Here is a 42884-nt window from a genome sequence, read left to right on the forward strand (position 1 = left end):
TCCCTGCGGGGCTGACCTGGCTCGTCAATTGCGCCTCGGCGATTTTGATGCCGGATGAAAACCCCCTGCTTTGACTCCGCTGGTGTGAGGGGAGTTAACTTACTGCGTATTCCTTTGCTAATCGGCTGATGCCGAGGCCGTTTATCTTTTTCACTTTGATTTGTACCGGGATGCGTTCTTTCATGGCTTCGACGTGGCTGATGACGCCGATGGTTTTGCCGCTGGCGTTCAGGGCGTCCAGCGCGTCGAGGGCGATGTCCAAAGTTTCGGCGTCGAGGGTGCCGAAGCCTTCATCGAGGAACAGCGAGTCGATGCGGGTTTTGTGGCTCACCAGATCCGAGAGCGCCAGTGCAAGAGCCAGGCTGACCAGGAAGCTTTCGCCGCCGGAGAGGGTGCGGGTGTCGCGTACCGCATCCGCCTGCCAGGTATCCACCACTTCCAGCTCCAGCTCTTCGCTCAGTTTACGCTTCAGCAGGTAGCGCCCGTGCAGCCGGTTAAGTTGCTGGTTCGCCAGCCAGACCAGGTTGTCGAGGGTTAAACCCTGGGCGAACTTGCGGAATTTATCGCCTTTTTGCGAGCCGATTAAATGGTTGAGATGCGCCCAGGTCACCAGATGGGCGCTGGCGTTATCTATCTGCTGTTGCAGCCCTTCGAGCCGCTCGCGGTTGTCCGTATCCTGTTTGAGTTGCTGGTTGAGTTCGCCCTGGCGGGTGGCGTTTTCGCGCAGCGTCTGGCTAAGTTGCGCCAGTGTCGCCTGTAAGGCATCCAGATCTACTGCCCTATCAATCTCAGCAGGCATGGCTTGCAGATGCGCGTTCAGCGCCTGTTCCGCCTGAGCCAGCCGGGTTTGCTGTTCGTGAAGCTGGCGCTCGGTTTGGATTTTTAACGCGCTGAGGCGCTCCAGTTCCTGCGGCTCCAGCACCGCGGCAAGAAATGCGGTTTCATCGGCAAAGCGGCTTTGCGCCAGGGCTTGCTCAAATTTTTGTGACAGCTGCGCTTCTCGTGCCTGCTCCTGTTGGCACTGTTCGCTGAGCGTTGCCCACTGTACTTCCAGCGTCAGGCACTGATTGTGACACGGCTGCCAGCTCTCCAGCGGTTCGCCGTTCAAGGGGGCGAGCTGCGCGTCTTCTTCCGGGAGCACTGCCAGGATTTCATCACAGCGGGTAAGCAAGTTTTGTAGGGCAAGCTGGCGGGTTTGCTGCTGTTGCCACTGTTGTGCTTCTTGCTCGCGCGCCCGCAGCCAGTCGGCTTCCTGGATCTCATCCGGCAGCGTCAGATCCAGCGCGGCAAATTGTTCGCTGAGCGTCTGGTAGCGCGCTGCCGTTTCTGCTTCGTATTGCGTGATAGCCTGCTGCCTGGCGCGGGCGTCATCCGCCAGGAGTTGGTGCTGTTGCAGCAGGTAAAGCTGCTGTTCGTACTGGGTTTGGGCGTCCAGCCAGGGCTCCAGCGGTTGGCTGGCGTCCAGCGTCGCGCCCAGCGCCTGGCACAGCGTATTCCAGTCTGCGTTCAGCGCCTGCGCTTTCTGGGTAATGCCTGCTGCTTCGGCGTCCAGCTCCATTAACTGCTTTTGCAGCGAGTTTTGCTGGCCGCGCAGCGTCGCGCCCTGTTCGCCCAGCGCCGATTTTTCCTTCTCGAGCTGTTGGTAGCGCGCCTCGCTGTCATTCGGCTGGATAGCGTTATACGCTTCGATGGCCGGATGATGGGTAGAGCCGCACAGCGGGCAGGGCGCTTCAGGCTGGAGCCGCGCCCGCTCCGCCATCAGACCCGCGATGGTTTTTTCCAGTTCCCACACCTGGAAAGCCTTCGCCGCCTCTTCCTGTTTCTCTTTATACGCCGCGCGCTTCTCACCCAACTGACGTTCCAGATCGGCTAACTGACGGGTAATGCCCTGGCGCTGCTGGTCGAGCTGCCCGGCGCGCTGGCGTTGGGCGGCAATATCCCGGTGCAGCACAGCCAGTTTCTGGCGTTGCCCGCGTTGGGCGGCGGCGCGTTGTAGCTGGCTGCTCAGTTCTTCAGGCGTCAGCGTCAGCGTGACGGGGGCTAGCAGCGCCTGTTTTTTCTTTACCTGATCCAACGCGGCACGCAGTTCGCCGAGCCGGCTTCCGTCGCGGCGGCGCTCAGCGAAGGCGAATTTCCAGCCAGCCAGTTCGTTTTGCCACTGGCCCCAGCGGTGGTGGGTTTGCATCAGCGCGGTTATCTGCTCCAGTTCTGACCGTGAATCAGCAGCGCGTTGGGCGATGGCGGCGCGGATCTGCTGGCGGCGCTGCTTCTCATTAAGTAAGCGAGCATTTACTTCATCGCGCTGGGTTTGCGTCCGTTTCAGCGCCTGGCGCTGGTCGCGGCGCTGCTGCCACAGCGGGCGCAGTTTCTCGGCGGGCAGGGCTTGTTCCAGCCTGGCGATATCGGCCTGTGCCGCGAGCTGAGCCTGTTGCGCCTGCGCCAGATCGGTTTGCGCCTGCTGGCAATGGCGCTCGTGCTGCGCTTTGTGGCTTAACCACTGGTGGTGATGCTGGTTGCGCTGGTGCTGCGCCTGCAACGCGTGCTCTTCTGAAGTAAGCGCCTGCAAACTTTCCGCAAGCAGCTGGCGCTGCTCATCATTGAGCAACATTACGCCCTGCGCCTGGGATTGCAGTTTTTCCAGATCGATACGCGCCTGCTTATGCTGCTCAAAAACCCGCGCGGAAATCACGCCGTAAATCTCGGTGCCGGTCAGTTCTTCGAGAAGCTCTGCGCGCTCCTGGGCTTTGGCGTTCAGGAATGCGGCAAACTGCCCCTGCGAGAGCATCATCGAGCGGGTAAAACGGTCATAATCCAGCCCGGTTAATGTGGCAACGGCATCGAGCTTGTCATTCACTTTATCCGCCAGAATTTTCCCGTCGGCGCTACGGGCCAGTTCCACGCGGGGTGGCTGTAGTTTGCCGTCCGGCAGATAGCGGGCGCGATACTGGCTCCAGAACGCGCGATAGGCCACGCCTTTAACTTCAAATTCCACTTCCGCCAGACACTCGGCGGTGTCGCGGGTCATCAAATCATTCTGCGACTGGGAGATGGTGTTGAGGCGCGGCGTCTTGTGATACAGCGCCAGGCAAACGGCATCAAGCAGGGTGGTTTTCCCCGCGCCGGTTGGCCCGGTGATAGCAAACAGTCCATTGCTGGAAAACGGCTCCTGGGTAAAGTCGATTTTCCATTCACCCTTCAGGGAGTTGAGGTTCTTAAGACGCAGGCTCAAAATCTTCATGCGTTTTCCTCCTGCTGCATCGTCTCCAGGGTTTGGGCGAACAGCGTCCTCAACCTGGCGGCTTCATCCTCTTCCAGCGCTTCGCTTTGCAGGCGGCGCTCAAACACTTCCTCTACACTGAGTTCGCTCAGGGTTTCGGTTTCCAGCCGGGCGATAGCCTGTTCCCGCTGCTCGCGGTTACGGCGCAGTAAGATCACTTCCACCGGCAGATTTTCGGTCATGGCAACGATCTGGCGCTGCATATCGTGCAGGAAATCATCGCTGACAATTTCGATATTCAGCCAGGTTTTCGGCTCGGCGGGCGCGTCGCGCCACTGCTCAAGCTGCTGCTCGATTTGCGCCAGCGTGCCTTTGATCATCGCCAGCGGCTGGGTAACCGGTACTGCCAGCGGGGTGATTTTCGCCAGCGATGCGCCGGAAAACTCCACCAGATTCACTACTTTTTCACTGCCGGTTTCATCAAAACTTAACGGGATCGGCGAGCCGCAATAGCGGATATGTTCGCTCTTTGCCACCGCCTGGGCGCGATGAATATGGCCCAGGGCGATGTAATCCGCCGCCGGGAAATGGCTGGCGGGGAACGCGTCGAGGGTGCCGATGTAAATATCGCGTACCGCGTCGGTTTTAGTGACGCCCAGCGCGGTTAAATGGCCGGTTGCGATAACCGGCAGCGCGCGTTCGCCGCGCAACTGGCAGGCGGCTTCAAAGCACTCCTGGTAATGATGGGTAATGGCGTCCAGCAGTTGCAGTTGTTTATCGCTGCCCGATTCGCCGGCGCGGCTTTTGGTGATGTCGCGCGGGCGTAAAAACGGGACAGGGCACAGTACCGCGCCCGGCTCGCCATTCCGTTTATTGATAATCAATGCCTGGCCTTCAGGATCACGCTGCGCGCTGGCGACCACCCGGGTATTCAGGCAGGCCAGCAGTTCGCGGGATTCGTTGAGCGTCGCAACCGAATCATGATTGCCCGCCAGGACGATTAACTCACAGCCGGTCGGCTGGAGATCCACCACGAAGCGGTTATACAGTTCACGGGCGTAGCTCGGCGGCGAACCGGTATCAAAGATATCCCCGGCGACGATAATGGCATCCACCTGCTGCTCCGCCGCCGTCTGGCGCAGCCACGTCAGGAAGGCCTGGTGCTCCGCCGCGCGGCTTTTGGTATAAAAATTTTGACCGAGATGCCAGTCTGAGGTGTGGAGGATGCGCATCGTCATTCCCTGTGGCGTAAAAGCGAAAGGGGGATTATAACCCTCCTTATACTTCACTGTCCTGAGGTCAGATTTATACAGCAAACTGATGGGTCATAAGACCGTCATCTTTTTCATAAATCTGTCATAAAACTGACGCATAATGGCGCCGCATTCAGAAAATTCGACTTAATTTGACAGGGCTAATCATGGCGAGACGTATCCTGGTCGTTGAAGATGAAGCGCCAATCCGTGAGATGGTGTGCTTCGTACTCGAACAAAATGGCTTCCAGCCGGTTGAAGCGGAAGATTATGACACCGCGGTGAATCAGCTTAACGAACCCTGGCCCGACCTTATCCTGCTGGACTGGATGTTGCCGGGCGGTTCCGGGCTTCAGTTTATTAAACATCTCAAACGCGAAGCGCTGACCCGCGATATCCCGGTCATGATGCTGACCGCGCGCGGTGAAGAAGAAGACCGGGTGCGCGGGCTGGAAACCGGCGCGGACGATTACATCACCAAGCCGTTCTCCCCGAAAGAGCTGGTGGCGCGGATCAAAGCCGTGATGCGCCGCATCTCCCCGATGGCGGTGGAGGAGGTGATCGAAATGCAGGGGCTGAGCCTCGACCCCAGCTCCCACCGCGTGATGACTGGCGAAAACCCTCTCGATATGGGCCCCACCGAATTCAAACTGTTACACTTCTTTATGACCCACCCGGAGCGGGTTTACAGCCGCGAGCAATTGCTTAATCACGTCTGGGGCACCAACGTGTATGTGGAAGACCGAACCGTGGACGTGCATATCCGCCGCCTGCGTAAAGCGCTGGAGCTGAGCGGGCACGATCGTATGGTGCAAACGGTTCGCGGAACCGGCTACCGCTTCTCAAGTCGTTTTTAATCACGATAACCGGAGAGTGACGCGTGCTGGAACGGCTGTCATGGAAAAGGCTGGCCCTTGAGCTGGTGCTGTGTTGTATCCCGGCCCTGATTCTGGGGGCCATTTTTGGTTACTGGGCGTGGTTTCTGCTGCTGGCGGTCACCAGCCTGCTGGTCTGGCATTTCTGGAATTTGATGCGCCTTTCCTGGTGGATTTGGGTCGATCGCAGCATGACGCCGCCGCCGGGGCGGGGGAGCTGGGACCCGCTGCTGTACGGCCTGCATCAAATGCAGTTGCGGAACAAAAAGCGCCGCCGCGAGCTGGGCAGCCTGATCAAACGCTTTCGCAGCGGCGCGGAATCCTTGCCGGATGCGGTGATCCTCACCACCGAAGAGGGCAATATCTTCTGGTGTAACGGCCTGGCTCAGCAACTGCTGGGGCTGCGCTGGCCGGACGATAACGGTCAAAACATCCTTAACCTGCTGCGCTACCCCGAATTCACCAACTGGCTAAAGGGGCGGCAGTTTACTCGCCCGCTGAATCTGGTGCTGAATAACGGCCGCCACCTGGAATTCCGCGTTATGCCTTACAGCGAAGAACAGCTATTAATGGTGGCGCGCGACGTGACGCAAATGCACCAGTTGGAAGGCGCACGGCGTAATTTCTTCGCTAACGTCAGTCACGAATTGCGTACACCGCTGACGGTGCTCCAGGGCTATCTGGAAATGATGGACGATAAACCGCTCGAAGGCCCGCTGCGCGAGAAAGCCATCCATACCATGCGCGAGCAAACCCACCGGATGGAAGGCCTGGTCAAGCAACTGCTGACCCTGTCGAAAATCGAGGCCGCGCCCGCGCTGGTGCTGAATGAGCAAATTGACGTGCCGATGATGTTGCGGGTGGTGGAGCGCGAGGCGCAAACCTTAAGCCATAAAAGACATACGCTTACATTTGACGTCGACAGTCATTTAAAAGTGCTGGGCAATGATGAACAACTGCGCAGTGCGATATCCAACCTGGTGTATAACGCGGTTAACCATACCCCGGAAGGCACGGCGATTACCGTAACCTGGCAGCGCACACCGCAGGGAGCAAAGTTTTCGGTACAGGATAACGGACCGGGAATTTCAGCGGAGCATATTCCGCGTCTCACCGAGCGTTTTTACCGGGTGGATAAAGCCCGTTCCCGCCAGACTGGCGGCAGCGGACTGGGGCTGGCGATTGTTAAGCACGCCCTCAGCCACCACGATGCGCGGCTTGAAATCGAGAGCCAGCCTGCTAAAGGCACCACCTTTAGTTTTGTGCTGCCGGAACGGCTTATCGCAAATCCTGCCCCGGTGCGGCAAATCAGCTAAACCCGCTGTAAAACTTAGTTTCCATGGGCCAGTAAACTGGCCCTTTTGCCGTTTGGTTTCCTGAATAACTGTCTTATTTTTGACGGTTGTTTGTTTTTTGTTCGCATTAAAAGCCATAACATTTTTAAGATTCTGGTATGAATATCTAACTCATTTCACGATTGTGGAATAATCTACTGGTTTTTAGATCCCTTATTGCCTTCAAACGTTATAAGCGTTTAAATTGCGCACCTGATGTTGCCAGACTCACTGTAATTTCGTGGTAATCCAAAAAACTATTCTCCGCCACGGCATCAGGTAAGTGTTTTTCGCTGATTTATAACGAAACGACGCTATTTCGCTCAGCGCTGGCAACCTAAACGTCATTCTTTTCAACACCACATCCACAGGCAGTTAGACTTTATGACCCATCAACTGAAATCGCGTGACATCATCGCACTGGGCTTTATGACCTTTGCGCTGTTTGTAGGCGCCGGCAACATCATCTTTCCCCCTATGGTTGGCCTGCAGGCAGGTGAACACGTCTGGACGGCGGCGATTGGTTTTCTGATCACGGCGGTCGGCCTGCCTGTACTGACCGTGGTCGCGCTGGCGAAAGTCGGCGGCGGCGTGGACAGCCTGAGCACGCCGATTGGCCGTGGCGCGGGCATCCTGCTGGCGACCGTGTGCTACCTGGCCGTGGGGCCGCTGTTCGCCACCCCGCGTACCGCCACCGTTTCGTTTGAAATGGGAATTGCGCCGCTGACGGGCGCAGGCCCGATGCCGCTGTTTATCTACAGCCTGATCTATTTCGCACTGGTGATCCTGGTTTCCCTGTATCCGGGCAAACTGCTCGACACCGTGGGCAACTTCCTCGCGCCGCTGAAAATTATCGCGCTGACCATCCTGGCGGTTGCCGCTCTGCTGTGGCCGGCAGGTGATATCAGCGTAGCCACTGACGCTTACCAGCATGCGGCGTTTTCTAACGGTTTCGTTAACGGCTATCTGACCATGGATACCCTGGGCGCAATGGTATTCGGTATTGTTATCGTCAATGCGGCGCGTTCACGCGGCGTCACCGAAGCACGTCTGTTGACACGTTATACCGTCTGGGCTGGCCTGATGGCGGGCGTGGGCTTGACCCTGCTGTACCTGGCTCTGTTCCGCCTGGGTTCAGACAGTGCGAGCCTGGTCGATCAGTCTGCTAACGGCGCGGCAATCCTTCACGCTTACGTGCAGCACACCTTTGGCGGCGCAGGCAGCTTCCTGCTGGCCGCGTTGATTTTCATCGCCTGTATGGTGACGGCGGTTGGCCTGACCTGTGCCTGCGCTGAGTTCTTCGCGCAGTATCTGCCGCTCTCGTACCGCGCGCTGGTGTTTATTCTCGGCGGCTTCTCGATGCTGGTCTCGAATTTGGGCCTGAGCCACCTGATCCAGATTTCTATTCCGGTGCTGACGGCCATTTATCCGCCGTGCATCGTGCTGGTAGTGTTGAGCTTTACCCGCGGTTGGTGGCACAATTCCACCCGCGTTATCGCACCGGCAATGTTAATCAGCCTGCTGTTGGGCCTGATTGACGGCGTGAAGGCTTCAGCGCTGGGCGACATGTTGCCTGCCTGGACGCAGAAAATGCCGCTGGCCGATCAAGGGCTGGCCTGGCTGATGCCGACGGTAGCGATGGTGGTGATTGCCGCTATTTGGGATCGCGCTGCGGGGCGTCAAGTGACCTCCACCGCGCACTAAATAAAGCCGGACAGATTTTAACCACGGAGCCCCCTCCGTGGTTTTTTTATTGTGTAACCAGGTACTTAACAACATGGATAACGGGACTACGCTCAAACGCGGTTTGAGTACACGACATATTCGCTTTATGGCGCTCGGCTCGGCGATTGGCACCGGGCTTTTTTACGGCTCAGCCGACGCCATTAAAATGGCCGGTCCGAGCGTGCTGCTGGCGTATATCATTGGCGGCGTGGCGGCATACATTATTATGCGCGCGCTGGGTGAAATGTCGGTACATAACCCTGCGGCCAGCTCGTTCTCCCGTTATGCCCAGGAAAACTTAGGCCCGCTGGCGGGCTACATCACTGGCTGGACCTACTGCTTCGAAATCCTGATTGTCGCCATCGCCGACGTCACCGCCTTCGGCATTTACATGGGCGTCTGGTTTCCCACCGTGCCGCACTGGGTGTGGGTGCTGAGCGTGGTGCTGATTATCTGCGCCATCAACCTGATGAGCGTCAAAGTGTTTGGCGAGATGGAGTTCTGGTTCTCATTCTTTAAAGTCGCCACCATTATCATCATGATTGCCGCCGGTATCGGCATCATTATCTGGGGCATCGGCAACGGCGGCCAGCCTACCGGCATCAGTAATTTGTGGAGCCACGGCGGTTTCTTCGCCAATGGCTGGATTGGCACCGTGATGGCGTTGCAGATGGTGATGTTCGCCTACGGTGGCATCGAAATTATTGGTATCACCGCAGGCGAAGCCAAAGATCCAGAGAAGTCGATTCCGCGCGCCATCAACTCGGTTCCGCTGCGTATTCTGGTGTTCTACGTGGGTACGCTGTTTGTGATTATGTCTATTTATCCGTGGAACCAGGTCGGCACCAACGGCAGCCCGTTCGTTCTGACCTTCCAGCATATGGGCATCACCTTTGCTGCCGGTATTCTTAACTTTGTGGTGATCACCGCTTCGCTGTCGGCGATTAACAGCGACGTGTTTGGCGTTGGCCGTATGCTGCACGGCATGGCGGACCAGGGCAGCGCGCCGAAAGTCTTCGCCAAAACCTCGCGTAACGGCGTGCCGTGGGTGACCGTGATGGTGATGACCGCCGCGCTGCTGCTGGCGGTGTATCTCAACTACATCATGCCGGAAAACGTGTTCCTGGTGATTGCCTCGCTGGCGACCTTCGCCACGGTGTGGGTGTGGATCATGATTTTGCTGTCGCAGATCGGGTTCCGCCGCCGCTTATCCCCCGAAGAGATCAAGGCGCTGAAATTTAAAGTACCGGGCGGCGTCGCCACCACGATTGTTGGCTTGATCTTCCTGGTGTTTATTATCGGCCTGATTGGCTATCACCCGGATACCCGCATCTCGCTCTATGTCGGTTTCGCGTGGATTGTCCTGCTGCTGGTGGGTTGGGTGTTTAAACGCCGCCACGACGCGCGCACCCGTATTACCGCATAATGCCTACCATCCCCGCCGCCTGGCGGGGATGCTGTTTTCGCTCTACGCTCAGTCTCTCCACCTGTTAACTCCTCCCCCAAATAAAAGCAAAATGAGGAAGGCGGCTTGCCGCTGATATGGCATGGTGGCGTCAAAAATTGACCGAGGGGAAATACGATGTTGCAAGCCTGGCACCTTCCGGTGGCGCCTTTTATCAAGCAGAACGCGCAGCGGCTGACCATCACGCTGTGGCTTTCCGGGGACGATTTGCCGCAGCGGGTGACGCTGCGCGCGGAACGCGATAACGAAGAGACTTCCATTCCCATGACGCGCGTGCGCAAAGCGCCGCAGGAAGGCGTGACCGCCTGGCGGGCGACTATTGCGCTGGACGAAGGGCAGCCGCGCCGCCGCTACAGTTTTAAGCTACTGTGGCCCAGCCGCCAGCGCTGGTTTACGCCCCAGGGGTTTAACGATTTTCCGCCCGCGCGCCTTGAGCAGTTCGCGGTGGATGCGCCGGATAATGGGCCTAACTGGGTGGCGGACCAGATTTTTTATCAAATCTTCCCTGACCGTTTCGCCCGTAGCCTGCCGCGTGAGGCCGGGCAGGATAATGTTTACTATCACCATGCTGCTCACCGCGACATCATTCTGCGCGACTGGGACGAACCGGTGACTGCCGAGGCGGGCGGCTCGACGTTTTACGGCGGGGATCTGGACGGCATCAGCGGAAAATTGCCGTGGCTGCAAAAGCTTGGCGTCACGGCACTGTATCTCAACCCGGTGTTTACCGCGCCCAGCGTCCATAAATATGACACCCAGGACTACCGCCACGTCGACCCGCAGTTCGGCGGCGACCAGGCGCTGCTGCGCCTGCGCGATAACACCCGCCGTGCCGGGATGCGGCTTGTGCTGGACGGCGTATTTAACCACAGCGGCGACTCCCATCCGTGGTTCGACCGCCATAACGCCGCCACCGGCGGGGCGTGTCATAACCCGGAATCTGCTTATCGCGACTGGTACAGCTTTTCTGAGGATGGACAGGCGCTGGACTGGCTGGGCTACCCGAGCCTGCCGAAACTCGATTATCAGTCCTCGACACTTATCGACGAAATCTACCACGGTGAAGACAGCGTGGTGCGCCACTGGCTGCGCGAGCCCTGGGGCATGGACGGCTGGCGGCTGGACGTGGTGCATATGCTGGGCGAAGCGGGCGGGGCGCAGAATAACCTCCAGCACGTGCGCGGCATTACTCAGGCGGCGAAAGAGGTCAACCCCGAGGCCTACATCGTGGGCGAACATTTTGGCGATGCCCGCCAGTGGTTGCAGGCCGATGCGGAAGATGCGGCGATGAACTACCGCGGCTTCACGATACCGCTGTGGGGATTTTTAGCGAATACCGATATCTCTTACGATCCGCAGCACATTGACGCCGAAATCTGCATTCGCTGGATGGAGCAGTACCGCGCCGGGCTTTCCCATCAGCAGCAGTTACGGATGTTTAACCAGCTCGACAGCCACGATACCGCGCGTTTCAAAACGCTACTGGGTAAGGACGTCGCCCGCCTGCCGCTGGGCGTGGTGTGGCTGTTTTGCTGGCCCGGCGTTCCCTGCATCTATTACGGCGATGAAGTGGGGCTGGACGGCAATAACGATCCGTTTTGCCGTAAACCCTATCCGTGGGACGCCGAAAAGCAGGATCGCGACCTGTTCGCGCTGTATCAGCGCCTGGCGCGGCTGCGTAAACAGCTTCGCGCATTACGCTACGGCGGCTGCAATGTGCTATACGCTAAAGGGGATGTGGTGGTGTTTATGCGCCTGTGGCAGCAGCAAAAAGTGCTGGTTGCCATTAACCGGGGCGATGACACGCGTGTCGAGTTACCCTGGTCGCCGTTAATGGCGGAAACCGAGTGGCGGCTGGAGGAAGGAAAGGCGCAAATAGCGGGACAATCGCTCTTGATGCCAGCCATTTCCTGCGGCGTATGGCGAAACGGCTAAATCCTAATTCAGAAACGCCTGCCTAGCCTTGAGATGCGCCATTTGAAACAATACGCCGTAATCGCGTGAGCCGATTGAAAGGAAAACTACATGGATGGATTGTTGTTCTGGGCTGGGCTAATACTCTTTTTCGTCGTTATTGTTATTCCCATTATGGCAGTAGCGGCGTGGCGAAAAAGTACTGCCGCGCTGGATGAATTAATGCATCTGCGCCAACGGGTCACCGTGCTGGAGACGAGGCTTGCCGATCAAGCCTCGCCTGCGCCAGAGACGCCGGAAGTGCGCAGGGAAACGGAAGTGCAGGCGGCGCATGCATTTGAGGACGACCTCATCGCACGTATTGAGCGCCACCGGCAGAAACCCATGGCGGAAAATGCTCCGCCTGCACCGGTGGACGAAACGCCGCTTCCCTGGAATGGCGGATCGAAGGCAGCCTCAGTTGTTGCGTCGCCAACGGTTCCTTTACCCGTTCCCTCAGCATCTACCTCTGAACCCATTCAGGATATCCCCCCTTCGCAGTTCAGCGGCATGTTCAGTTCGCTGGTGCGCTGGTTTATGCAGGGCAATCCGCTGGCGAAACTGGGGGTATTGCTGCTGTTTCTCGGCCTGGCCTATCTGTTCCGCTATACCGTCGAGCGCGACATGTTCCCATTGGAACTGCGCCTGATGGCGGCAGCGGCGGGCTCGATGGGTCTGCTATTCTTCGGCTTTAAATTGCGCCACAAACAGCCTCTGTACGGCCTGATATTGCAGGGTGGGGCGACTGGCGCACTGTATCTCACCGTCTTCGGCGCTTTCCGGCTGTGGCAAATGCTGCCGATGACCCTGGCGTTTGGTCTGCTGCTGTTGATTTGCGCAGCCAGCGTTGGGCTGGCGGTGCTGCAAAAGGCGCTCAGCCTGGCGATGCTCGCCAGCATCGGCGGTTACCTCGCGCCAATCCTGCTTTCTACCGGTTCCGGCAATCACATCGCGCTGTTTTCGTTTTATCTGCTGCTCTCGGTGGGCATTCTGGCGATTAGCTGGTGGCAGCACTGGCGGGTGCTCAATCTGCTGGGTATGGCGTTTACCTTTGGTGTCGCCGGGCTGTGGGGGATGAACGGCTATCGACCGGAAATTTATCTCAGCAGCCAGTTCTTCTTGACCGCCAATATTCTGCTATTTGGCGTGCTGTGCGTGGGGTTGTCGCTGCGTGCGCAGGAGAGTAAAGAAAAAATTATCGACGGCGTGTTGCTGTTCGCCCCGCCGCTGCTCGGTTTTGGCATGCAGTACGCCATCGCCCGCCATTTCGAATACGGCCCGGCGCTGTCGGCGCTGGGCTTTGGGCTGGTCTATCTGGTGCTGGGCTGGTTGGTGCTACGCCGTTATCCGGGGCAGGGGAAAATCCTGGTGCTGGCCGCGCTGGCGCTGGGCGGCGCGTTCACTACCCTGGCGATCCCGCTGGCGCTGTCAGCGCGCTGGACATCCATGGCCTGGGCGCTGGAAGGGTTGGGCATTCTGTGGCTTGGCCTTCAGCAGCGTCAGTTACGGATGAGTTACAGCGGTGCTGGATTGCTGGTTTTGGCGTTATTCAGCGCTATTTTTGCAGCGTCGCTGAATATGCCGCCGCTGACCGGCATACTGGTTTTTGGTGTGTTGTGTGCGACCTGGTTTGCCGCTGCTATGCTATGGCGTCCGGTAGATACCCATCTCAGCACTGGTTTCCTGTATGGATCGATAGGCCTGTGGGTAATCGCTTTCGCCTGTGTGTATGAACTGGTATTACGCCCGTACGTCAACTTGCCCGTCGGTGCGCTGTTACTCGCATGTATTTCAGCAGGATGCTGGCGGTTCGCCAGTCAACGCCTGTCATGGCGCGAGCTGGGCTATACGCAATGGCTGCTCTGGCCCACATTGATCGTTACCATTTTTATCCAGGCTGCCCAGGAGCAGGCGTTACTCAGCGCTGGATGGCAAGGTTTGATTTGGCCTGTTGCTATAGTTTGTGCGCTGGCGTTGCTCTACAAAGACGATGACCCTTCCCAGGCCTATTTTTCGCAGGCACTCCATTTATCTTTATTCTGGATGGTCCTGAGCATCGTCGGCCTGGAGATCCACTGGTTTATCGAAGACCTGCCATGGGGATCGGATGAGTGGCAGGCGGGCATTATCATGGCCAGTGCCGGGAGCATTATCATGCTGGCGCATGGCGCTATCCGCCGCAATCTGTGGCCGGTACGCGTCTGGCCAGCCCTGTATGCCAATATTGGGCTATTGCCATTGATTGCGCTGCTCTTTGGTACGGTGATATTCAGTAACCTGCTCGACGGCGTCATGGCTGGCTGGCCGTGGTTCCCGTTGATGAATCCGCTGGAAATCGGTGCGGGTTATGGCCTGGTTGCGCTGTGGGTTGCTGCACGATTTATCAATGCGCATCGGCCTGTGGCCTATGATTCGGTTTCACAATTTGTACCGCTAATCCTTGCCGGGCTGGCATTCTGGTGGGCGAACGGCATGCTGATGCGAATACTCGCTAACTACGGCGGTGTTGCCTGGCAATTTGACTCGCTGTGGGCCTCGCGCCTGATCCAAACCACCTTTGCACTGTTCTGGATGCTCATTGCGCTGGGAGTCATGGTTAAAGCGACCCATTCTGCCAGCCGTAAAAACTGGATGGCGGGCGCTGCGTTGCTCGGCGTGGTGATTGCGAAGTTAATCTTAGTAGACAGCGCACGGGGCGGCGGCCTGGCACGCGCCATCGCGTTTATCGGCGTGGCGGTGTTGGTATTGATCGTCGGGTATTTTTCACCGCTGCCACCGAAAGCGGACGTTAATAAGGCGGAGTCGGAATGAAGGGAATAGCAAAAATTATCGCGATGGCAGCGCTCTGGATGGCGCTTCCTGGGTTCGCAGAGGACGCTGCGCCAGACGTGCCGCAGGATTATGCCTGGGGGATGCATCTGAAAAGCGAAGGGGCATCTCCTTTCTGGCAAATCGCGTTGCCAACCCAGGTGTATGAGCAGTCCGTCTGGCCCGATTTTCGCGACGTTCGGGTGTTTAACAGTAAAGGCGAAGCCGTGCCGTTCGCGCTGACGCTCCATCAGCAGCGGCCAAAGCCCGCACCTGAACCGGTGGCACTGAACGTCTTCCCGCTGGATATTAAGCACGTTAAATACGAAGGGCAAAACAGCCTGACGGTAAAAATGCCGGGCGGGGCGGAAGTCCATCTTGATGGTGACGATACCAGTCGTATTAGCCAAAGTTTTCTGATGACGTTGCCGGATGAGCAGAAAAGTTCGCTGGCGGTGGCGCAGTTGCGTCTGGGTTGGGTGAAACTGGCGCAAAACTGGCAGGCAAAAGTCGATCTTTATTCCAGCGCCGATCTAAAAAAGTGGCAGTTGCTGGTTGAGGATGCGCCGTTAATGGATCTCACGTCCGGTAGCAGCCAGCTCAGGCATGATACGCTTCAGGCTGGCGTCACGCTCTCTGACGAGGGGCCGCGCTATTTACTGATGACGGTATTTGACGCGCCTGAAAATATCAACGTGCAAAGCGTGGAAGCCATCGCATCAGCCGCTGATTTAAGCAATGCCAACATTTATTTGTCGGCCCACAAAGAAAGCGCCGAGGCTAGCGTGGCGATATACAGCTGGGTTAATCCACAGCCGCTAACGGCGCTGGCGATCAATCCGGGTAAAGAAAACGAGGTATTACCGGTAGAAATTGACTATCGCCGCCGCGCTGATGATCTCTGGCTACCGCTACAAAAAACGGTGCTTTACCGGGTGAGTGAGATGCAATCTGAACCTGTAACGCTCAATGGGGAGATGGTTCAGGCCATCAGGATTAAAGGCATCAATGCCAGTTGGGGCGATACGCCGCCGGAAGTGCAGGGATTACGCGCCAGCCAGGCGCTGGTGTTTATTCCTCAGGGGACGGGGCCGTTTATGCTGACGTGGGGAAACAAGGCCGCTAAACCGCAGGCGATGGCGCTGGATATGGTGATCCCCGAAAAACTGCGCGGGCAATACACGCTGGATTCACTACCGGTTGCCACGGAAGCCGATACCGTCACGCTGGGCGGCGAGGCGCGGTTAACGGCGGTCGATCCGGCAGAGCGCCGCAGCCAGTGGATGACGATGCTGATTTGGGGCGTGCTGGTGATTGGCGTGCTGGGGTTGCTGGGCGTTGCGTACCGGCTGTGGCGGGAAGTGAAAAACAAACCCTGATGCCATAAAAAAAGGCCCGCAATCGGGCCTTTTCTTTGAAGTCGTTATTACAGCTTAGCGACGTTCTCGCTCAGGTATTTCGCCACGCCGTCCGGAGACGCGTTCATACCTTCTTTGCCTTTTTCCCACTGAGCCGGGCACACATCGCCGTGCTCTTCGTGGAACTGCAGCGCGTCAACCATACGCAGCATTTCATCAATGTTACGGCCCAGCGGCAGATCGTTAACCACCTGGTGGCGAACCACGCCGTTTTTGTCGATCAGGAAGGAGCCACGCAGCGCAACGCCTGCATCCGGGTGCTCGATGCCGTAAGCCTGCTGGATTTCACGTTTGATGTCGGCAACCATCGCGTACTGAACCGGGCCAATACCGCCTTTATCAACCGGCGTGTTACGCCATGCGTTGTGAACGAATTCAGAGTCGAAAGAAACGCCAACCACTTCTACGCCGCGTTTCTGGAATTCTGCGTAACGTTTGTCGAATGCGATCAGTTCAGACGGGCATACGAAGGTGAAGTCCATCGGCCAGAAGAACAGTACGGTTGCTTTACCGTCGATGTGTTTTTTAAAGTTGAAGTTTTCAACGATTTCGCCACTTCCCAGAACGGCTGCAGCGGTAAAATCCGGCGCCTGACGAGTTACCAGTACCATGAGGACTCCTTGGTGTTATTTAAGGTGAGTAGAACGCAACGCGGGCCAGTATAGAGAGCTCACGCAGGTTCACAAAGATGAATAAACCGATTATTCAGATAGGTTTTATCTATCAATAATTAAAGTTACTGTGTGCAGCCCACAAGAATAGCCCTTTTTTGAAAAAGGGCAATATTTACCTTAAGAGGTTGTGAGGACTATAAGGTTTTCTGTTGCGCCATGCTCATCATGCGCGGATAGAACTGCCAGAACCGCTGTTCCAGTTCATCATACCTGGCGTCCAGGTCGACCCAGCTCTGTTGCAGCGCGGAAAGTTTTGGTCTACGGCTTGCCATGCCGTTCAGCACATTGCCAATAAACGCCATATCGCTGTAGCGCTCAAGCCAGCGTTCAGACCACAGGTACTGGTTAAGGTTGATAAAACGCGGCGGCGTAAGCGGCAGATGCTGGCCGATTTCGCGCTGGGCCTGGGCCACGAAGCACGGGAGTTCGAGCTCGGGGGAGAGCCTGTCCCAGTGGCGTGAGACAAAATGATCCCACATAACATCCAGCGCAATGGGCGCGACGCGGCGAGTTTCCGGACGAAACCAGGTTTTTGCTTCCAGTACTTCCGGCAGGCTATCCGTCAACACATCCACCCGGCGGTGCATATAAATCCCGGCCACCACGTCGGCGGCGTAGTCGCCCGAGGGATCGCCGCGCACAAAGTCGGCCAGCAAATTGCCCAGCAGCGAGCTTTCCGAGAGCCGGGCGAGATGAAGATGGGCGAGAAAATTCATGTATTGTCCCAATAGAAGCGTTAACAAGGTGAACGGGTTGCAGCTAAAGCGCCCCGGCACTAGACTATAGCGCCTGTTTTTTCGAGCTGGATTAACAGACCATTTTACTTGCTGGTGAGCGAAAGCGCCTGTTAACGCGCAAAACTCGCCGAGCTTTGACAAAAACTCCTGTTAAGCAGGCTCTACGTTTTAGTGTGAATTGCCATGCGCGTTGCCGATTTTTCCTTTGAATTACCTGAATCCCTGATTGCTCATTATCCGCTGCCAGGCCGGAGTTCCTGCCGTTTGCTGTCGCTCGACGGTCCAAGCGGTGCGCTGACGCATGGCACTTTCACCGATCTGCTGGAAAAGCTCAACCCGGGCGACCTGCTGGTATTCAACAATACCCGGGTGATCCCGGCGCGGATGTTTGGCCGTAAAGCCAGCGGCGGCAAGATTGAAGTGCTGGTGGAGCGCATGCTGGATGACAAGCGCGTGCTGGCCCACGTGCGCGCCTCGAAAGCGCCGAAGCCGGGCGCGGAACTGCTGCTGGGCGAGGACGAAAGCGTTAAAGCTACCATGACGGCGCGCCACGATGCGCTGTTCGAAATTGAATTTGATGATTCACGCGCTGTGCTGGATATCCTCAACGACATCGGCCACATGCCGCTGCCGCCGTATATCGACCGCCCGGATGAAGAGTCCGACCGTGAACTGTACCAGACGGTTTACAGCGCCAAACCGGGCGCGGTGGCGGCGCCTACCGCCGGGCTGCATTTTGATGAGCCGCTACTGGAAAAACTGCGCCAGAAGGGCGTGGAGATGGCGTTTGTCACGCTGCACGTCGGCGCAGGGACGTTCCAGCCGGTGAGGGTCGACAGCATTGAAGACCACATCATGCATTCTGAATATGCCGAAGTGCCGCAGGATGTGGTCGACGCGGTACTGGCCTGTAAAGCGCGTGGCAACCGGGTGATCGCGGTAGGCACCACCTCGGTGCGTTCGCTGGAAAGCGCAGCCCAGGCAGCGAAAAACGATCTGATCGAACCGTTCTTTGATGATACCCAAATCTTTATCTATCCGGGCTACCAGTACAAAGTCATCGACGCGCTGGTGACCAATTTCCACCTGCCAGAATCGACGCTGATTATGCTGGTGTCGGCTTTTGCCGGGTATCGCCACACCATGAATGCTTACCAGCAGGCGGTAAATGCGCAATATCGCTTTTTTAGTTACGGGGATGCGATGTTTATCACGTACAATCCGTCGGCTATCACCGAGCAAATCGGGCAAGACCAATAATCTATTACCAAATAACGCCTTAACCGGGCGTTATTGATTTTCAGCGTGGAGCGAACTCCACGCTGTTAGCACAATCATCAGACTGTCTCTCTGATGCAGGAGAAAACATGAACTTTGAATTACAGACCACCGATGGTCGCGCCCGTCGCGGTCGGCTGGTGTTTGAACGCGGCGTGGTTGAAACGCCCGCGTTTATGCCCGTCGGCACCTACGGCACCGTAAAAGGCATGACGCCGGAAGAAGTTGAAGCCACCGGCGCGCAGATTATTCTGGGTAACACCTTCCACCTGTGGCTGCGTCCCGGCCAGGAAATCATGAAGCTGCACGGCGATCTGCATGATTTTATGCAGTGGAAAGGCCCGATCCTTACCGATTCCGGAGGATTCCAGGTCTTTAGCCTTGGTGATATTCGCAAAATCACCGAACAGGGTGTGCACTTCCGCAACCCGATTAACGGCGATCCGATTTTCCTCGACCCGGAAAAATCCATGGAAATTCAGTACGATCTCGGTTCCGACATCGTAATGATTTTCGATGAGTGCACGCCGTATCCTGCCGACTGGGATTACGCCAAACGCTCGATGGAAATGTCGCTGCGCTGGGCGAAACGCAGCCGCGATCGCTTTGATTCTCTGGGTAATAAAAACGCGCTGTTCGGGATTATCCAGGGCAGCGTTTACGAAGATTTACGTGATATCTCCGTCAAAGGGCTAGTCGAGATTGGCTTTGATGGCTACGCTGTCGGCGGTTTGGCTGTGGGCGAACCGAAAGAGGACATGCATCGCATCCTCGAACACGTTTGCCCGCAGATCCCGGCAGATAAACCACGATACCTGATGGGCGTAGGTAAACCGGAAGATCTGGTGGAAGGGGTGCGTCGCGGTATCGATATGTTCGATTGCGTTATGCCAACGCGTAACGCCCGTAACGGTCACCTTTTCGTCACCAATGGCGTGGTGAAGATCCGTAATGCGAAGTACAAAAGCGACACATCACCGCTGGATGAAGAGTGCGATTGCTACACCTGTCGCAATTATTCACGTGCTTACTTGCATCATCTCGATCGTTGCAACGAAATACTGGGTGCGCGTCTCAATACCATTCATAATCTTCGCTACTATCAGCGCCTAATGGCTGGTTTACGCAAGGCTATCGAAGAGGGTAAATTAGAGCACTTCGTTGCAGATTTTTACCAACGCCAGGATAGACCGGTTCCACCTTTGAATGTTGATTAATTAAATAATGAGGGAATTTTAATGAGCTTTTTCATTTCTGATGCGGTAGCGGCAACAGGTGCTCCGGCGCAGGGCAGCCCGATGTCACTGATTCTGATGCTGGTGGTGTTTGGTCTGATTTTCTATTTCATGATCCTGCGCCCGCAGCAAAAGCGCACCAAAGAACATAAAAACCTGATGAACTCCATCGCGAAAGGCGATGAAGTGCTGACTAACGGCGGTCTGGTTGGTCGTGTGACCAAAGTAGCGGAAAGCGGCTATATCGCTATCGCTCTGAACGACACCACTGAAGTAGTTATTAAGCGTGACTTCGTCGCAGCCGTCCTGCCGAAAGGCACCATGAAGGCGCTGTAATCTTTCGTTTTCCCAAAGGGAACTGCCGTGTTAAACCGTTATCCTTTGTGGAAGTACATCATGCTGGTCGTCGTTATTGTCGTCGGCCTGCTTTATGCCCTTCCCAACCTGTATGGTGAGGATCCGGCTGTTCAGATCACTGGCGCGCGCGGCGTCGCCGCCAGTGAGCAAACGCTGAATCAGGTCCAGAACACCTTAAATCAACAAAAAATCACCGCGAAGTCTGTGGCGCTGGAGCAAGGCAGTATTCTTGCCCGCTTTGATTCCACCGATACCCAATTACGCGCGCGCGAAGCGCTGATGGACGTATTGGGCGATAACTACGTGGTGGCCCTTAACCTCGCGCCGGCAACGCCGCGCTGGTTAACGTCTATTAATGCTGAGCCGATGAAGCTGGGTCTCGACCTGCGCGGCGGCGTTCACTTCCTGATGGAAGTGGATATGGATACTGCACTGGGCAAGCTCCAGGAGCAGAACATGGACAGCCTGCGTAGCGATCTGCGCGAAAAAGGCATCGCGTACACCAACGTGCGTAAAGCCGATAACTACGGTTTGAATATCGTCTTTCGCGACAGCAATGCGCGTAACGAAGCGATTTCTTATCTCTCGCCGCGCCATCGCGATCTGGTGATTTCCAGCCAGGGTGATAATACGCTGCGTGCCGTGATGACCGACGAACGTCTGAAAGAAGCGCGTGAATATGCGGTACAGCAGAACATCAACATTCTGCGTAACCGTGTAAACCAACTGGGTGTGGCGGAACCGCTGGTTCAACGCCAGGGCGCTGACCGTATCGTGGTCGAGCTGCCGGGTATCCAGGACACCGCGCGCGCCAAAGAAATTCTGGGTGCGACGGCAACGCTGGAATTCCGTCTGGTTAATACCAACGTCGATCCCGCCGCTGTGTCGGCAGGCCGCGTTCCGGGCGATTCCGAAGTCAAACAGACCCGTGAAGGGCAGCCGGTTGTGCTGTTCAAACGCGTGATCTTAACCGGCGACCATATCACCGACTCGACGTCCAGTACCGATGAATACAACCAGCCTCAGGTGAATATTTCACTGGATAGCGCGGGCGGTAACATCATGTCGAATTTCACCAAGGACAACATCGGCAAGCCGATGGCGACCCTGTTTGTGGAATACAAAGACAGCGGTAAAAAAGACGCGAATGGCCGTGCGATTCTGGCTAAGCAGGAAGAAGTGATCAACGTGGCGAACATTCAGTCGCGTCTGGGCAACAGCTTCCGCATCACCGGTATCAACAACCCGAACGAAGCGCGTCAGCTTTCGCTGCTGCTGCGTGCCGGTGCACTGATTGCGCCGATTCAGATTGTTGAAGAGCGCACCATCGGCCCGACGCTGGGTATGCAGAACATCACCCAGGGTCTGGAAGCGTGTCTGGCGGGCCTGGCGGTCTCCATCCTGTTCATGATCATCTTCTATAAGAAGTTTGGCCTGATCGCCACCACGGCGCTGATTGCCAACCTGGTGCTGATCGTCGGGATTATGTCCCTGCTGCCAGGGGCGACGCTCACCATGCCGGGTATTGCGGGTATCGTGTTAACCCTTGCGGTCGCGGTGGACGCCAACGTACTGATCAACGAACGTATCAAGGAAGAGTTGAGCAACGGGCGTTCAGTCCAGCAGGCGATCGACGAAGGCTACAAAGGCGCGTTCAGTTCCATCTTCGATGCGAACGTGACCACGCTGATTAAAGTGTTGATCCTGTACGCAGTGGGTACCGGGGCGATTAAGGGCTTTGCAATTACCACCGGCATTGGCGTGGCGACTTCGATGTTTACCGCAATCGTCGGTACTCGTGCCATCGTGAACCTGCTGTACGGCGGCAAACGCATCAAGAAGCTGTCTATTTGAGGAGTGCGTTGTGGCACAGGATTATACTGTTGAACAATTGAACCACGGCCGTAGAGTCTATGACTTTATGCGCTGGGATTACTGGGCCTTCGGCATCTCTGGTCTGCTGCTTATCGCGTCGATTATTATCATTGGCGTGAAGGGCTTTAACTGGGGTCTCGATTTCACCGGCGGTACGGTCATTGAAATTTCGCTGGAAAAACCGGCGGATATGGATCTGATGCGTGAATCGCTGGTGAAAGCGGGCTTTGAAGATCCGCTGCTGCAAAACTTCGGCAGCAGCCGTGACATCATGGTGCGTATGCCGCCTGCGGAAGGCGCAACCGGCGGCCAGGTTCTGGGTAGCAAAGTGGTCAGCGTGATTAACGACGCTACCAGCCAGAACGCCGTGGTGAAGCGTATTGAGTTCGTCGGCCCGAGCGTGGGCGCGGAACTGGCGCAAACTGGCGCGATGGCGCTGCTGGTCGCGCTGCTCTCCATTCTCGTTTACGTCGGGTTCCGCTTTGAGTGGCGTCTGGCGGCGGGCGTGGTTATCGCGCTGGCGCACGACGTGGTGATCACCATGGGCGTGCTGTCGTTGTTCCATATTGAAGTGGACCTGACGATTGTTGCGTCGCTGATGTCGGTTATCGGCTACTCGCTGAACGACAGCATCGTGGTATCTGACCGTATTCGTGAAAACTTCCGCAAGATCCGTCGCGGTACGCCTTACGAAATCTTTAACGTGTCATTGACCCAGACGCTGCACCGTACCTTGATCACCTCCGGTACTACATTGGTGGTGATCCTGATGCTATACCTGTTTGGCGGCACCATGCTGCAGGGCTTCTCCCTGACTATGCTGATCGGTGTGTCTATCGGTACTGCGTCGTCTATCTACGTGGCGTCCGCGCTGGCGTTGAAACTGGGTATGAAGCGCGAGCATCTGATCCAGCAGAAAGTGGAGAAAGAGGGCGCCGACCAGCCTTCGATTCTGCCTTAATGCGTACAGCGTGAATAAAATCCCGGCCAACTGGCCGGGATTTTTTTTGCCTGTTTGCAGCGCTTTGTTTACTGTGGATCGGCCAGAATTATAAGACCTGATTACACGGAGCGCTTTGCAATGACCGAACCACGCCGCATCGTTGTCAAAAATATCCCCCAGCCGGAATGCTGGCAGGCCGTACCGTCCGTTACCCTGACGGATGCCACGCTGAAATTACGTAAAGCCAGGGTGCTTGAACGCATGGCGCAACTTTCGCTGGACACGCTGGTTGTCTATGCCGATAAAGAGCACGGCGCGAATTTCGAATACCTGACCGGGTTTATCCCGCGCTTTGAAGAGGCGCTGCTGGTGTTGCATCAGGATGGCGAAGCGGTACTGGTGCTGGGCAATGAAAACCTCAAGCTGGCCGCCCACGCCCGGCTGGCAAACCGCGTGGTGCCTGCGCCGTGGTTCTCGTTGCCCAACCAGCCGATGACCAACACGACGCCGCTGCCGGAAACCCTGCGTTTAGCGGGCCTGGCAGAGAAAAAACGCATCGGCGTGGCGGGCTGGAAACTGTTTACCAGCGAGTATGATGACAATACTCAACTCTTCGATTTACCGTCGTTTATTGTTGATTCGCTGCGCGCAGCGGTAACGCCCGATGGCATTCTGACCAACGCCACCGGCGTGTTTATCTCCCCGGCCAACGGGGCTCGCATCGTGAACAACGCCAATGAACTCGCGCACTACGAATACGGCGCTAACCTCGCCTCAACGGCAATTCTTAGCGCGCTTAATGCCATCGAGCCGGGTAAGACCGAAAAGCAGATCGGCGCGCTGCTGGCGGCGGAAGGGCAGGCCAACAACGTAATTATGATTGCCGCGACCGGGGACCGCTTTGACAGCGCCAACCTTTACCCCAGTGACAAAGTGATTCAGCGTGGTGATAAATTTTCCCTAACCACCAGCTACAAAGGGGGGCTAAGCAGCCGCGCCGCCTATGTGGTCGCGAATCAAACCGAGCTGACACCTGCGGTTGCAGACTATCTTGACATGGTGGCAATCCCTTATTATCGCGCGGTAGTAGGCTGGCTTGAGCGGATGCGCGTCGGGGTTACCGGCGGGGAAATTTACCAGCTAATCGAAAAATTGTTGCCGAAAAGCGATTATCACTGGCACCTGAATCCCGGTCATTTAGTGGCGGATGAAGAGTGGATGTGTTCACCGATTACGCCTGATTCAACCATCGCGTTAGCCAGCGGTATGCTGTTACAGATTGACATTATCCCGTCGCGGGCAGGGTACGCGGGAGCCAGCATTGAAGATACCGTGGCGCTTGCCGATGCGGCGCTACGTGAAGAGTTGGCAAGGGATTACCCGGCGGTGTGGGCACGCATTATCGCACGGCGCGATTACATACAGCGTTATCTGGGGATTCCACTTTCTGCGGATGTGTTGCCGTTATCCAATACAGTCGGGTATTTGCGCCCGTGGCTGCTGGATAAAACCTTAGCGTTAAGCTGCGCGGAGTGAAGAAACGCCGGTCATAGTATGACCGGCGTAACAATTTAGAAGTTGTAACCCACAACCAGATAGCCACCCCAACCGGTGGATTTCACGTTGAACGGACCGTTGCCGAAGTTCAGCTCAGCGTCATCCGCCCACTGGCCGCCGTTGTGCCAGTAACGCGCTACGACCGCATAGTGGAAGTGATCGTAGTTCAGCGACAGGATGTGGCTGGACGCAATCGAGTTGTTGGTACGGGCTTTGTTGCCGTTCAGGTCGCGGAAATCTTTGTCGCCCAGTTCGGAACCCCAGTCAAAGTTGGTGAAGCCGATATAGTTCAGGTTGCCGCCCCACAGCGGGGTGATCGGCACAAAGTATTTCACTTTGAAACGGTAGCCATCCCACTCGTTTTCGTTCGCTGCGCCGTAGTTCTGCCACTGGTATTTGGCATACACGTTCATGGACAGGCTCATCGGCAGGCCGGTTTCGATATCGGTACCTAAACCCATATACCACGTGCTCTGGCGGCCAGAGGCGTTGCGGCCCATGTCGTAGATATAGTTGTTAGCGAAATACCACTCTTTAAACGGACCAAACGCCAGGCTGGTGTCGGTCAGTTTGTCGATAGAAAAGCGCGGTTCGATTTCCATAAACAGCGGAGAACCGTGGTTCCAGATACCGCGCGCATTGCTGTCGCCACCGAAGAAGCGCGGCGCATCCACATAGCCGTAGAAATCGAACCAGTCTTTTTTGGCGAACGCTTCGTATTCCAGATAGGTGTCGTTACGCAGCTGCGGTCCGAAACGGGTGTGATAACTGCCCACCACATTGACGCTCTGATGCCACCAGTCAGACAGGTATTCAGGTTTATTGGTTTCTTCCGCGCTGGAAGAGAAAGAAGCGGAAAGCGCCAGTGCCGCACCGGCAGCTAAAACAATTTTTTTCATGGTTATTGCCACTTTTAGATGAAATCCCCAACGGGAGATAAGGTATGTCGTACTCTCCCACCAGCCTGAACGGGAGATGTTATTCTGGTCACTATTATAGAAATCATTGCTCACAAAAATATGTGTTGTTTCACATTCCTGTCTTAAGCGTAAACGATTGCGTTCACGTTTATACACATTCGGCAATAGGATTCTATCCGAACATAGAAGTGGTGAATAATAAAAAGCGGTTTTAGATGTGAAAAAAGTAACAAGGCCGGGGCGATCCGGCCTGAGGGGTATTACATAGCGGGCGCTTGCAGCGGCTGGATGTCGTGAATACGGACAAAGCCTAACTGGTCGGGCGTAATGCCGTTAAGTTTGACGGGAACGGAGACATCGCTGGGGGCCAGGATGCTGGCCGGCGCGCTGAACTGCTGATTCTGCACGTTCACTTCCTGGTAGCTTTCGGTGGTGCCCTGCAACTGGCCCCATTCGATAGTGCCGGTAAACGCCGGAAACGGGGTGCTGGATTCGCCCTCGATGCGCAGCGTGGCAACCGTACCGCTGGCATCCGCCGCGACATTCGCCAGCGACATTTTCATCATCCCCAACTGGCTGTTTAACCGTGCCGGGGTATTTGCGCCAGGCAGTAAGTAAACGCCGCTTTGCGAACGGGCGTTAAGGGCGTTTTGCTGGGTGATCTTAATGGTCTCCTGCTGCAGCTTGCCCATTTCTTTATTAAGTGTGCTGACGCTATTGTGCATCTGACGGACTTCACTTTGCGGTGCGCAGGCGGCGAGCAATAATGGCGTAACGAGGAACAAAGATGTGTAAGCGGTTCTCATAGTGACGATCCTGTGTGTTTTTAATGCATTAATGCTAGCGCGCGCGCATAAAAATTCCTTCATCCCTTGTCTCAAAAGCGCTTCATCTTTGTTGTGGTGCCAGTTCAGGTTACACTAACCCTCAGTTAAATTATCTGTCAGGACGCGCTATGCATTGCCCATTCTGTTTCGCTGTGGATACCAAAGTCATTGACTCTCGCCTGGTTGGAGAAGGTTCGTCGGTGCGCCGTCGCCGTCAGTGCCTGGTGTGCCATGAACGCTTCACGACCTTTGAAGTGGCGGAACTGGTGATGCCCCGCGTGATCAAAAGCAATGACGTCCGCGAGCCGTTTAACGAAGACAAACTGAGAAGCGGCTTTCAAAAGGCGCTGGAGAAGCGTCCGGTCAGCGCCGATGACGTCGAAATGGCGGTTAACCATATCAAATCGCAGTTGCGCGCCACCGGGGAGCGTGAAATCCCCAGCAAAATGATTGGCAACCTGGTAATGGAACAGCTGAAAAAGCTTGATAAGGTCGCCTACATTCGCTTCGCCTCTGTATACCGCAGTTTCGAAGATATCCGTGAATTCGGCGAAGAGATCGCCCGCTTGCAGGATTAAGCCCAATGCAGGATGAGATTTTCATGGCGCGGGCGCTGAAACTGGCGCAGCGTGGTCGTTTTACCACTTCTCCTAATCCCAACGTCGGCTGCGTGATTGTGCGCGACGGCGAAATCGTGGGTGAAGGTTTTCACTATCGCGCCGGAGAGCCGCACGCCGAAGTGCATGCGCTGCGGATGGCGGGCGAAAAAGCCCGTGGCGCGACCGCCTATGTCACCCTTGAGCCCTGTAGCCACCATGGCCGCACGCCGCCGTGCTGTGACGCGTTGATCGCCGCAGGCGTGGCCCGCGTGGTTGCCGCAATGCAGGACCCGAATCCGCAGGTCGCCGGGCGCGGGCTGTATCGCCTGCAGCAAGAGGGCATCGAGGTCAGCCACGGCCTGATGATGAATGAAGCCGAAGCCCTGAATAAAGGCTTCCTGAAGCGGATGCGCACCGGCTTCCCGTTTGTACAACTGAAGCTGGGCGCGTCGTTAGACGGACGCACCGCGATGGCGAGCGGCGAAAGCCAGTGGATCACCTCCGCCGAATCGCGGCGCGATGTGCAACGCTTCCGGGCGCAAAGTAGCGCTATCCTTACCAGTAGCGCCACGGTGCTGGCGGATAACCCGTCGCTGACCGTGCGCTGGAATGAGTTAGACGCGGATACCCAGGCGCTGTACCCCGAAGACCAACTGCGGATGCCGACCCGCATCGTCATCGACTCGCAGAACCGGGTGACGCCCGAGCATAAAATTATTCACCAGCCGGGGGAAACCTGGCTGGCGCGTACTCAGCCCGACGATGCCCGCTGGCCGGAAGGCGTCACTCAACTGCCGGTGCCGGAGCACAACGGGCACCTCGATTTAGTGGTGCTGATGATGCTGTTGGGCAAACGGCAGGTAAATACGATTTGGGTGGAGGCGGGGGCCGAACTGTCTGGCGCGCTGCTACAGGCGGGCGTGGTGGACGAGATTGTGCTGTATATCGCGCCGAAGCTGTTAGGCAGCGATGCGCGCGGTTTATTCGCCCTTCCTGGCCTTGAAAAGCTGGCGGATGCGCCCGCATTGACATTCAGCGAGATACGTCCGGTTGGTCCGGATTTGTGTCTCCGGCTTACGCTGCAATAACGCCGAGTTTTAAAACGTAAGCAGCCCATAAAAAAACATGATAGAATCCGCCCCCCTGCGGGGCCACAAATGAACCCGTTAAGGAAGAGTATGAACGTTATCGAAGCTACTGTTGCTACCCCGGACGCTCGCGTCGCCATCACCATCGCGCGTTTTAACAACTTCATCAACGACAGCCTGCTGAATGGCGCTATCGACGCGCTTAAACGTATCGGCCAGGTTAAAGATGAAAACATCACCGTGGTTTGGGTTCCTGGCGCATATGAACTGCCGCTGGCAGCCGGCGCTCTGGCGAAAACCGGTAAATACGATGCGGTGATCGCGCTGGGTACCGTGATCCGTGGCGGCACTGCACACTTCGAATACGTTGCCGGCGGTGCCAGCAACGGCCTGGCGCATGTTGCTCAGGAAAGCGAAATCCCGGTAGCGTTCGGCGTACTCACCACTGAAAGTATTGAACAAGCCATCGAACGCGCTGGTACAAAAGCCGGTAACAAAGGTGCTGAAGCAGCCCTTACCGCGCTTGAAATGATTAATGTATTGAAAGCCATCAAGGCCTGATTTTAAGGGGAATTCCGTGAAACCTGCTGCTCGTCGCCGCGCCCGTGAATGTGCCGTCCAGGCACTTTACTCCTGGCAGTTGTCCAAAAACGACATCGCTGATGTTGAATACCAGTTCCTGGCGGAACAGGACGTTAAAGACGTGGACGTTCTGTACTTTCGTGAACTGCTGTCCGGAGTGGCGACCAACAGCGCGTATCTCGATGGCCTGATGCAACCTTACCTGTCCCGTCTGCTCGATGAGCTGGGCCAGGTAGAAAGAGCGGTTCTGCGCATCGCGCTGTACGAACTCGCTAAGCGTCAGGATGTGCCTTATAAAGTTGCCATCAACGAAGCGATTGAGCTGGCGAAAACCTTCGGTGCTGAAGACAGTCACAAGTTCGTCAACGGCGTGCTGGACAAAGCCGCTCCGCAAATCCGCCCCAATCGCAAGTAAGCCAATCCTCTGGCCGGACATGTCTCCGGCCATTCTCTTTTTCTGCGAGGCATAACGCATGGCATGCGGCGAGTTTTCCCTTATTGCCCGTTATTTTGATCGCGTGAGAAGCTCTCGACGTGATGTGGAAACCGGAATCGGTGACGATTGCGCACTGCTGACGGTTCCGGAAAAACAAACGCTGGCAATAAGCACCGACACGCTGGTTAGCGGCATCCATTTTTTGCCGGATATCGATCCGCGCGATTTGGGTTACAAAGCGCTGGCGGTTAACCTCAGTGATTTAGCCGCGATGGGCGCTGACCCCGCGTGGTTGACGCTGGCATTAACCCTACCTGACGTCGACGAAGCGTGGCTGGAAGCCTTTAGCGACAGTCTGTTCGAGCTTTTGAATTATTACGATATGCAGCTGATTGGCGGCGACACCACCCGTGGTCCGCTCTCCATGACGCTGGGTATTCACGGCTTCGTGCCGAATGGCCGCGCGCTGAAGCGCTCGGGCGCGAAACCGGGCGACTGGATCTACGTCACCGGTACGCCTGGCGACAGCGCGGCAGGGCTGGCGATATTGCAAAACCGCTTAACGGTGAGCAACACCACCCAGGCGGATTATCTGTTACAGCGCCATTTACGCCCCACGCCGCGGATATTGCAGGGCCAGGCGCTGCGCGATATCGCCAGCAGCGCTATCGATCTCTCCGATGGGCTGATCTCCGATCTGGCGCATATTCTGAAGGCCAGCGACTGCGGCGCGAAAGTGGCGCTGGACGCCTTGCCGTTCTCGGATGTGCTGCGTGAAAACGTCAGCCCTGAACAGGCCGAGCTTTTCGCGCTGACCGGCGGTGAGGATTACGAACTGTGCTTTACCGTGCCGGAACTCAATCGCGGCGTGATTGACGTGGCGCTGGGCAGGCTGGGCGTACCTTTTACCTGCATTGGGCAGATCACCGCCGACGTTGAAGGGTTACACTTTACGCGTGACGGCGAGCCGGTAAACATCACCGGCAAAGGGCACGACCACTTTATTACCGGTTAAGCCGTTGATTCCCTCTCCTTAATGCAAGGAGAGGGGATGTTGTTACTTAAATCCCACCACCGGATGCGGCTGATAAGGCGTTTCCAGCTCGGCGATTTCCACATCGTTCAGCGTTAAATCCACTGCGCCCAGCAGATCATTCAGTTGTTCTTCACGGGATGCGCCAATAATCGGCGCGGCAATGGCGGGTTTACTCAGCACCCATGCCAGCGCCACCTGCGCCCGCGACACGCCTTTATCTTCGGCGATGGCGGCGACGCGCTCGGCGATTCTGGCGTCGTTCTCTTCGGTTTGCTGATACAGCGTTTTGCCGAATTCATCGGAAACCAGCCGCGCGGTGGTTTCGCCCCACGGGCGTGTCAAACGGCCACGCGCCAGCGGGCTCCACGGGATCACCGCCACGCCTTCCTGCAGGCACAGCGGCAGCATGCCTTGCTCTTCTTCGCGGTTAATCAGGTTGTAGTGATCCTGCATGGTGACGAAACGCGCCCAGCCGTGTTGATCCTGGAGCGCCAGCGCCTGAGCGAACTGCTCGCTGTGCATTGAGGACGCGCCGATATAGCGCGCTTTGCCGGATTTCACCACGTCATTTAGCGCGTCGAGGGTTTCTTCAATGGGCGTGTTGTAGTCCCAGCGGTGGATTTGCAGCAGGTCGACATACTCCATGCCCAGACGATGCAGGCTATCGTCGATAGAGCGCAGGATTTGCGCCCGCGACAGGCCCTCTGGCAAATCGCCGACCTGATGGAATACTTTGGTGGCGACGACCACCTCGTCACGACGGGCGAAGTCTTTCAGCGCGCGGCCAAGGATCTCTTCACTGCTGCCATCGGAATAGCTATTGGCGGTGTCAAAAAAGTTAATGCCTTTCTCTACGGCGTGCTTAATGATCAGGCGGCTGCTCTCTTCCGGTAGCGTCCAGGCGTGCTTGCCCCGGTCCGGTTCGCCAAACGTCATACAGCCCAGGCAAAGACGGGATACCCTGAGATCGGTTTTTCCTAAATTATTGTATTGCATGCTTCCTCTCCTGCTTGCGGGTAACAAAGGTGATCCTTTAAGCATAGCAGGAGAGGAAAGGGGAGGGGGTGGCGCTTATCCCAGCCAGGCGCGGATTTTCGCTTCCATGCCGGCGGCATTAAGGCCGATTTCGCCACGGGCTTCATCCTGAGTGCCCTGGGGGATAAAGAAGTCCGGCAGGCCGAGATTAAGGACTGGTACTACCTTACGGTGCGCCATCAGCACTTCATTCACGCCGCTGCCTGCGCCGCCCATAATGGCGTTCTCTTCGACAGTGACCAGCGAGTCGTGGCTGGCGGCCAGTTCCAGGATTAGCGCTTCATCCAGCGGTTTCACAAAACGCATATCCACCAGCGTGGCGTTAAGGGATTCCGCCACGGCGGCGGCATCCGGCATCAGGGTGCCGAAGTTCAGAATAGCGATTTTTTCGCCCTGGCGTTTTACCACGCTTTTGCCAATCGGCAGCATCTCCAGCGGGGTTAACTCTACGCCCACCGCGTTGCCGCGCGGGTAACGCACTGCCGTCGGGCCATCGCTATAGTGATAACCGGTATACAGCATCTGGCGGCATTCGTTTTCATCGCTCGGCGTCATAATCACTATATCCGGGATGCAGCGCAGGAACGACAGATCGAACGCGCCCTGGTGAGTTTGCCCGTCTGCGCCCACAATGCCGGCACGGTCGATGGCGAACATCACCGGCAGCTTCTGGATGGCGACGTCGTGGATCACCTGGTCGTAAGCGCGTTGCAGGAAGGTCGAGTAAATCGCCACAATCGGCTTATAGCCACCAATCGCCAGCCCCGCCGCCAGCGTCACCGCGTGCTGCTCGGCGATCGCCACGTCGAAATAGCGGTCCGGGAATTTACGCGAGAACTCCACCATGCCGGAGCCTTCGCGCATCGCCGGAGTGATCGCCATCAGCTTGCTGTCTTTGGCGGCGGTTTCGCACAGCCAGTCGCCAAAGATTTTCGAATAGCTCGGCAAACCGCCGCTGCTTTTCGGCAGGCAGCCGCTTTGCGGATCGAATTTCGGCACCGCGTGGAAGGTGATCGGATCTTTTTCCGCCGGTTCGTAACCCCGGCCTTTCTTGGTCATGATGTGCAGGAACTGCGGGCCTTTCAGGTCGCGCATGTTTTTCAGGGTGTGCACCAGGCCCAGCACATCGTGACCGTCCACCGGCCCGATATAGTTAAAGCCCAGTTCTTCAAACAGCGTTCCCGGCACCACCATGCCTTTAATGTGTTCTTCGGTGCGCTTGATCAGCTCTTTGATCGGCGGCACGCCGGACAGCACTTTTTTGCCGCCTTCGCGCAGCGTTGAATAGAGCTTCCCGGAAAGCAATTGCGCTAGATGGTTATTCAGCGCGCCGACGTTTTCCGAGATCGACATTTCGTTGTCGTTAAGGATCACCAGCATATCGGGTTTGATATCGCCCGCGTGGTTCATGGCTTCGAAAGACATCCCGGCGGTGATCGCGCCGTCGCCAATCACGCACACGGTGCGGCGGCCTTTATTCTCTTTCGCCGCAGCCACGGCAACGCCGATCCCGGCGCTGATGGAGGTTGACGAATGGCCGACGCTTAACACGTCATACTCGCTCTCGCCGCGCCACGGGAACGGATGCAGCCCGCCTTTCTGACGAATGGTGCCGATTTTGTCGCGCCGTCCGGTAAGGATCTTATGCGGATAAGCCTGATGGCCCACGTCCCAGATCAGTCTGTCGAATGGCGTGTTATAGACGTAATGCAGCGCGACCGTTAACTCAACGGCTCCCAGCCCCGAGGCAAAATGCCCGCTGGAGCGGCTCACGCTATCAAGCAGATAACGACGCAGTTCGTCGCACAGCTTCGGCAGATTCTCTTTCGGCAACAGGCGCAACTCTTGGGTCGAGTCCACCAGCGCCAGGGTTGGGTACTTTGAGATATCAAAACTCATCAGAGGCTCGTGGTAATTATGTTATTTGTCACGTTGGATGATGTAAGTCGCTAACGCTTCCAGTGTGCGAGTATCCATCTGTTTTGACGACAGTTCCCGAAGTGCGGCAAGGGCATCCTCGCACAGCGCCTGCGCTTTTTCACGGGCTTGCTCAAGGCCCAGCAACGCAGGATAGGTGCTTTTCCCCAGGTGCTGATCGGCGCCCTGGCGTTTACCCAGCGTGGCAGTATCCCCCACCACATCCAGAATGTCATCCTGAACCTGGAACGCCAGACCGATACTTTCTGCGTAGCGGTCGAGGATCGGCAGCACATCGCGCCCCGGTTCACCGGCACACAGCGCGCCCATACGTACGGCAGCGCGAATTAATGCGCCGGTTTTGTGGCGGTGAATGCGCTCCAGCGCCTCCAGCGATATCTGTTTGCCTTCGGCTTCCAGATCCAGCGCCTGGCCACCGCACATCCCCGCTACGCCGCTGGCGATCGCCAGTTCAGACACCAGGCTGAGCCGGTCGGCTAAAGCCACGCCGGGCATGGGTGCATCACTCAGTATAGAGAACGCCAGCGTTTGCAGGGCGTCTCCGGCCAAAATAGCGCTCGCTTCGCCATATTTAATGTGGCAGGTCGGATGGCCGCGACGTAAATCGTCGTCATCCATCGCCGGGAGATCGTCATGCATCAGTGAATAGGCGTGAATACATTCGATGGCCGCAGCGGGCGCGTCCAGCGCCTGCGGGGCGACGCCAAACATCTCGCCGGTGGCATACACCAGAAACGGGCGTAACCGCTTACCGCCTAATAGTGTGCCGTAGTGCATGGTCTCAACCAGCGGAGTGTTCTGAAACGGCAGCGCGCTGATAAACTGCCGCAGCGCGTTGGTGGCCCGTTCCGCCTGGGCCTTCATGGTGGCGTGAAAATCCATTTATTCCGCATCCGGTTTGAAAGGAGAGAGCGGGGCGTCTTCGCTTTCAGACAGCAGGATCTGCACACGCTGTTCAGCCTGTTGCAGTTTGACCTGCCCCTGGCGCGCCAGCTGCACGCCCCGTTCGAATTCGTTAAGCGCCTCTTCAAGCGGCAATGCGCCACTTTCCAGACGGCTGACAATCTGCTCAAGCTCCTGCAACGCCGTCTCAAAGCTGGCGGGGAGTTCGTTTTTCTTTGGCATAGTGAATGTCTGACTCTATCGTTATGGAATCATTTCCATGGTAGCGGACTCAAAATGATTAGCAAATAACGCTGAATGGGTTGGTTATGTGCGCAGTCTCACAGCGATGGTGATATACTCTCGCGCTCACGATGCAAGCGCGATTGTTGCCTTGCGGTACTTCTCTCAATGCCCTCGGGGCTTGCCAACGAACCATTGCCGCCATGAAGTTTATCATTAAATTGTTCCCGGAAATCACAATTAAAAGCCAATCTGTGCGTTTGCGCTTTATTAAAATCCTGACCGGAAACATCCGTAACGTACTCAAACATTACGACGAAAACCTCGCCGTTGTCCGCCACTGGGACCATATCGTGGTCCGCGCCAAAGATGAAAACCAGCGTATTGAAATCCGCGACGCGTTAACCCGCATCCCCGGTATCCACCATATTCTGGAAGTCGAAGACGTGCCGTTCACCAGTTTGCACGATATTTTCGAGCAAACCCTGGCGGCATGGCGCGACCAACTGGAAGGCAAAACGTTTTGCGTGCGCGTAAAACGTCGCGGCAAGCACGAGTTTAGCTCCATTGAAGTCGAGCGCTACGTCGGCGGCGGGCTGAACCAGCATGTCGAATCCGCGAAAGTGAAGCTGACCCACCCGGACATTACGGTGAACCTGGAAATCGAAGATGACCGTCTGCTGCTGGTTAAAGGCCGCTACGAAGGCCAGGGCGGTTTCCCGATTGGCACCCAGGAAGATGTGCTGTCACTGATTTCCGGCGGTTTCGACTCCGGCGTCTCCAGCTATATGCTGATGCGTCGCGGCTGTCGCGTGCACTACTGCTTCTTTAACCTCGGCGGCGCGGCCCATGAAATCGGCGTCCGCCAGGTCGCGCATTACCTGTGGAACCGCTTCGGCAGCTCACACCGCGTGCGTTTTGTGGCGATCAACTTCGAACCGGTCGTCGGCGAAATCCTTGAGAAAGTCGATGACGGGCAGATGGGCGTGGTGCTCAAGCGCATGATGATCCGCGCGGCCTCCCGCGTTGCAGAGCGTTACGGCGTCCAGGCGCTGGTGACCGGCGAAGCGCTGGGCCAGGTGTCCAGCCAGACCCTGACCAACCTGCGTTTGATCGACAACGTTTCCGATACCCTGGTGCTGCGCCCCCTGATTGCCCATGACAAAGAGCACATCATCGATCTGGCGCGTAAAATCGGCACCGAAGACTTCGCCCGCACCATGCCGGAATACTGCGGCGTGATCTCGAAAAGCCCGACCGTGAAAGCGGTGAAAGCAAAGATCGAAGCGGAAGAAGCTAACTTTGACTTTGCGATCCTCGACCAGGTAGTCGAAGCGGCGACCAACGTGGATATCCGCGACATCGCCACCCAAACCCAGCAGGTGGTGGTGGAAGTAGAAACCGTCACCGGGTTTGGCCCGAATGACGTGATTCTGGATATCCGCTCAGTTGATGAGCAGGACGACAAGCCGCTGAAGGTAGAAGGTGTTGATGTGGTGTCACTGCCGTTCTACAAACTGAGCACCAAATTCGGCGACCTGGACCAGAACAAAACCTGGCTGCTGTGGTGCGAGCGCGGCGTGATGAGCCGCCTGCAGGCGCTGTATCTGCGCGAGCAGGGCTTCAACAACGTGAAAGTGTATCGCCCGTAATCCCGCCTCCATAAAAAATGCCGGTCATCAGGACCGGCATTTTTTTATCTCTCGCGGAACGCCTCGGCGCGAGCGCGCAGAATCGGCTTCATCAGGTATTCAAGAATGGTTTTCTTACCGGTGATGATATCCACCGACGCCACCATGCCCGGAATAATCAGCAGCGGTTTTTCATTGCTGCCCAGATGATTTTTATCGGTGCGCAGGCGGATCACGTAGAAGCTGTTGCCCTCTTTATCGGTCACCGTATCCGGGCTGATTTGCTCCAGCTTGCCCTTCAGCCCGCCGTAGATGGTGTAGTCATAGGCGGAAAACTTCACCACCGCTTCCTGGCCCGGATGCAAAAACGCGATATCTTTAGGACGGATTTTCGCTTCTACCAGCAGGCTGTCATCCAGCGGGACGATTTCCACCAGGTCGTTGCCCGGCTGGATCACGCCGCCGATGGTATTCACCAGCATCTGCTGCACAATGCCGCGCACCGGCGACGTCACCAGGGTACGGTTGACCCGGTCTTCAATCGCCTTGCCCGACGCTTCCAGTTTGCTGAGGTCGGTACGCGCTTCGTTTAGCTGTGCCAGCGCTTCGCTGCGGTAGCGCCCACGGGTTTCCGCGATCTTGCTTTCAATCTCGTTGATTGCCGCCTGGGCGCGCGGAATGGCTAACGCCACCGAATCCAGTTGACCACGGGTTTCGACTTCTGAACGCCGCAGCCGCAGCACTTCGACTTTAGAAATCGCCCCTTTGGCCACCAGCGGTTCGGACATATTGATTTCCTGCTGGAGCAGGCCAAGGCTGTTACGGTACTGCACTTTCTTGGCTTCGAAATCCAGCAGCTCTTGTTTCTTCTGAATCAATTGCTCATCCAGACCGGCGATTTCGCTCTGGATGCGCTTTTTCATGCTGGCGAACAGTTCCAGTTCGCCCTGGGCGATATCCGGTGCGCCTTTCAGGATCTCGTCGGAAATCGTCAGGCTTTCAGCATCGTTAAGCTGAGCGGTCAGCCGCTGGATGCGGGCTTCCAGCGCCATGCGGTCGGCTTCAGTTTCGCCGGCGTTGGATTTAAAGCGCGTATCGTCCAGACGCAGCAGCGGCGCGCCCGCCTGCACCACTTCGCCTTCGCGGGCATACACTTCCGCCACAATCCCGCCTTCCAGGTTCTGGATTTTTTGCAGGCGGGACGAGGGAATGGCTTTGCCTTCGCCGCGCGTGACTTCATCGATATCCGCCAGCGACGCCCAGGTAATGGCGGCGATAAAAAACGCCAGGATCGCCCACAGCGTCAAGCGCACCACGCGCGGCGTGTCGTCCAGCAGCGCTTTGTTGACTTCACTGGTGGTGAACTGATTGCTGTTTTTATCGCCCAGCAGCCAGCGGTTCAGGCGGCGCAATCCCTCAGCGATTCGCATGGATCTGCCCCTTTTTCAACGCATTCATCACGGTCTCTTTCGGGCCATCGGCAATGATTTTGCCGTTATCGAGAATAATTAATCGGTCCACCAGCGTGAGCATCGAGGCGCGGTGGGTCACCAGCAACACGGTTTTATCGCTGACGATGGGGACAAGCGCCTTCTTAATCAGATCTTCGCTGGTGTTATCCATCGAGCTGGTGGGTTCGTCCAGCAGCAACACGGGCGGATCGAGCAGCAGCGAGCGGGCAAGGGTGATCGCCTGGCGCTGGCCACCGGAAAGATTCATCCCGCGTTCGCCAACCTGCATGTTGTAGCCGGAAGGGTGGCGGCGGGCGAACTCATGAACGCCGGTCGCTTCGGCAACCCGCAACATGGTTTCGTCATCCACATAGCTGGCGCCGCACAGCAGGTTGTCGCGCAGCGTCCCGTTGAACAGGTGGATGTCCTGCGGGGCATAGCCGATGTTATGGCGTAAATCGTGTACATCAATTTGGCGCGCGTCGATACCGTCGATCAGCACGCTGCCATCGTCCGGCTGATAAAAACCCACCAGCAGCTTCGCCAGTGAACTTTTGCCGGAGCCACTGCGCCCGATAATGCCGATTTTTTCCCCTGGCGTGACGGTCAGTGAAATAGTGTTCAGCGACGTCTGTTGGCTGCCGGGGTAGCGGAACGTCACGTTGCGGAACTCAATCGCGCCGGTCAGGGTTTCGCGCTTGAGCGGCACGTCGTCCTGCTGCACTTCTTGTTCAAGATCCATCATGCCGTCGATAGTGTGTTTGGTCATTTTGGCGCGCTGGTAACGGGTGATCAGGCTGCACAGCTGGCCGATAGGCAGCATGGCGCGGCGGTTAAGCAGGTAGCAGGCAATCAGCCCACCCATGCTCAGATGGCCGTCGATAATCAGGTACACGCCGCCGACGATCATCATCACGCTACAGGCCTGTTGCAGCCAGTGGGTGAAATTCACCGCCACCCAGGAGAGGGATTTTACCCGCAACTCCAGCTTGCTGAGGCTGCTGATGATCTGTTCCCACTGGTACTGGCGCTCGCTCTGGGCATTGTTCAGCTTGATGGCGTCCAGCCCGCTCAGGGTTTCTACCAGCATCGCCTGGCGCTCGCTGGATAACTTAAACGTTTTCTGGATGGTGGCGATCAGCGGGCGCTGGATAAGCCAGTTCACCAGCATCGCGACCGGGTAAGCCAGCAGCGGGATAAACACCAGCGGCCCGCCGATAACCCCCACCACCGCCAGGATCAGCAGAGTGAACGGGAAGTCGATCAGCGCGGTCAGCGTCAGCGATGACAGAAAATCGCGCAGCGACTGGTAGTCCTGGAAATTCTGCGCGAAGCTGCCGACGCGCGGCGGGCGCAGTTTCATTTTCATGCCCAGCAGCCGCTCAAACAGCGCCGCCGAGACAATCAGATCGGTTTTCTTACCGGCGATATCCAGGCAGATGCTGCGCAATATTTTCAGAATCAGATCGAACACGTAGGCGATAGTGATGCCAATCGCCAGCACCCACAGCGTGGCGGTAGCCTGATTGGGCACTACGCGGTCATAGACGTTCATGACGAACAGCGGCGAGCACAGGGCGATCAGGTTGATCAGAAAACTCGCCACCACCGCGTCAAGATACAGGAATTTCGACAGCTTCAGCGTATCCTGGAACCAGGCTTTGGTGCGCGGGATCAGCGCCGTCGGCTGGCTGTCGTATTCGTGTATCGGCTGAATAAAAATGGCTTTGCCGGCATAGAGTTTTTCCAGCTCGGCAACGTCCAGTGTCATCGCGCCGCCTTCGGTTTCGCCGGGCATCAGCCGGGCTTTTTCACCGTCCAGCGCGGTCAGCACGGCCGCCTGGCCGTTATGCATCACCAGGATGGCGGGCAGCGACAGCGCCGTTATTTTGGTCACTGGTCGCTGGATCACCCGCGCTTTTAACCCGGCACGCTGTGCGGCGCGTGGCACGGTGCTGAGCGTCAGGCGGTTGGACTGCAACGGCAGACCGGCGGTCAGCACATTGCGGCTGGTGATAATACCGTGCAATTTGCAAACCACCATCAGGCAATCCAGCAGCGGATCGTCATGATTAAGTCTTGGGTCGTGGCGGATCGTCTCGTTGTACGAGCGATCCTGAATATCAGTGATGTCGTTGATCAGTGCCATAATCTGCCGTACCTGATGCCAGGCAAAGTAAGAAGCGTTATTTCACCCATAACAGATAAAATAACGCCTGGTTCAATGGGTTACCGGTTCGTCTTACTGAAGATCGGGTAAGTCCGTCTGGGTGGTTTGTTGGACGTCCAGCGGTTGTGCGGCAGTCGGCAGTTGAATCGACATGGCTTTCAACAGTTCGCCCATCCGCGCGTTGATGCGGTAGGTCGAAAACATTTCAACAAACTGCAATTCTACATATCGGCGCTGGGCGCTGAAAACTTCATTTTCACTGTCGAGCATGTCCAGCAGCGAGCGATCGCCGAGGCTGAACTGTTCCTGGTAAGCGGTGCGCACCGTCATACTGCGATCGGCGTACTCTTTGGCGATCGGCACCTGCTGTTCCGCATTGCGCAGGGCGTTCCACGACAGGCGCAGCTCTTCATTTAACTGGCGCAGCGCATTGCGCTTCACGTCCTGGGCTTCTTTAGTGCGGTAAGCGTAAGAAGAGAGGGTGGCTTTATCGCTGCCGCCGTTGAACAGGTTGTAGCGCATCCGCATCATCGCCTGCCACTCCTGGTTATGGCCGCGCGTTCCGTCGATGTTGTTGTCCATGGTGCGGCCCACTTCCACATTCACTTCCGGATAGAAACGGGATTTGGCCGCTTCGTACTGCGCCCGGGTGGCTTCGATATCCGAATCAGCCAGTTTCAGCAGCGGGCTGTTTTCCAGCGCGATTTTACGGGCTTCTTCCAGCGACGCGGGCACCGCGAATTTCGCTGGCAGGGTTAGGTTTTCCGCTTCCATCCCGGTTACGCTCTGGTAATTGGCGCGGGCGTCTTCCAGATTGGTCTGTTCGGTCAGCAGGTTATTACGCGCCTGGGCCAGGCGTGCTTCCGCCTGTTCGTGGTCCGCCAGGCGGCCTACGCCCTGTTCGGTACGCAGCGTGATCTGATCGAAAATGCGTTCATGGTTGGTCAGGTTTTCCTGGGCCAGCGCCACCATTCTTTCGCGCATCAGCACGTCGAGATAGCTTTGCACCACCTGCAACGCGGTGGTTTCGCTGGTATCCATGACGTTATACGCCCGGGAGTTCACGGTGGCCTTTTGGCGCGCCACTTCGCTGGTGGTGGCGAACCCGTTAAAAATATTCTGGCGCAGATTAATGCTCGACTCGCTGCGATTCAGGTCGCGTTTGTGATCGCCTAACGCGCGGGTACTGGCGTTATCGGTTTGCTCCCAGCCGGTGCCCGCTTCGAGATTCAGCGTGGGCAGATAGCCGCCTTTTGCCGCCTGCAAATCGTGTTCGGCAGAATAACGGCTGTTGGCGGAAGCGCTAATTTCAGGATGGGAAGCCAGCGTTTGTTTAATCGCGTTTTCAAGCGTGGTGGCGTGAGCCAGGCTTAATGTCATCAGAGGCAGCGCGAGCCCTAACATTAAGTTCTTGCGGTAATTCATGTTTCTTCCTTTGTGGTACTTATTCCCTGTTGTTGGATAAGCAATAACAGAGCGTTTTTATCTAAAAAGCCCTCGGGCTAATTTGCCGATTAATCAACAAACCAGAGAGGACGTTTTAAATAACGTTAATTTCTTCTTTTACGGGGAAATATCCCTCGCAGCGTGCCGCGAGGGATGTCCATATTTACCTTTACGACACCGTATCCGATTTGGCAATCAGGCTGTCCATCAGCGACTCATCGCCGCCGTGGTAGCTATCCGCCGCCGGATCGGCCGGGGCGGTTTCGGCAACTGGCGTGGCATGGCCCTGCGCCGCGTTATCCACGGTCTGGGTGCCATTACCCTGCTCGACGACCTTGATCAGCGAACTCAGATCCTGGCTGTTATCGGTATCGCCCAGCACTTCGCTTAGCACGATAGGTTCCGCGCCGCTGCTGGTTTCAGGGGCGGTAGCAGTGCCTGCTTGCGCCGGGGCGGTATCCGCCGTCTCCACATGCGTTTCTTCCATCTCGCCCAGCAGATTGCTGAGCGACGTTTCAGATTGCGGTGCCAGCGTTGACGCGGTGGCCTGCGTACCGGCCTGGTCGCTGTCGAGGTGGTTGAGGCTGATGTCGTCTTCCGCGACCAGCAGTGTGGATGCGCCATGATCGTCGGCAGGCGTTGGGGCATCCGGCTGCGCGTCATGTTCTGTTGTGCTGTCGTGAGAGCCGTCGTGCGTGTCGGTATCTGAACCGTCGTGATCCACCAGCATCATCCGGCTGGACATCATTTCAGGCTCTGGCGCGTTGGTCTGTTCGCCGGTTTCGCCATCAAAGGTGAAATGGGTGTCGTGGTGTTCACTGGCGGTAGAGGCCACTTCCATCTGGATCTCGCCCAGATGATCGACACCTTTTTCCAGTTCAACCGTAATGGTCCCTTTAAAGGTCGGGCTGTGCAGGTCGATGGTATAGGTGCCATCTTTATAGTTCACCGTACTGCCATCGGAGACCACGACTTTCGCGCCTTCCGGTATACCGGTGAGCTTGATTTGCGTCAGCTGTTCAGCGTTATGGTCGCTGGACAGGTTAAGGTCCACATCCAGCGAAACCTGCTGAACTTTGGTCTCCACAACGGTAGTGGTGGTGCCGGGATTGGTTTTGGAACCGCCATCACCGAAGATCACGCCTTCAATCTGGTTTGAGTTGCCGTACAGCCCTTTGCCGTGGCTGTCGGTGACCTTTAACCCATCGTAGGTGTTGTCCTGGCTATTGGCATTATTATTCGAAGACGACGTGACTTTATAGTCAGTGCTGTCGCCTTTAACGAAGATATAATCTTTGCCGACCTTACCCGCATCACCCCGATTACCGGTGATGCCGTTTAACGGTCTGAAATCCTCTTTCCCGCCGGTCCAGTCGCTCTGCTTGTAGAAGCCGCCGGTCTTATCGCCGACCACGAAGATATCCGAGTATTTACTCGAATCGGAGTTCGCGTTGCCGGACTGGTCGTAATACTTAATCTGGTTGGCCGGATCGGCGCAGGTCGGCGGGGTATCGCCCACAATGCCGTTATACGGGCTGTCGGGCGTTAACCACACGCGAACGTTAGAACCGATAGCGACGATCTTGCCGTCCTGAATATCGAAGCCATCCGGATTACCGCTACCGCCGTTGACCTGAATAATTTTGCTGCCGGTAGTGACTTCGGTCTGGGATACCGTGACGGAGACGTCGAGTTTGATATTGGCGTCGGCATCGGCATCTGAATCGGCGTCCGCATCAGAATCCGAGTCGGCGTCGGCATCAGCGTCTGAATCCGCATCCGAGTCGGCGTCAGCATCTGCATCGGCATCCGCATCGGCGTCTGAATCGGCATCCGCATCTGCATCAGCGTCCGCATCGGCGTCGGCGTCTGCATCAGCGTCTGAATCCGCATCCG

General features: G+C 56.8%; 32 protein-coding genes and 1 pseudogene. 19 read left to right on the plus strand and 14 right to left on the minus strand.

Annotation, left to right across the window (positions count from 1 at the left end; genetic code table 11):
• Positions 1-94: 94 nt before the first annotated feature.
• Positions 95-3238, minus strand: coding sequence for an exonuclease subunit SbcC (gene sbcC / locus RT120_RS20395; protein ID WP_312985572.1), 3144 nt, complete (start codon positions 3236-3238; stop codon positions 95-97).
• Positions 3235-4449: an exonuclease subunit SbcD gene (gene sbcD / locus RT120_RS20400; protein WP_312985574.1), complete on the minus strand. Its 1215-nt coding sequence runs from the start codon at positions 4447-4449 to the stop codon at positions 3235-3237. The genes sbcC and sbcD overlap by 4 nt, the downstream gene beginning before the upstream one ends.
• 188 nt (positions 4450-4637) lie before the next feature.
• Here sbcD and phoB point away from each other — a divergent pair, with 188 nt between their 5' ends.
• From phoB to RT120_RS20435, 7 genes are all read left to right on the plus strand, one after another.
• A complete protein-coding gene (gene phoB / locus RT120_RS20405; RefSeq protein WP_002437058.1) occupies positions 4638-5327 on the plus strand; it encodes a phosphate response regulator transcription factor PhoB in 690 nt (229 codons plus the stop codon).
• Between the two features lie 23 nt (positions 5328-5350).
• A complete protein-coding gene (gene phoR, locus RT120_RS20410) occupies positions 5351-6661 on the plus strand; it encodes a phosphate regulon sensor histidine kinase PhoR (protein ID WP_312985575.1) in 1311 nt (436 codons plus the stop codon).
• A gap of 402 nt (positions 6662-7063) precedes the next feature.
• Positions 7064-8383 (plus strand): branched-chain amino acid transporter carrier protein BrnQ, encoded by a 1320-nt coding sequence (gene brnQ, locus RT120_RS20415; RefSeq protein ID WP_312985577.1) that lies wholly within the window; start codon positions 7064-7066, stop codon positions 8381-8383.
• 73 nt (positions 8384-8456) lie between these two features.
• Positions 8457-9830, plus strand: a complete 1374-nt coding sequence (gene proY / locus RT120_RS20420; RefSeq protein WP_312985579.1) for a proline-specific permease ProY — start codon at positions 8457-8459, stop codon at positions 9828-9830.
• A 156-nt stretch (positions 9831-9986) separates the two neighbouring features.
• Positions 9987-11804: a maltodextrin glucosidase gene (gene malZ / locus RT120_RS20425; RefSeq protein WP_312985580.1), complete on the plus strand. Its 1818-nt coding sequence runs from the start codon at positions 9987-9989 to the stop codon at positions 11802-11804.
• Between the two features lie 90 nt (positions 11805-11894).
• Positions 11895-14633: a DUF2339 domain-containing protein gene (locus tag RT120_RS20430; RefSeq protein WP_312985582.1), complete on the plus strand. Its 2739-nt coding sequence runs from the start codon at positions 11895-11897 to the stop codon at positions 14631-14633.
• Complete coding sequence (locus RT120_RS20435; RefSeq protein ID WP_312985584.1) at positions 14630-16009, plus strand: DUF3999 family protein; 1380 nt, start codon at positions 14630-14632, stop codon at positions 16007-16009. The genes RT120_RS20430 and RT120_RS20435 overlap by 4 nt, the downstream gene beginning before the upstream one ends.
• 47 nt (positions 16010-16056) lie before the next feature.
• Here RT120_RS20435 and RT120_RS20440 read toward each other — a convergent pair whose 3' ends face one another.
• The gene (locus RT120_RS20440) at positions 16057-16659 is read right to left on the minus strand and encodes a peroxiredoxin C (protein ID WP_312985585.1); all 603 of its coding nucleotides are present in this window, start codon (positions 16657-16659) and stop codon (positions 16057-16059) included.
• 197 nt (positions 16660-16856) lie between these two features.
• A complete protein-coding gene (gene acpH, locus RT120_RS20445) occupies positions 16857-17438 on the minus strand; it encodes an ACP phosphodiesterase (protein ID WP_312985587.1) in 582 nt (193 codons plus the stop codon).
• A 204-nt stretch (positions 17439-17642) separates the two neighbouring features.
• On the opposite strand from acpH, the gene queA reads away from it, so the two are divergent.
• From queA to RT120_RS20475, 6 genes are all read left to right on the plus strand, one after another.
• Complete coding sequence (queA, locus tag RT120_RS20450) at positions 17643-18719, plus strand: tRNA preQ1(34) S-adenosylmethionine ribosyltransferase-isomerase QueA (protein ID WP_312985588.1); 1077 nt, start codon at positions 17643-17645, stop codon at positions 18717-18719.
• A 107-nt stretch (positions 18720-18826) separates the two neighbouring features.
• Positions 18827-19954: a tRNA guanosine(34) transglycosylase Tgt gene (tgt, locus tag RT120_RS20455; protein WP_312985589.1), complete on the plus strand. Its 1128-nt coding sequence runs from the start codon at positions 18827-18829 to the stop codon at positions 19952-19954.
• A gap of 21 nt (positions 19955-19975) precedes the next feature.
• Positions 19976-20308, plus strand: a complete 333-nt coding sequence (gene yajC, locus RT120_RS20460) for a preprotein translocase subunit YajC (protein WP_003021544.1) — start codon at positions 19976-19978, stop codon at positions 20306-20308.
• A gap of 27 nt (positions 20309-20335) precedes the next feature.
• Positions 20336-22183 (plus strand): protein translocase subunit SecD, encoded by a 1848-nt coding sequence (gene secD / locus RT120_RS20465; protein WP_312985590.1) that lies wholly within the window; start codon positions 20336-20338, stop codon positions 22181-22183.
• Positions 22184-22193: 10 nt separating this feature from the next.
• Positions 22194-23165: a protein translocase subunit SecF gene (secF, locus tag RT120_RS20470; protein ID WP_183171429.1), complete on the plus strand. Its 972-nt coding sequence runs from the start codon at positions 22194-22196 to the stop codon at positions 23163-23165.
• A gap of 120 nt (positions 23166-23285) precedes the next feature.
• On the plus strand, positions 23286-24683 hold the full coding sequence (locus RT120_RS20475) for a M24 family metallopeptidase (protein ID WP_312985591.1): 1398 nt from the start codon (positions 23286-23288) through the stop codon (positions 24681-24683).
• Positions 24684-24718: 35 nt separating this feature from the next.
• On the opposite strand, the gene RT120_RS20480 is transcribed toward RT120_RS20475, so the two are convergent.
• Both RT120_RS20480 and RT120_RS20485 read right to left on the minus strand, forming a co-directional pair.
• A complete protein-coding gene (locus RT120_RS20480) occupies positions 24719-25603 on the minus strand; it encodes a nucleoside-specific channel-forming protein Tsx (protein WP_312985592.1) in 885 nt (294 codons plus the stop codon).
• A gap of 281 nt (positions 25604-25884) precedes the next feature.
• Positions 25885-26430: a DUF3251 domain-containing protein gene (locus tag RT120_RS20485; protein ID WP_312985594.1), complete on the minus strand. Its 546-nt coding sequence runs from the start codon at positions 26428-26430 to the stop codon at positions 25885-25887.
• Positions 26431-26579: 149 nt separating this feature from the next.
• On the opposite strand from RT120_RS20485, the gene nrdR reads away from it, so the two are divergent.
• The 5 genes from nrdR (at position 26580) to thiL (ending at position 30171) form a co-directional block, all read left to right on the plus strand.
• The gene (gene nrdR / locus RT120_RS20490; RefSeq protein WP_125294040.1) at positions 26580-27029 is read left to right on the plus strand and encodes a transcriptional regulator NrdR; all 450 of its coding nucleotides are present in this window, start codon (positions 26580-26582) and stop codon (positions 27027-27029) included.
• Between the two features lie 5 nt (positions 27030-27034).
• Positions 27035-28138 carry a bifunctional diaminohydroxyphosphoribosylaminopyrimidine deaminase/5-amino-6-(5-phosphoribosylamino)uracil reductase RibD gene (gene ribD, locus RT120_RS20495; RefSeq protein WP_312985595.1) on the plus strand — a complete coding sequence of 368 codons (1104 nt, stop codon included), beginning with the start codon at positions 27035-27037 and terminating at the stop codon, positions 28136-28138.
• A gap of 90 nt (positions 28139-28228) precedes the next feature.
• A complete protein-coding gene (gene ribE / locus RT120_RS20500) occupies positions 28229-28699 on the plus strand; it encodes a 6,7-dimethyl-8-ribityllumazine synthase (protein WP_312985596.1) in 471 nt (156 codons plus the stop codon).
• Between the two features lie 16 nt (positions 28700-28715).
• Complete coding sequence (gene nusB, locus RT120_RS20505; RefSeq protein ID WP_312985597.1) at positions 28716-29135, plus strand: transcription antitermination factor NusB; 420 nt, start codon at positions 28716-28718, stop codon at positions 29133-29135.
• A 58-nt stretch (positions 29136-29193) separates the two neighbouring features.
• Positions 29194-30171 carry a thiamine-phosphate kinase gene (thiL, locus tag RT120_RS20510; protein WP_312985598.1) on the plus strand — a complete coding sequence of 326 codons (978 nt, stop codon included), beginning with the start codon at positions 29194-29196 and terminating at the stop codon, positions 30169-30171.
• Between the two features lie 42 nt (positions 30172-30213).
• On the opposite strand, the gene RT120_RS20515 is transcribed toward thiL, so the two are convergent.
• From RT120_RS20515 to xseB, 4 genes are all read right to left on the minus strand, one after another.
• Positions 30214-31188: an aldo/keto reductase gene (locus tag RT120_RS20515; RefSeq protein WP_312985599.1), complete on the minus strand. Its 975-nt coding sequence runs from the start codon at positions 31186-31188 to the stop codon at positions 30214-30216.
• A 75-nt stretch (positions 31189-31263) separates the two neighbouring features.
• Positions 31264-33126: a 1-deoxy-D-xylulose-5-phosphate synthase gene (gene dxs, locus RT120_RS20520; protein WP_312985601.1), complete on the minus strand. Its 1863-nt coding sequence runs from the start codon at positions 33124-33126 to the stop codon at positions 31264-31266.
• A 21-nt stretch (positions 33127-33147) separates the two neighbouring features.
• Positions 33148-34047 (minus strand): (2E,6E)-farnesyl diphosphate synthase, encoded by a 900-nt coding sequence (gene ispA / locus RT120_RS20525; RefSeq protein ID WP_312985603.1) that lies wholly within the window; start codon positions 34045-34047, stop codon positions 33148-33150.
• Positions 34048-34290: an exodeoxyribonuclease VII small subunit gene (gene xseB, locus RT120_RS20530; protein ID WP_165460213.1), complete on the minus strand. Its 243-nt coding sequence runs from the start codon at positions 34288-34290 to the stop codon at positions 34048-34050.
• A 203-nt stretch (positions 34291-34493) separates the two neighbouring features.
• On the opposite strand from xseB, the gene thiI reads away from it, so the two are divergent.
• Positions 34494-35942 (plus strand): tRNA uracil 4-sulfurtransferase ThiI, encoded by a 1449-nt coding sequence (gene thiI / locus RT120_RS20535; RefSeq protein WP_312985605.1) that lies wholly within the window; start codon positions 34494-34496, stop codon positions 35940-35942.
• A 44-nt stretch (positions 35943-35986) separates the two neighbouring features.
• Here the strand turns inward: thiI and RT120_RS20540 are convergent, their stop codons facing one another.
• From RT120_RS20540 to RT120_RS20555, 4 genes and pseudogenes are all read right to left on the minus strand, one after another.
• The gene (locus RT120_RS20540) at positions 35987-37351 is read right to left on the minus strand and encodes an HlyD family type I secretion periplasmic adaptor subunit (RefSeq protein WP_312985606.1); all 1365 of its coding nucleotides are present in this window, start codon (positions 37349-37351) and stop codon (positions 35987-35989) included.
• Complete coding sequence (locus RT120_RS20545; protein WP_312985608.1) at positions 37338-39521, minus strand: type I secretion system permease/ATPase; 2184 nt, start codon at positions 39519-39521, stop codon at positions 37338-37340. The genes RT120_RS20540 and RT120_RS20545 overlap by 14 nt, the downstream gene beginning before the upstream one ends.
• Positions 39522-39614: 93 nt before the next feature.
• A complete protein-coding gene (locus RT120_RS20550) occupies positions 39615-40967 on the minus strand; it encodes a TolC family outer membrane protein (RefSeq protein WP_312985610.1) in 1353 nt (450 codons plus the stop codon).
• Between the two features lie 190 nt (positions 40968-41157).
• Positions 41158-42884, minus strand: a pseudogene (locus tag RT120_RS20555) (hypothetical protein); the annotation flags it as partial.

Origin of the sequence: Atlantibacter sp. (assembly GCF_032062175.1) — a bacterium.
In the GTDB taxonomy this organism is placed as follows: Bacteria; Pseudomonadota; Gammaproteobacteria; order Enterobacterales; family Enterobacteriaceae; genus Atlantibacter.

Excerpts from the sequence above, each read along its gene's own strand:
- sbcC (WP_312985572.1), bottom strand. The coding sequence starts at position 3,238 with ATGAAGATTTTGAGCCTGCGTCTTAAGAACCTCAACTCCCTGAAGGGT.
- sbcD (WP_312985574.1), bottom strand. The coding sequence starts at position 4,449 with ATGCGCATCCTCCACACCTCAGACTGGCATCTCGGTCAAAATTTTTAT.
- phoB (WP_002437058.1), top strand. The coding sequence starts at position 4,638 with ATGGCGAGACGTATCCTGGTCGTTGAAGATGAAGCGCCAATCCGTGAG.
- brnQ (WP_312985577.1), top strand. The coding sequence starts at position 7,064 with ATGACCCATCAACTGAAATCGCGTGACATCATCGCACTGGGCTTTATG.
- proY (WP_312985579.1), top strand. The coding sequence starts at position 8,457 with ATGGATAACGGGACTACGCTCAAACGCGGTTTGAGTACACGACATATT.
- malZ (WP_312985580.1), top strand. The coding sequence starts at position 9,987 with ATGTTGCAAGCCTGGCACCTTCCGGTGGCGCCTTTTATCAAGCAGAAC.
- RT120_RS20430 (WP_312985582.1), top strand. The coding sequence starts at position 11,895 with ATGGATGGATTGTTGTTCTGGGCTGGGCTAATACTCTTTTTCGTCGTT.
- RT120_RS20435 (WP_312985584.1), top strand. The coding sequence starts at position 14,630 with ATGAAGGGAATAGCAAAAATTATCGCGATGGCAGCGCTCTGGATGGCG.
- RT120_RS20440 (WP_312985585.1), bottom strand. The coding sequence starts at position 16,659 with ATGGTACTGGTAACTCGTCAGGCGCCGGATTTTACCGCTGCAGCCGTT.
- acpH (WP_312985587.1), bottom strand. The coding sequence starts at position 17,438 with ATGAATTTTCTCGCCCATCTTCATCTCGCCCGGCTCTCGGAAAGCTCG.
- queA (WP_312985588.1), top strand. The coding sequence starts at position 17,643 with ATGCGCGTTGCCGATTTTTCCTTTGAATTACCTGAATCCCTGATTGCT.
- tgt (WP_312985589.1), top strand. The coding sequence starts at position 18,827 with ATGAACTTTGAATTACAGACCACCGATGGTCGCGCCCGTCGCGGTCGG.
- yajC (WP_003021544.1), top strand. The coding sequence starts at position 19,976 with ATGAGCTTTTTCATTTCTGATGCGGTAGCGGCAACAGGTGCTCCGGCG.
- RT120_RS20475 (WP_312985591.1), top strand. The coding sequence starts at position 23,286 with ATGACCGAACCACGCCGCATCGTTGTCAAAAATATCCCCCAGCCGGAA.
- RT120_RS20480 (WP_312985592.1), bottom strand. The coding sequence starts at position 25,603 with ATGAAAAAAATTGTTTTAGCTGCCGGTGCGGCACTGGCGCTTTCCGCT.
- RT120_RS20485 (WP_312985594.1), bottom strand. The coding sequence starts at position 26,430 with ATGAGAACCGCTTACACATCTTTGTTCCTCGTTACGCCATTATTGCTC.
- nrdR (WP_125294040.1), top strand. The coding sequence starts at position 26,580 with ATGCATTGCCCATTCTGTTTCGCTGTGGATACCAAAGTCATTGACTCT.
- ribD (WP_312985595.1), top strand. The coding sequence starts at position 27,035 with ATGCAGGATGAGATTTTCATGGCGCGGGCGCTGAAACTGGCGCAGCGT.
- ribE (WP_312985596.1), top strand. The coding sequence starts at position 28,229 with ATGAACGTTATCGAAGCTACTGTTGCTACCCCGGACGCTCGCGTCGCC.
- thiL (WP_312985598.1), top strand. The coding sequence starts at position 29,194 with ATGGCATGCGGCGAGTTTTCCCTTATTGCCCGTTATTTTGATCGCGTG.
- RT120_RS20515 (WP_312985599.1), bottom strand. The coding sequence starts at position 31,188 with ATGCAATACAATAATTTAGGAAAAACCGATCTCAGGGTATCCCGTCTT.
- dxs (WP_312985601.1), bottom strand. The coding sequence starts at position 33,126 with ATGAGTTTTGATATCTCAAAGTACCCAACCCTGGCGCTGGTGGACTCG.
- ispA (WP_312985603.1), bottom strand. The coding sequence starts at position 34,047 with ATGGATTTTCACGCCACCATGAAGGCCCAGGCGGAACGGGCCACCAAC.
- xseB (WP_165460213.1), bottom strand. The coding sequence starts at position 34,290 with ATGCCAAAGAAAAACGAACTCCCCGCCAGCTTTGAGACGGCGTTGCAG.
- thiI (WP_312985605.1), top strand. The coding sequence starts at position 34,494 with ATGAAGTTTATCATTAAATTGTTCCCGGAAATCACAATTAAAAGCCAA.
- RT120_RS20540 (WP_312985606.1), bottom strand. The coding sequence starts at position 37,351 with ATGCGAATCGCTGAGGGATTGCGCCGCCTGAACCGCTGGCTGCTGGGC.
- RT120_RS20545 (WP_312985608.1), bottom strand. The coding sequence starts at position 39,521 with ATGGCACTGATCAACGACATCACTGATATTCAGGATCGCTCGTACAAC.
- RT120_RS20550 (WP_312985610.1), bottom strand. The coding sequence starts at position 40,967 with ATGAATTACCGCAAGAACTTAATGTTAGGGCTCGCGCTGCCTCTGATG.